Below are 55,752 nucleotides of genomic sequence, written 5' to 3'. Positions count from 1 at the left end.
GTCCGTGATCTCTGCTTGGGGGTAGCGGTTGGCAGGGAGGGCACCGCGGACGGCGGCAATTCGGGTCATAAGATTCCCGCTTCGCTCAAGTGGAGGACACCACTTCTGGTGCCCAGCGCTAAGTTCAGCATGCCTCACCCGGCGGCGTCATGATCGGCGCTCGCGCCGCCGGGTCTCGGACCGCGGACGGGCGACGGAGGGCGCCGGTCCCGCTCGATGCGGAACCGGCGCCTTCCCGTCACCTCGGAGGGGTGGCGTCATTGGACTCGCGGCGGAGGGATGCCGCCGCGAGCGGCCGGGCATGGGAGGGGAGCCAGGCCGGGCAGCTGACGCGGAAAAGGACGGATACCGGTTATATCCGCGGCGCGTGCGCGTTTCTACGCACGTAGCGCCAGGTGCCGCGCCCGCCGCTTGTCACTTCCGCGCAAATCGCCCGCGCGGTCGCTGGTGCGCCTCTCCCGCGCGGTGGCTCGCCCGGCCCGGAACGGGGCGCGGGTCACGGGAGGCGCGGTGACCGGGGCCGGTCACGATGTCAGGTCCGTCCGGGAGCCGGTCACGATGTCAGGGCCGTCCGGGCCCGGGCCGCGCGGACGGCGGCGCTCAGGGTCGTGATGTCGTACGCGCCGTGGTGCCGCCGCCCGTTGACGAAGAACGTCGGGGTGCCGGACACGCCGCTGAGGTCGGCCGAGTCGACGTCCTCGGCGATGCGCGCGGCGCCGGCGTGCCCCTCGAGGTCACGGCGGAAGCGCGCGAGGTCCAGCCCGATGCGCTCGGCGTAGCCCAGCAGGTGGCGCGGGCGCAGCTCGCCCTGATGCTCGAGGAGCACGTCGTGCATCTCCCAGAAAGCCCCCTGGGAGGCGGCCGCCTCGCTGGCCTCGGCGGCGAGCTGCGCCCAGGGGTGGACGTCGTGCAGCGGCAGGTGACGCCAGACGTACCGCACGTCGCCGTGCCCGGCGAGCAGTTCGCGCACGACCGGCTCGGCGAGACCGCAGAAGGGGCACTCGAAGTCGCCGTACTCGACCACGGTCACCGGCGCGTCGCGCGGGCCGCGCAGGTGGTCGCGGTCGTCGTCGACGGGGGAGGCCAGATCGATGAGGCTCTCGGCGGTGCCGAGCAGCGCCCGCGCCCGCACCCTGGACGGCAGGCGGGACGTCAGCAGGGAGATGATCCAGGTCACGGCGGACGCGCACAGCGCCGCGGCCAGGATGCCGAACTTGGCCTCCTCCAGCCGCGGCCCGCTGAAGGCGAGCGTGGCGATCAGCAGTGAGACGGTGAAGCCGATGCCGGCGATCGTCCCGCCGCCCGTGACCGCCGCCCAGCCGACCGGGGGACGCACCCGCCCCCGGCTCAGCCGGGTGACCAGCCACGTCGCCCCGACGATGCCGACCGGTTTGCCGAGGATGTAGGCCGCCATGATCCCCAGCGTGATCGGCGAGGTGAGCGCCCGCGCGACGAAGTCGCCGTCGATCGGGATGCCGGCGTTCGCGAGAGCGAACAGCGGCACGATCACGTAGCTGGTCCACGGGTGGTACAGCTGCTGGAGCCGGTGGTTCGGCGACACGGCCTTGGCGACCCCCGCGCTGGCCGAGCGTGCCAGCTCGGCGGTCGGCTGCTCGCGGAACAGCCGGAACAGGTCGCTCGCGCGCTCCAGGTCGCCGCGCGTCGCCGGGGAGGCGTAGGTGAGCAGCCCCATGGCGAGGCCGATGACCACCGGCTCGACCCCCGACGCCTGCAGCGCCGCCCAGGCCGCCACGCCGAAGACCGCCACCACCAGGCCCTTGCGCACGCCGATGACGTACTTGACCAGCAGCATCACCGCGAAGATCGCGATCGCCGCCATCAGCGCCGGCACCCGGACGTGCTCGCTGTAGAAGATCGCTATGACGCAGAGGGCGACCAGGTCGTCGACGACGGTGACGGTCAGGATGTAGGTCCGCGCGCGGGCGGGGAAGCGCGAGGCGACCAGGGCCAGCATGCCCATGGCGAACGCCGTGTCCGTCGACATCGCCGCGCCCCAGCCGTGCGCCAAGGGCTCGCCCGCGTTGACGAGCAGATAGGCGCCGATGGGCACGAGCATGCCGCCCAGGCCGGCCGCGACCGGCAGCAGGAGCCGCCGCCGGTCGCGCAGCTCGCCCATGTCGAACTCGCGCCGCGCCTCCAGCCCGACGACGAGGAAGAACAGCGTCATCAGCCCGTTGTTGACCCAGTGCCGAAGGTCCTGGGAGATCCCGAGATCGCCGAGACGCACCGACAGCGTCGTCCCCCACAGCGCCTCGTAGGAAGGCAGATGGGCGTTCGCCCAGGCGAGCGCCGCCAGCGTGGCGGCCAGCAGGACGGCGGCGCTGCCGGTCTCAGTGCGCAGAAACTCGCGCAGGGGCGTCTCGAACCGCCGCGCCCACGTGGTCTCTCCGAGGAACGGCGCTTGCCGTGGTGCGTTCACTCCAACCTTGACACGCCGTGACCCCGATGCATTCCCGGCCGGGCCAGGTCAGAGCCGGTGGGCCCGCCTCTCCGTCATGCGGGACCCGCCGTGGCGGGGCGTGTCGCTCGTCGCCATTCCTGCAGACCGGCCTCGCAGAGCACGGCGTCGAAGGCCAGCTCGGCCGCGCCGCGCAGGCTGCCGTCCTCGTGGAACCGGGCACGGAGCAGCGGGGGAGGGGCGGGGCGGCGGAAGGCCATCAGGCCGCTCTCGTAGGCGGCGCGGACCGAGGGCCCGGCGACGTCCATGATCGCCACCGCCAGCCCGGAGAGCGTCACGACGTGTGGGTCCAGCGCGTTGACCAGGCCCGCGACCCCTCGGCCGAGGTTGCGGGCGACCTGGTCGGCCGCGGAGCGGGCGGCGGCGTCGCCGTCGCGGGCCCGCCGCAGGACGGCTTCGGCGGCGCTGCGCGGGGCGGCCGGCGGCGGGTCGCCCATGAGCCGGGCGAGGGCCCGCCCGTCCACCTCGACGTCCCAGCATCCGCGCGCCCCGCACGGGCATTCGAGGGCGGGATCCCCGAACGGCATGTGCCCGAACTCGCCGCCTGCGCCGGTGGCGCCCGTGGTCGCGCGTCCGTGTTCGAGCAGCACCCCTCCGATGCCCACCTCGACGGTCAGGGAGAGCGTCACGCCGGCGCCGGCCGCGGCCCCCCGGCGCGCCTCGGCGACGCCGGCCATGGTGGCGTCGTTGCCGACCACGACGGGCGGCGGCGCGGTGAGCGCCAGGCGCCGGGCCATGTCGACGTCGCGCCAGCCGAGAGTGGCGGCCGCCACCAGCCGCCCGTCGCTGATCGTGCCCGGCACGGAGATCCCGATCGCCCGCAGCCTTCCGCCGTACTGCTCGCGGACCTCGCCGAGTGCCGTGGCGACCTGGGCCAGGACCTGATCGGGGGACGGCGGCCGGCCGTGGGGTTCACGGCGCAGGAGGCGCAGCCCGCCGCCGAGATGGGCGACCGCCAGGCGCCAGGACTCGTGCGAGATGTCCACCACCGCCACCACCGGCCCGAGCTCGTGGCGGTGCACCACGCGCGTCGGGCGACCGCGGGCGCCGGTCGGCTCGGCGTCGCCCTCCTCCACCAGGCGCAGCGCGTGCAGGCGTGCGACGATCTCGGTCGCCGAGCTGCGGCTGAGGCCGAGGTCGCGGGCGAGCTGGGCGCGGGTCGTCTCGGGATGGGCGTGGACGTGCCGCAGCACCGCGAGCATCCCCTGCACCTGTATGGCACGCGCCCGCCCCACTTCGCCGACCTCCATAGACGCATTGTGCCGGACTCCCCGCCCCGCTTATGCTCGTATCACGAACAAAATCGAGGGAGAAGCGATGACAACCGCTCTCGGGCTGGTCGCCGGAGTCTTGACCACGGCATCCTGGCTGCCGCAGCTTCGCCGCTCATGGCGAACCCGATCGACGGACGACCTCGCCTGGTCGTACCTGGTCATGCTGAGCGCCGGCGTAGGGCTGTGGCTGACCTACGGCGTCGCCGTCGCCGATGTGGCGGTCGTGGCCGCCAACGCCGTCACCCTGGCGGCCCTCGGGGCGCTCATCGCGCTCAAGGGCGTGGGCCGCGGCCGCGAGGAGGCGGCGCGATGAGCATCCTGGCCGGTGTCCGCGCCGTCCTGCTCGACATGGACGGCACCTTGGTCGACTCCGACGGCGCCGTGGACCGCGCCTGGCGCGCGTGGGCGGCCGCCAGTGGCGTCCCGGCGGAGGCGCTGACGGCGGACCTGCGCGGATATCCGGGTCCGAGCACGATCCGCCGTCTGCTCCCTCACCTGCCGGAAGCGGAACTGGCGCGCTCGGCCGAGGCGCTGCTCGACCTGGAGTGCACCGACGTCGACGGCGTGGTGGCCGCGCCGGGCGCGGGCGAGCTCCTCGCCGTCCTCGCCGCACGCCGGCTCCCGTGGGCCGTCGTCACCGGGGCCGGCAGGCGGCTGGCCCGGGCACGGCTGGCCGCCGCGGGCATCGTGCCCCCGCTGCTGGTGAGCCTGGACGACGTCGCCGTCAGCAAGCCCGACCCCGAGTGCTACCTCAAGGCGGCGGCCGAGATCGGCGTCGTCCCCGGCGAATGCCTGGTCGTCGAGGACTCCGCGCCCGGCGTCGCGGCGGCCAGGGCGGCGGGCATTCCCGTGGCCGCCCTCCGCGGCCTGGGCGGCGACGTCCCGATCGCCGATCTCGGCGAGCTCGCCATCCGCCTTCGCGCCGTGGACGGCCCCGGCGCGTAGCGCGGGCCGAGGAGCGGGGGCGGCCCGGCGGCGGCGCCGGTCAGCCCCTGGCGGCGGACATGCCGCCGTCGACGGTGAAGACGGCCCCGCTGGTGTAGGCGGACCGGTCGGAGGCGAGGAAGGCGATGAGATCGGCGACCTCGCGCGGTGACGCGGCACGGCCGAGCGGGAGCGCGGCCAGCGGGTCGGCGCGCGCGCCTTCCTCGCCCGCCCCGGGGCCCGCGTGGGCGAGGAGGCGTTCGGTCGCCACCGGTCCGGGGTTGACGCCGACGACGCGGACGCCGTCGGCCAGGCTGGCGCCGCCGAGGGCCCGGGTGAAGGCCATCAGGGCGGCGTTGCCGGCGCTCCCGGCGATGTAGGCGGGGTCCACCCGCTCGCCGGCGACGCCGATGTTGTTGACGATCACCCCGTGCCCGCGGGCCTTCATCCGCGCGTAGACGAGCCGGGTCAGATCGACGTAGCCGAGGACCTTGAGCTCCCAGCCGTGCCGCCAGGCCGCCGCGCCGACCGCGTCGAGCGGGCCGCCGGGGATGTCGCCGGCGTTGTTGACCAGGACGTCGATGTCGGGAACGGCGGAGGCGAGGCGGGCGAGGTCGGCCGGTCGCCGCAGGTCCACCGGGTGCGCGTGCGCGCCGACGCCGTAGGCGGCCCGCAGGTGGCGCGCGAGGTCGTCGAGCGCGGGAGCGCCGCGGGCGGCCAGGTGCACCTCGCAGCCCTCTTCGGCGAGCACCTCGGCGGTCGCGGCGCCGATGCCCTTCGAAGCGCCGGTGATGAGCGCGCTCTTGCCGCGCAGGTTCAGATCCATGGTGTCCTCTGCGTGTCTGCGGTCGATCTCCGGGGGATCGGCGTGATGCGGACGGAGCATGCCGGACGGGACCTGGGCCGGACGCCGGTCATCGGCCGTCGTCCGCTGATCCCCCCGGATGCGTGCGACGCCCCTGCTCCGCGTTTGACGGAACGATGAGTTCCGGCAAAAGCATTGCCGGAACTCATCGTTCCGTCAAACGGATAGCATGGGATCATGTCCGCCGACCCCACCCCCGCCCGGCCCCATACGGGGCGCCGGCGCAATCCCGCGGTGCGCCGGGCCGTGCTGCGCTGCGCCGCCGATCTGCTCGCCGGCCCGGACGGCGCGGCCGTCTCGATCGACGCCATCGCCCGGGCCGCCGGGGTCAGCAAGCACACCATCTACCGGTGGTGGCCCTCCAAGGGCGCGGTGCTGCTGGAGGCGGTGGTCGAGCACGCCCAGCAGGAGGTGGCCCTCCCCGACACCGGCGCCCTGGCGGCCGACCTGGAAGCCTTCCTCGCAGGCACCTTCCAGGCCGTCGAGCGCGCCGGCCCCCTGCTGCGCGGCCTCATGGCCGAGGCGCAGCGCGACACCGAGGCCGCCCAGGGAATGCGCGACTTCGTCACCGCGCGCCGGGGCGGGCTCCGCGCTCTGCTGACCCGCGGCCGGGACCGCGGCGAGCTGCCCGCCGGGACGGACCTGGAGCTGATGATGGACCAGATCTACGGGCTGATGTGGTACCGGCTCCTGCTCGCCCGCTCGCCCCTGACCGCCGAGGTGGCGGCCCGGCTCGCCCACGCGATCGCCGGCCCCGTGACCCCTCCGCCGCCCCCGGACCCGCCGGCGCGGACGTGATCCCCGCGCCCTTTCGGACGCGAGGCCGGCCGGCCCGCCGCGTTCTTTGCCCGGGTTGACGCTGTCGCGGGGCGGCATGGACACCGTCGCGTGTTCCGTGGCGGACATGGGAAGCCGGCGAAGTCGGCGGCTGACCCTGCGCTGGCTAGCGTGAAAGGGATCCCGCCGAAGCCCCGACGCGACTCGGCGCGGCCGAACACCATGATCGTCAAGCCGATCGTGCCCAGGGCCCGGTGCGGGCCCACCACCTCATCCCATCAGCGAAGGCCCATGGTCATGTCCACTTCTCGGGAGATCGTACGCCGGCTCATCGAAGCGATCAACGCTCACGACCTGCCCCGGGTGCTCGAGTGCTACAACCCGGACGCCGTCCTTGTCACGCCGGCGGGCATCGCCGAGGGATGGGACGAGATCGCCTCGTTCTACGAGCAGTTCTTCGCGGGCTTCGCCGACTTCCGCCAGACGGCGTGGCTGGAGGAGGACCGCGACGACCACGACCCCGCGATCACGGAATGGACGCTCACCGGCACCCACACCGGGCCGTTCCTGCTGCCTGACGGGCACGTCCTGGAAGGGACCGGCCGTCGCGTCGCCGTCCGCGCCTCGTGCGCGGCCCATATCGAGAACGGCAGGATCATGACCCACCGCGAGTACCTCGACCAGCTGGAACTGTACAGCCAGCTCGGCTTCACGCTGACCGAGCGCGACACCTCCTCGGTGTAGACCGCCCGCCACACGTCCCGGCAGAGCGATCATCGGCCGCCGCAGGCGCCCCATGTCCGCAGGGTCCGCCCGAGCCGTCGAAGCAGGTCCGGGCGGGCCCCGGCGGACTCGTGTCTCGATGATGACGCCGCCGTCGGCGTGATCGTAAATCGGTTGCGGGCGGCGTGCGGGTCTGGCGTCATTGGAGGTGTCGGTGCGGATCTCGGCGGAAGGAGGCGACACGCGATGGTGTACAAGAAGGTGCCGGGCGGGCGTGCGCCGATCCGGATGTGGGCCGAGCCCGACGAGGTCGAGTCGCAGGCGATGCGGCAGCTGCGCAACGTGGCCGATCTGCCGTGGACGCATGGTGTCGCCGTGATGCCGGACGTGCATTACGGCATGGGGGCCACCGTGGGCTCGGTGATCGCGATGCGCGACGCTGTGTCGCCCGCGGCGGTCGGGGTGGACATCGGGTGCGGGATGAGCGCGGTGCGGACCTCGTTGAAGGCCGAGGATCTGCCGGACAACCTGCCGTATCTGCGGTCGCGGCTGGAGCAGGCGATCCCGGTGGGGTTCCACGCGCACAAGCGTCCGGTCGACCCGGCCAGGCTGCACGGGTTCCCGACGGCCGACTGGGGAGGCTTCTGGCAGGGGTTCGAGGAGCTGGCGCCGGCGGTGCGGCCGAAGAGGCAGCGGGCCGAGGCGCAGATGGGCACGCTGGGCGGCGGGAACCACTTCCTCGAGGTGTGCTCCGACGACGAAGGCGTGGTGTGGGTGGTGCTGCACTCCGGGTCGCGCAACATCGGCAAGGAGCTGGCCGAGCATCACATCGAGCAGGCGCGCAAGCTGCCGCACAACCAGGATCTGCCCGACCGCGACCTGGCGGTGTTCGTGGCCGGGACGGTGAAGATGGACGCCTACCGGCGTGATCTGTTCTGGGCGCAGGACTACGCCCGCCGCAACCGGGCGGTCATGATGGCGCTGGTCTGCGGCGTGCTGCGCAAGCACTTCGCCGGCATCACCTTCGACCCGACCATCTCCTGCCACCACAACTACGCGGCGGAGGAGACCTACGACGGGATGGAGCTGCTGGTCACGCGCAAGGGCGCCATCCGGGCCGGCGCGGGAGAGCTCGGCATCATCCCCGGGTCGATGGCGACGGGCACCTACATCGTCAAGGGCCTGGGCAACGCCAAGGCGTTCAACTCGGCCTCGCACGGCGCCGGACGCAAGATGAGCAGGAACAAGGCCAAGCGGACGTTCACGCTCGACGACCTTTCGGCGCAGACCAGCGGGGTCGAGTGCCGCAAGGACGCCGGGGTGCTCGACGAGATCCCGGGCGCCTACAAGGACATCGAGTCGGTCATGGCCGCCCAGACCGACCTGGTCGAGGTCGTCGCCCACCTGCGTCAGATCATCTGCGTCAAGGGCTGAACACGCCCCCGGAGCGGCCCGCCGGGGAGCCGCTCCGATGGCGCGGCTCCCCGGCGGTTCCCCTCGGGATCAGGATCGCCTGGGCGGGCCGGAGCTGCGGCGGACGACCAGGTGCGGCTGGACGATGATGCGCGCGGGCGAAGCCGGCGTCCCGGCGGCAGGGCCGGGGAAGGCGCCGTCGGAGGGCCGCGGCGCCGGATGGACGTCCTCCTCGGACAGGGCGTCGAGCAGCAGCTCGATCGCCTTGCGGCCGACCTCGGAGAAGTCCTGGGACACGGTGGTGAGGGGCGGGGTGAAGAACTCCGACTCGGGCACGTCGTCGAAGCCGACGACGCTGACGTCGTCGGGGACGCGGACGCGCGCCTCGTCCAGTGCCCGCATGACCCCGAGGGCCATCTGGTCGTTGCCCACGAAGACGGCCGTCAGGTCGGGCACCCCGGCGAGCAGCTGCCCGCAGCGGTAACCCGAGCGGGGGCTCCAGTCGCCCGACAGCGGCTCGGGGATGGGGGCCCCGGCGGCCAGCAGGGTTTCGCGCCAGCCTTGGGTGCGGCCCTGGGACTCCAGCCAGTCCGGCGGCCCAGAGACGTGCCAGACCGTGCGGTGGCCGAGCCGCAGCAGGTGCTCGGTGACGAGCGCGCCGCCTTTGCGCTGGTCGACGTTCACCACGGGCAGGCCGACGCCGGCGTCCCCCTCCACCGTCACCACGGGGACGGGCTGCGGCATCTCGGCCAGCGCCACCGCGATCGCGCTCTGCGGGACGATGACCACGAGCCCGTCCACCTGCTGGCGGGCGAGGTGGTCGAGCGCCTCGGCGAGGTCGTCGCGGGTGAGCTCGCGCAGGCTGACGATGCTCACGAAGTAGCCGGCCTCGCGGGCGGCCCGCTCAAGACCGTAGAGCGTGCTGGCCGGGCCGTACAGCGTCGTGTCGAAGGCGACCACGCCGAGGGTGTTGGTCTGCCGGGTCACCAGTGCGCGGGCGGTCGAATTGCGGCGGTAGCCGAGGCCTTCGATGGCGGCGAGCACTCTTTCGCGCGTTTCCTGGCGCACGTTAGGGTGATCGTTGAGAACCCGGGATACGGTCTGGTGGGACACACCGGCGAGCCGTGCCACATCCGCCATGACAGGGGAGCGATGCATGTTGCGAGCCATGACTGCGGCCACGCCTCCTTCCTCGCGGACACTCCGGCCCACGCTGGGGTGGGTCAATTGTTAACGTTAACAACGCCTTTGTAAAGGGCGTTTTCCAATTGACGCACTCGCTTTTCCCGCCGGTGCGCCGGCCGGTCACCGCGAAGGGGCGGGAAACGGTGAGCCGCCGGGCCGCGGGAGGTGACGGCGGCGCCGCCCCGCCCTCTCCGCGAGGGAGGACGGAGCGCCGCCGCCGGTCGCGCGGCCGGGCGGGAGCGGGTCAGAAACCCTGCGCCAGGCGGTAGTACGCCTGGTTCCAGCGCAGTTCCTTGGCGAACTGGCGCGGAGTGGTGTCGGCGTCGATGACCAGCAGTTCCACCCCGAGCATGTCGGCGAAGTCGGTCAGCTCCTCGGTGCCCACCGCCGCCGACAGCACCGTGTGGTGAGGGGCGCCGGCCGTCAGCCACGACTCCGCCGAGGTGCGCATGTCGGGGCGCGGCTTCCAGACGGCCCGCGCCACCGGCAGCCGGGGGAGCGGCTCGGCGGGCGCGATGACGTCGATCTCGTTGGCCACCAGCCGGAACCGCTCGCCCATGTCGGCCAGGCCCACCACGACCGCGGGCCCGGGCTGGGCGTCGAACACCAGCCGCACCGGGTCCTCGCGTCCGCCGATGCTCAGCGGGTGGATCTCGCACGAGGGCGTGCCGGAGGCGATGGTCGGGCAGACCTCCAGCATGTGGGCGCCGAGGATGGCCTCCTCGCCCGGCGTCAGGTGGTAGGTGTAGTCCTCCATGAACGACGTGCCGCCCGTGAGGCCCTCCGACATGACCTTCAGCGTGCGCAGCAGCACCGAGGTCTTCCAGTCGCCCTCGCCGCCGAACCCGTAGCCGTCGGCCATCAGCCGCTGCACGGCCAGGCCGGGGAGCTGCCGCAGGCCGCCGAGGTCCTCGAAGTTGGTGGTGAACGCCTTGAAGCCGCCGTCCTGCAGGAAACCGCGCAGGCCGAGCTCGATGCGCGCCGCGTAGCGCAGCGACTCGTGCCGCTCGCCGCCCGACCGCAGCTCGGGAGCTACGTGGTAGCCGTCCTCGTACTCCTTGACCAGCGCCGTCACGTCGGAGTCCGCGGCCGCGCCCACCGCCTCGACCAGGTCGTTGACGCCGTAGGTGTTCACCGAGACGCCGAACCGCAGCTGCGCCTCGACCTTGTCGCCCTCGGTGACCGCGACGTCGCGCATGTTGTCGCCGAACCTCGCCAGCTTGAGCGAGCCGACCTCGGCGCGTCCCGCCGCGGCCCGCGCCCAGGCGGCGATGCGCGCCACGACCGCAGGGTCGCTGACGTGCCCGGCCACGGTCTTGCGCGGCACGCCCAGCCGGGACTGGATGTAGCCGAACTCGCGGTCGCCGTGCGCGGCCTGGTTGAGGTTCATGAAGTCCATGTCGATGGAACTCCACGGCAGCTCGACGTTGGCCTGCGTGTGCAGGTGCAGCAGCGGCTTGCGCAGGGCGTCCAGCCCGGCGATCCACATCTTGGCGGGGGAGAAGGTGTGCATCCAGGCGATGACGCCGCCGCACTCGTCGTCGGCGCTCGCCTCCAGGCAGACCTTGCGGATGGCGGCGGCGTCGGTGAGCACCGGCAGCCAGACCACCTCGAAGGGCAGCGCGCGGCCGAGGGCGCCGGCGATCTCCTGGGACTGCCCGGCCACCTGCGCCAGCGTCTCATCGCCGTACAGGCCCTGGCTGCCGGTCAGGAACCACAGTTTCACAGGGGACTCCTCTGCCCATAAACGTTCTGGTAGCGGTCGTACAAGCGGTCGATGTCGGCCTGGGGGATCGGCAGCGGCTCGCCGAGCTGACGCGCGACGTGAACGGTGCGGGCGACGTCCTCGCACATCACCGCGGCCTTCACCGCCGCCTTCGCCGAGTCGCCGATGCTGAACACGCCGTGGTTCTGCATGAGCACCGCGGGGGAGCGGTGCCCCGACAGCGTGGCGACGATGCCCTTGCCGATGTCGTCGCCGCCGATGAGGGCGAACGGCCCCACGGGGATCTCGCCGCCGAACTCGTCGGCCATCGCGGTGAGCACGCACGGGATCGGCTCGCCGCGCGCCGCCCAGGCGGAGGCGTAGGTGGAGTGGGTGTGCACCACGCCGTTCACCTCGGGCATGCTGCGGTAGGTGTAGGCGTGCGCGGCGGTGTCGCTGGAGGGGGCGTAGTCGCCCTCGACCAGGTTGCCGTCCAGGTCGCACACGACCATCGACTCGGGGGTCAGCTCGTCGTAGGACACGCCGCTCGGCTTGATGACGAACAGCTCGCCGCCGGGGGCCCGTCCCGAGACGTTGCCCGCGGTCCAGGCGACGAGGTTGTAGCGCACCAGTTCGGCGTGCAGGCGGCTGACCGTCTCGCGCAGCTCTGGCAGCATCATGCCCCGGCCTCGTTCCTGATCGCGCGGAGCCGGTGCAACAGCTCCCCGTCGGCGAAGTGGTCGTGCAGCAGGCGGTACTCGGCGTAGAGCCGATCGTAGGCGTCGGCGCGAGCGGCGTCAGGCTCGTACGCGGCCTGTGTACGCTTGCCCATCGCCGCGGCGGCCCCGGTGATGTCGTCGTAGGCGCCCGCGGCGACGGCCGCGTGGATGGCCGATCCGAGCGCGGGCCCCTGCTCAGAGCCGATGACCGAGAGCGGGCGGCGCAGAACGTCGGCGTAGACCTGCATCAGGAAGGGGTTCTTCAGCAGGCCGCCCGCGACGACGAACTCCTCCACGGGAACGCCCGACTTCTCGAAAGTTTCCACGATGACCCGGGCTCCGAAGGCGGTCGCCTCGATGAGCGCCCGGTAAACGTCCTCGGGCCGGGTGGCGAGCGTCTGCCCGGCGATCACCGCCGACAGGTTGTGGTCCACCAGCACCGAACGGTTGCCGTTGTGCCAGTCGAGCGCGACCAGGCCGTGCGCGCCGACCTCCTGCGCGGCGGCCAGGGAGGTCAGGTGCTCGTGGACGCTCACCCCGAGCTCGGCGGCCCGCTCGCTGTAGGCGGCGGGGACCGAGGTCTCGATGAACCAGGCGAAGATGTCCCCGACGGCCGACTGCCCGGCCTCATACCCCCACAGGCCGGGCACGATGCCGTCGCGGACGACGCCGCACATGCCGGGCACCTCGGCCAGCTGGTCGGAGGGCATGACGTGACAGGTGGAGGTGCCCATGATGGCGACCATCTGCCCGGGACGGACGGCGTCGGCGGCGGCCGCGGTGACGTGGGCGTCGACGTTGCCCACCGCGACGGCGATGCCCTCGGGCAGCTTGGTGAGCTCCGCCGCGCCGGCCGTCAGCCGGCCGGCCAGGCCGCCGAGGGGGGAGGGCTCGCCGCCGAGCTTGGCGGTGAAGCCGGCGAAGCGCGGGTTCAGGGCCGCGAGGAAGTCGGCGGAGGGGTAACCGCCGTCCTGGTAGACGCCCTTGTAGCCGGCGGTGCAGGTGTTGCGGGTCTCGACCCCGGTGAGCTGCCAGATGATCCAGTCGGCGGCCTCGATCCAGCGCTCGGCCAGATCGTAGACCTCCGGGTCCTCTTCCAGGACCTGCAGGCCCTTGGCGAACTGCCACTCGGAGGAGATCTTGCCGCCGTAGCGCGGCAGCCAGGGCTCGCCGCGCTCGGCGGCCAGGGCGTTGATCCGGTCGGCGTGCGACTGGGCGGCGTGGTGCTTCCACAGCTTCGGCCACGCGTGCGGCCGGTCGGGGAGCAGCTCGCTCAGCGGCGTGCCGTCGGCGGTGGCCGGGAGGACGGTGCAGGCCGTGAAGTCGGTGCCGATGCCGATGACGCGCGAGGCGGGCACCCCGGCGACGGCGAGGGCCTTCGGGACCGCGACGCGCAGCACGTCCAGCCAGTCCCTGGGGGACTGCAGCGCCCAGTCGGGGCCGAGACGGACGCCACTGCCGGGCAGTGCCTCCTCGATGACCCGATCGGCGTACTCGTGGACCGCCGAGCCGAGTTCGGCGCCGTCGTCCACCCGCACCACGACGGCGCGGCCCGACAGCGTGCCGAAGTCAACGCCGACCACATAGCGACTGTTGTTATCGCTCACATTCACTCTCAGGTTGATGTCGTAGGTCGTGCTTGCCGAGCCGTACCCAAAGGCTGCGGAACGGGCACGCCGATTCCTCCATGGGCGGGAGAGCCGGCACGCCTGCCACGCCTGGGCTCGACTGTGAACGCTAACAACGGGATCCGTCAAGACGATTTAGGTCACGGTCCGGTTACGCCGAAACAGGTGGTTAACATCATGTTGACGTCCTGGCTGCCAGGGCGTTTACTGATGCGCGCTTCGCCCGCCCTGGCCCCTCCGGGGGTGGCCGGCCCCGGTTCACGCCTCGGACGGCCGTGACGGGCGCTCGCGCGCCGGGCCGGCACGCCGGGCGCGCGGTCATCCGCGACTCGATGGCGCCGCCCCTGCCAGGGGTGACGTGAACTCACGCGGGCACATCCGCCTGCAGGGCCGCGCGGGGAGCGGGCTTCGTCCGGCGCCCGCCCCGCCCTTCGCTCGCAGGGGAACCGCGGGGGGAAACCGCGCTGGTCAACAAGGGTTTCGCTCTTGTTACAGCGACGTTATCGATACCTATTGACAGCCCAATTGTTAGCGATAACACTAACCGCTCAGGCGCGTGCCGCCAGCCCGCCTGATCATGATCCGGGAGGTCACCGCACATGCCAGCCGGCCATACCATGGCCCCGGTCCACCACCGAGGCTCTCTGCCCGCGCCCGCGCGGGCAGAGAGGTAACGCCGGCGTGTGCGCGCTCCGGGTCGTCCGGCGCAGGCCGGATGCCCCAGGGCGCCGGCAACGCGTCCGCCCCGCCGCTCCCACCCCCCTCGTGGGGGCGTGCGCGCGGACGGCCGGCCGCTCCGCCACGGCCGATCAGTCCGCGACGCGCAACGGGCCCCGCAGACGGGGCCCGGCAGGATTCCACCCCGCACGCATCGGGACCCCCACTCGCAAGGAGTAGAACGATGAGATTCGCAAGAATGGCGACGGTGGCATCCACCTTCGCGCTGGCCGCGGCGCTGACCGCCTGCGGCTCCAGCCAGAAGACCGTCGACGCTCAGGCGCCCTCCTCCGGCGCCGCCGCGGACAACAGCGGCGCGCTCGTGGGCGTCACGATGCCGACCAAGTCCTCCGAGCGCTGGATCCACGACGGCGACAACGTCAAGGCGAGCCTTGAGAAGCTCGGCTACAAGGTCGACCTCCAGTACGCCGAGAACGACATCCCCACCCAGGTCAACCAGATCGAGAACCAGATCACCAAGGGCGCCAAGCTCCTGGTCATCGCCTCGATCGACGGCACGGCCATCACCACCCAGCTCCAGCAGGCGGCCGACAAGCACATTCCGGTCATCGCCTACGACCGGCTGATCCGCAACAGCCCGAACGTCGACTACTACGCCACCTTCGACAACTTCAAGGTCGGAGTGCAGCAGGCCACCTCGCTGCTGGTCGGCCTGAAGCTCAAGACCGCCGACGGCGGCGAGGGCGACGCCAAGGGCCCCTTCAACGTCGAGCTGTTCGCCGGTTCGCCGGACGACAACAACGCCACGTTCTTCTTCAACGGCGCGATGTCGGTGCTCCAGCCCTACATCGACAAGGGCACCCTGAAGGTCCAGAGCGGCCAGACCGACTTCAAGACCGTCGCCATCCTGCGCTGGGACCCCGCCACCGCGCAGAAGCGCATGGAGGACCTGCTCACCAAGACCTACAGCGGCGGCAAGAAGGTCGACGGCGTCCTGTCCCCCTACGACGGCCTGTCGATCGGCATCCTGTCGGCGCTGAAGAGCAACGGCTACGGCACCTCCGGCCAGCCGTACCCGATCGTGACCGGCCAGGACGCCGAGCTCGCCTCGGTGAAGTCCATCATCGCCGGTGAGCAGTACTCCACGATCTACAAGGACACCCGCCAGCTCGCGGAGATCACCGTCAAGATGGCCGACGCCGTGCTCAAGGGCGGCAAGCCCGAGGTGAACAACACCAAGGACTACGACAACGGCAACAAGGTCGTCCCCTCGTACCTGCTCGACCCGGTGATCGTCGACAAGACGAACTACCAGAAGATCGTGGTCGACAGCGGTTACTACACGCAGGCGCAGCTGGGCTGATCCACGCGGTGCGGCGCCGTGTCCACGGCGCCGCACCACGCCGTGACATTCCCTGAGAGACGGAAACGACATGACCGACGACATCCTGCGGATGCGTGGAATCACCAAGACGTTCCCCGGAGTCAAGGCGCTCCAGGACGTCAACCTGTCCGTCCGCCGAGGCGAGATCCACGCGATCTGCGGAGAGAACGGCGCGGGCAAGTCGACGCTGATGAAGGTGCTGTCGGGCGTGTACCCCCACGGCACCTACGACGGTGAGATCCTCTTCGACGGCGAGCCGTGCCGCTTCGCGAGCATCCGCGACAGCGAGCACCGCGGCATCGTGATCATTCACCAGGAGCTCGCGCTGAGCCCGCAGCTCTCGATCGCCGAGAACATCTTCCTGGGCAATGAGCGCGCCAAGCGCGGCCTCATCGACTGGAACCGCACCAACCACGAGGCCGGCCAGCTGCTCCAGCGGGTGGGTCTGGACGAGAACCCGGTGACCCCGGTCGCCGACATCGGCGTGGGCAAGCAGCAGCTCGTCGAGATCGCCAAGGCGCTCTCCAAGAAGGTGCGGCTGCTGATCCTGGACGAGCCGACCGCCGCGCTGAACGACGAGGACTCCGCGCACCTGCTGGACCTGCTGCGCGGGCTGCGCGACGAGGGCATCACCTGCGTGATCATCTCGCACAAGCTCAACGAGGTCATCGCGATCGCCGACTCGATCACCATCCTGCGCGACGGCCGCACGATCGAGACCATGGGCATGAAGACCGATCATGTCACCGAGGACCGCATCATCTCGGGCATGGTCGGCCGCGACCTGGAGAGCCGCTTCCCGCCGCACGAGCCCCACATCGGCGAGGAGGCGCTGCGCATCGAGGACTGGACGGTCTACAGCCCCACGCAGCGCGGGCGCAAGGTCGTCTCCGGCGCGAACATGACGCTGCGGCGCGGCGAGATCGTCGGCCTGGCCGGCCTGATGGGCGCGGGGCGCACCGAACTGGCCATGAGCGTGTTCGGCCGCTCCTACGGCACCGACATCTCCGGGCGCGTCTTCCGCGACGGCAAGCTCGTCGAGATCCGCTCGGTGCGCGACGCCATCAAGCACGGCATCGCCTACGCCACCGAGGACCGCAAGCGCTACGGCCTCAACCTCATCGACGACATCAAGCGCAACATCTCCGCCGCGGACCTGCCCAGGCTGGCCCAGCGCGGATGGATCAACGACCACGAGGAGTTCCGGGTCGCCGAGGACTTCCGCGCGAGCATGAACATCAAGGCGCCCAGCGTGCTGAGCATCACCGGCAAGCTCAGCGGCGGCAACCAGCAGAAGGTGGTCCTCTCCAAGTGGATCTTCACTGACGCCGACGTGCTCATCCTGGACGAGCCCACCCGGGGCATCGACGTGGGCGCCAAGTACGAGATCTACTCGATCATCAACCGCCTGGCCGACCAGGGCAAGGCGATCCTGGTCATATCCTCTGAACTGCCCGAACTGCTAGGTCTGTGCGATCGGATCTACACGCTCTCGGAAGGCCGCATCACCGGCGAGGTCGCGCGCGAGGACGCGACCCAGGAACGCCTGATGCACTACATGATGAAGGGACAGGAGCAGATCCGATGACCAGCATCTCCCCTGCCGGCGCCGATGTGGCCCCGGGCGGAAATGACGCCGGACCCGCGCAGCCGCCTGGGCGCACGTCGCTGTTCGGCATCTCGCTCAACATCCGGCAGAGCGGCATCTACATCGCCTTCGCGCTGATCGTCGTGCTGTTCGCGGTGCTGACCGATGGCGCCCTGCTGGAGCCGCAGAACATCTCCAACGTCATCGTCCAGAACTCCTACATCCTCATCCTCGCCATCGGCATGATCATCATCATCATCGCCGGGCACATCGACCTGTCGGTGGGGTCGGTGGTCGGCGTGACCGGCGCCATCGCGGCGGTGCTGATGGTGAACTACTCGGTCCCCTGGCCGCTCGCCGTTCTGCTCACCCTCGTCGCCGGCGCCCTCATCGGCGCCTGGCAGGGTTACTGGATCGCCTACTTCGGCATCCCGGCGTTCATCGTGACCCTGGCCGGCATGCTGCTGTTCCGCGCGCTCACCCTGACGGTGCTGGGCAACCAGGGCATCGGCCCCTTCCCCGACCAGGTGCGCACGCTGGCCAACGGATTCACCGACGGCTATCTGGGCAACATCGGCCTCGGCGCGCTCGGCGGCGCCGACCTGTTCAGCCTGCTCGTCGGCGTCATCGCGGTCGGCGGCATGGCCCTGTCCCAGTGGCGCACGCGCGCCGCGCGGCAGAGCTACAACCAGGGCGTCGACCCGATGCCGGTCTTCCTGCTGAAGATCATCGCGGCGGCGGTCGTGGTCCTCGCCATCGTGGTGCAGCTCGCCCGTTTCAAGAACCTGCCCTGGGTGCTGGTGCTGCTGGCGGTCCTGGTGCTCGGCTACACGATGCTGACCAACCGCGCGGTGTTCGGCCGCCGCATCTACGCCATCGGCGGCAACCTGCAGGCCGCGGTGCTGTCCGGCGTCAAGGTCAAGTCGGTGGTCTTCTGGATCTTCGTCAACATGGGCGTGCTGTCGGCCCTGGCCGGCGTCATCTTCGCCGGGCGCCTCAACCAGGCGGGGCCCACCGCAGGCACCACCTACGAGCTGGACGCCATCGCGGCGGCCTTCATCGGCGGCGCGGCCGTCCAGGGCGGCGTCGGCAAGGTGATCGGCGCGATCACCGGTGGCCTGATCATGGGTGTGATCAACAACGGCATGTCGCTGATCGGCGCGCCGAGCGAGCGCGTGATGCTGGTCAAGGGCATCGTCCTGCTGGCCGCGGTCGCCTTCGACGTCTGGACCAAGCGCCGGTCGGGCAGCGCCCAGTAAGACCGGCGGCGGGCCCGGCGAGCCCGGGCCGGCACGCCGGAACGGAGACGGGCGGCGCCCCCTGCACCGGGGCGCCGCCCGCGTCTTGAGGGCCCTGGCGGAGCCGGCCCCGTGGAGCGACCGCCGGAAACGGATGGGCACGCGCGGAATGCCGCGGGGCGCTGGGCCGTTTCGTCGGAGGCGACGTCTACTGTGAAAGTCATACACCTTCGCCGTAGGCAGACGGCTTCACAGACGACTCACGCGCGCAAACCTTCAGGAGGCCCCCCGGTGCTCGTTGACTCGTTCGGGCGAGTGGCCACCGACCTCAGGGTCTCGCTGACCGACAAGTGCAACCTCCGCTGCACGTACTGCATGCCGCCGGAGGGGCTCGACTGGCTGCCCAAGCCCGAACTCCTCACCGCCGACGAGATCTGCCGCCTGGTGGCCATCGGCGTCGAGCGGCTCGGCATCACCGAGATCCGCTACACCGGGGGAGAACCGCTCCTGCGGCGTGAGCTCGTCGAGATCGTCGCGCGCACCGCCGCCCTGCGTCCCCGGCCCCAGCTCTCGATCACCTCCAACGGCATCGGTCTGACCCGCCTGGCAGGGCCGCTGGCCGAGGCCGGGCTCGACCGCGTCAACGTCTCTCTCGACACCCTCGACCGCGAGGCGTTCGCCAGGCTCACCAACCGCGACCGGCTGCCCGACGTCCTCGACGGCCTGGCCGCCGCCGACGCGGCGGGCCTGCGCCCGGTGAAGGTCAACTCCGTCCTCATGCGGGACGTCAACGACCACGACGCCGTGCGGCTGCTGCGCTACTGCCTGGACCACGGCTACGAGTTGCGCTTCATCGAGCAGATGCCGCTGGACGCCCAGCACGGCTGGCGCCGCGAGAACATGGTGACCGCCGACGAGATCCTCGCCACCCTGTCCGCCGAGTTCACGCTGACCCCCGACGACCCCGGGCGGCGCGGCAGCGCCCCGGCCGAGGTGTTCCTGGTGGACGGCGGGCCGGCGAAGGTCGGCGTCATCGGCTCGGTGACCCGCCCGTTCTGCGGCGCCTGCGACCGGGTACGGCTGACGGCCGACGGCCAGATCCGCAACTGCCTGTTCGCCACCGACGAGTCCGACCTGCGCGCCGCCCTGCGCTCGGGCGCCTCCGACGATGAGATCGCGCGGCGATGGGTCGCCGCGGTGCGGGGCAAGCGCGCCGGGCACGGCATCGACGATCCGAGCTTCCTGCAGCCGTCCCGCCCCATGTCGGCCATCGGCGGCTGAGATGGGCGCAGCGCCGCCCGGGCCGCCCGGCGACGCCGTGGCCCCTGCCGAGCCCGCCGGGCCCTCCCGCGACGCGGCGGCCCCGGCCGGGCCGCCCTACGACGCGGTGGTGCTGGCCGGAGGCCTGGCGCGCCGGCTCGGCGGCGAGGACAAGCCAGGGGTCAGCGTCGGCGGCCTGACCCTGGTCGAGCGGGTCGTGGCCGCGGTGCCCGGCGCCGGGCGGCTCATCGTGGTCGGCCCGCGCCGTCCCGGGCTGCCCCGTGCCGAGTTCGTCCGCGAGCACCCGCCCGGCGGCGGCCCCGTCCCGGCTCTGCGCGCGGGCCTGACCCGGTCGCGCGCGCCCTGGGTGGCGCTGCTCGCCGCCGACCTGCCCTTCCTGCTGCCCGAGCATGTGACGGCGCTGCTGTCGGCCGCTCAGGGCCGGCGGGGGGCGGTGCTCGTCGACGACGGCGGCCGCGAGCAGTGGCTCACCGGCGTCTGGCGCGCCGAGACCCTGTCGCGCGCCCTGGCCGGGTATGGGGGGCGGTCGCTGTACGGGCTGCTCGGTCCGCTGGACCCGGCGCGGCTCGCGCTCCCGGTGGGCGACGGCGGCCTGGTTCCGTGGTTCGATTGCGACACGATCGACGATGTGCGGGACGCCAGGCGGCTGACGCCGCGCGGGGTCGCCGAGCCGTCGTCCGGCCCTCACGCGGCGGCCGATCGTGAGCGCCCGTGAAGGCACGCAAGCGATTTCGTGAAAGATTCACCACGAAGGGGACCACATGAACGTGCTCGCTGAGTGGACGGCGCTGGTCTGCAAAGAGCTGGGCATCGACCCCGAGCGGGTCGACAGGGACGCCGTCCTCGATCTGACCAGGGACGTCGCCCATGGGGTGGCCCGTCCTGCCGCGCCGCTCACGGCTTACCTGCTCGGGCTGGCGCAGGGCGCGGGCACCGCGCCGCCGCGGGCGGCCGAGCGCCTGTCGGCGATGGCGGAGAACTGGGGCCAGGCGACGGAGGAGACCCTCGGCGACCGTTGAGCGCCGCGCGCGCCGGGGGAAGTGCCGGACGCATTTGACCGGCGAATATATCTGGAAATGGGCGACGCCGGGTGGTTACGGGGGCAAACCACCCGGCGTCGCTTCATCGGCGTTCCGACGGGGGCCCGGAACGCCGGCACGAGCGCTCCGACGGGGGACCAGAGCGCTTGCTTAAAGCGTACACCTACAACCCATGGGGTGCGTCAAGAGTTTGTCACGACCCGATCTCGCGTCGGTGCCGTGGTATCTCGGTTTGGTTAGGTCGTTCCTCGTCAAAGGCGCTGCTCGCGCCGGTGCCCGGCTGGTTCGCGCCCACGACGGCGATGTACGGCAGGAAGATGGCCCCGGCGACGAAAAGCGCCCGGACGGGCCAGGGGACCTCCAGTACTACGGCGAGAATCAGACAAATGGTGCGAATGCCCATTTGGATGAAATAACGCTTCTCCCGGCGACCGATGTCGGCCGTCAGCGAGGGCCTCGCGTTGGTGACCTCATGTACGACCGTGCGGCCGCGCCGAAACCTCACAAGAACCACGTTAGTCCGCGAAGTCGTCGGGGACGACGGCGGCCATGAGGCGGGCGGGCGTCATACGATCAAGGCCGACGCTAAGGAGACATCGATGAGCGATCGTACGTACCGCGTGACCGAGATCGTCGGCACGTCGCCCGAGAGCGTGGACCAGGCGATCCGCAACGGCGTTCGCCGGGCGGCCCAGACCCTGCGCCACCTCGACTGGTTCGAGGTGACCGAGGTGCGCGGCCAGATCTTGGACGGAGAGATCAGCCACTTCCAGGTCGGGATGAAGGTCGGCTTCCGCCTGGAGGATTCCTGACGGCAGGCGACGCTCCCGGTGCCGGGGCGCCCCGGCACCGGGGGGAGGCGGCTCAACTGGCCTGACTGACCGTCGACATGTTGAAGTCGGGCACCCGCACCGGGGGCATGACGGTGCGGGTGAAGTAGTCGTTCCACTCGCGGGGGAGGGTCTGCCCCGCGCGGCCGATCTCGGTGAGTCGGCCCAGCAGGTCGACGGGGCTCTCGTTGAACCGGAAGTTGTTCACCTCGCCGACCACCTCGCCGTTCTCCACGAGATAGACGCCGTCGCGGGTGAGGCCCGTCAGCAGCAGCGACTGCGGGTCCACCTCGCGGATGTACCACAGGCAGGTCAGCAGCAGGCCGCGGTCGGTGGAGGCGATCATCTCCTCCAGCGAGCGCCCGTCCTCTGGCCCCGCCATGATCAGGTTGTCGATCGCGGGAGTCGCCGCCAGCCCGGTGAGCTCGGCGGAGTGCCGGGTCTGCAGCAGCGCCGCCAGGGCGCCGTCGCCGATCCAGTCGGTCCTCGACAGCGGCAGCCCGTTGTCGAAGACCGAACGCTCGCGGCTGCTCGCGTGGGCGACCACGAACGGCGCGCACTCGATGCCGCCGGCGGCGGGATCGCTGTACAGGCGCACCGGTGAGGCCGACAGCGACTCGCCGACCCGGGTGCCGCCACCCGGCTTGGAGAACACCGTGCGGCCGTCGGCGGCGTCCCTGGCCCCGGCCGACCAGTACAGGTAGATCATCAGGTCGGCGACCGCCGTGGGCGGGATCAGCGTCTCATAGCGCCCGGCAGGCAGGGCGACGCGGCGCTTGGCCCAGTCGAGGCGCCGCCCGAGCGTCTCGTCCAGCGAGGCGACGTCCACGTCGGTGAAGTCCCTGGTGGCCACGCCGGTCCAGGCGGAGCGGGCCATGTCGGGCGACTTGGCGTTGAGTTCGAGACGCCCCGTCGGCTGGTCATGGCGCAGCCGCAGCCCGCTGGAGGAGCCGACGAAGGTCGAGGTGACGATGTGCTCGGCGAACCCGTACAACCTGCGGCCGGCGGCCTCCGCCCCGGCGAACGCCTCGCCGAGCGCCGGCGCGAACCGCTCGAACACCTCGATCGAGGTCGACTCGGCGGGGCGGTCCCAGTGCGCCGACTGCGCCGCGGCGACCAGCGGCCGGGCGTCCTCGGCGGGGAGCGCCTCGTGGGAGGCGAGGTCGGCGGCGGTCACCACGTCGGCGAGCTGGTCGGGACGCACCGCCGACCGCGAGACGACGCCGGCGCCCCGTCCGGTGATCGAGATGACGGTGAGCCGGGAGGATCGGGCCACGCCGTTGGTGGTCAGGGTGTTGCCGGCGAAGCGGAGGTTCGCGGTGGACCCCTCGTCGACGATCACGACGCATTCGTCGGCCTTGCTGAGGGCAAGGGCACGCTCGACGGTCTCCTGAGGAGTCACTTTCCACCTTCCTGAACGGTGTTGAGGATCTTTACCCCGCGGAACAGCGCCGAGGGACACCCGTGGCTTACGGGCGCCACCTGACCCGGCTGGCCCTTGCCGCAGTTGAAGGCGCCCCCGAGGACGTAGGTGGCGGGACCGCCGACGGCCTCCATCGAGCGCCAGAAGTCGGTGGTGGTGGCCTGGTAGGCCACGTCGCGCACCTGCCCGGTGAGCCGGCCGTCCTCGATGCGGTAGAACCGCTGGCCGGTGAACTGGAAGTTGTACCGCTGCATGTCGATCGACCAGCTCTTGTCGCCCATGACGTAGATGCCGCGCTCGACCCGCGAGATCAGCTCGTCGGTCGAGGGGCCGTCGAGGGCGGGCTGGAGGGAGACGTTGGCCATGCGCTGGATGGGCATGTGCCCGGGGGAGTCGGCGAACGCGCAGCCGTTGGAGGGGCCGAGGCCCTTCAGCAGCGCCATGCGCCGGTCGAGCTGGTAGCCCACCAGCGTGCCGCCCCGCACGATGTCGAACTGGCGCGTCGCCACGCCGTCGTCGTCGTAGCCGATCGAGGCCAGGCCGTGCTCGGCGGTGCGGTCGCCGGTGACGTGCATGATCGGCGAGCCGTAGTCGAGCGTGCCGAGCCGGTCGAAGGTGGCGAAGCTCGTGCCCGCGTAGGCCGCCTCGTAGCCGAGCGCCCGGTCGAGCTCGGTGGCGTGCCCGATGGACTCGTGGATGGTCAGCCACAGGTTGGAGGGATGGATGACCAGGTCGTAGACGCCCGCCTCGACCGAGGGCGCCTTGAGCTTCTCCTCCAGCAGCTCGGGCAGCGTGACGAGCTCGGCGGGGAAGTCCCAGCCGGTGCCGGTGAGGTACTCGTAGCCGCGGCCGGCGGGCGGGGCCAGCGTGCGCATGTCGTCGAAGCGGCCATCGGCCGCCCGCATCACGGTGAGCACCGGGTGGATGCGCACCCGCTGCTGGGTGGCCTGCGTGCCCGCGGTGTCGGCGTAGAACTTCTGCTCCTTGACCTGCATCAGCGAGGCGGAGACATGGTCGACGCGCGGGTCCTTCAGCAGGCCGGCCGACCAGTCGGCGAGCAGGGCGGCCTTGTCCTTCATCGGCACGGAGAAGGGGTCGACGTCGTAGGGCGACACCCACGTGACCTGGTCGTGCACCGGCTCGGCGGCGAGTTCGACGGGCTCGCGGTTGACGGCGGCGGCGACCCGCGCGACCTTCACGGCCTGCTCGGCGACGCCGGCGGCCGCCTCGGGGGTCAGCTCGATGCCCGCGGCGAAGCCCCAGGTGCCCTCGCGGATGACCCGGACGGCGTAGCCGAGGTCGTCGGCGTCCATGGAGCCTTCGAGACGGGCGTCGAAAAGGCTCAGCGTCTCGCCGCGCACGCGTTCGAGCCGGAAGTCGGCGTGTTCGGCGCCCAGTTCTCGGGCGCGCTGCAGGGCCGCGTCCGCCAGCCGCCTGAGCGGAAGGGCGAGGAAGTCGGGATCGATCTGGCGCATGTCCACGATCCTAGCCGCGTGATCTTGTATGGCGCGGATATGGGTTTACCTGCGAGTAGGCGATAGCGTCGTGCCCATGCCTCGATCAGTACTCGTAACCGGCGGCAACCGCGGGATCGGCCTTTCGATCGCCCGCGAGCTGGCCGCCGCCGGTGACGCCGTCGCCGTCACCTACCGCTCAGGAGAGCCCCCCGAGGGCCTGTTCGGTGTGAAGTGTGACGTCACCAGCTCCGAAGACGTCGACGTGGCCTTCTCCAAAGCAGAGGCCGAGCACGGCCCCGTCGAGATCGTGGTGGCCAACGCCGGCGTCACCAGGGACACCTTGCTGCCGCTGATGAAGGAAGACGCCTTCGCCGACGTCATCGACACCAACCTCACCGGCGCCTACCGCGTCGCCAAGCGGGCGAGCCGCGGCATGCTGCGCATGCGCCGCGGGCGCATCGTGCTCATGTCCTCGGTCGTGGCCATGCTCGGCTCGGCCGGCCAGACCAACTACGCGGCCTCCAAGGCCGGCCTGATCGGCTTCGGCCGCTCGCTGGCGCGCGAGCTCGGGTCGCGCGGCATCACCGTCAACGTCGTGGCTCCGGGCTTCGTCGAGACCGACATGACGGCCGCCCTGGACGCCGAGCAGCAGGACGCCATACTGCGCAACATCCCGCTCGGCAGGGCCGCGACCAGTGCCGACATCGCAAGGGTGGTCAGGTTCCTGGTCAGCGAGGACGCCGCCTACATCACCGGGGCCGTCGTCCCGGTCGACGGCGGTCTTGGAATGGGGCACTGACATGGGAATCCTCGACGGCAAGCGGCTGCTCGTCACCGGCGTGCTCACCGACGCCTCCATCGCCTTCTCGGTCGCCAAGCTGGCCCAGCAGGAGGGCGCCACCATCGTGCTCACCGGCTTCGGCCGCCTGAGCCTGGTCGAGCGCATCGCCAAGCGCCTTCCCGAGCCCCCGCCGGTGATCGAGCTCGACGTGCAGAACACCGAGCAGCTCGACACCCTGGCCGACCGCGTCGGCGAGCACCTCGACGGCCTGGACGGCGTGGTCCACTCGATCGGCTTCGCGCCGCAGACGGCCCTCGGCGGCAACTTCCTCAACACGTCCTGGGAGGACGTGGCCACGGCCGTGCACATCTCCACCTACTCCTTCAAGTCGCTGGCGGTCGCCTGCCTGCCCCTGATGAAGGAGGGCGGCTCGGTCGTCGGCCTCGACTTCGACGCCACCAAGGCGTGGCCGGTCTACGACTGGATGGGCGTGGCCAAGGCCGGCCTCGAGTCCTGCTCGCGCTATCTGGCCCGCGACCTCGGCAAGCACGGCATCCGGGTGAACCTGGTGGCGGCCGGGCCGCTGCGCACCATGGCCGCCAAGAGCATCCCCGGCTTCACCGAGTTCGAAGAGAGCTGGCCGGCCAAGGCGCCCCTCGGGTGGGACCTCACCGACCCGGTGCCCGCCGCCAAGGCCTGCGTCTCCCTGCTGTCCGACTGGTTCCCCGCCACCACCGGCGAGATCGTCCACGTGGACGGCGGAGTCCACGCCATCGGCGCCTGACCGGCTCCGCCCTCACCGCTGTCTTCGCCCTCACCGCTGTCTCTGGCCTCAAGGCCGCCCCGCCGGCTCAGGCCAGGCGGTGGCGGCCGGCGTCGGAGGGACGCATGCCGTCGAACGGCATCGACCGGGGCGCGTCGGCGTCCCGGCGCGACTGCACGATGCGGGCCGCGAGGATCGCCGAAGCCAGCAGCACCGCGGTCAGCACGGTGCCGACGACGTCGTAGGGCTTGCTCGGCACGGCGGTGCGCGCCCGCGGGTCTCCGGCCAGCGACGGCAGCGGCAGGCCCGGCCACAGCGTCACCACCGGCGGCGCCTCCACGTCCGCGGAGGGCGGTTCGGGCACGCGGGCCTGGGGTGTGGCACGGTCCACGGGCAGGCCCGCTCCGGCGCCGCCCGGGGGAAGGGACTCCTCTTCCGGCGCGAGCCCATCTGAGGGGGCCTCCCCGGTCTCGCCCGGCCGGACGTCCGGGGGGGCCGAAGGGGGAGGCGAAGGCGTGGAACGGTCCGTTCCGGCGGGCGGCTTGGACGCCGGAGGGATTTCGCTCCGGTCACTCCCGCCGCAGTCGCCGGAGCCGACCAGGGGCAGGCAGCCGGCGTCGAGCTCCAGCAGGTCACCTCCGGAGACGTCGCGCGGCACGGCCGGACTCTGGGAGGCGGTCGCGGAGGGCGTGCCGGGGGAGGCGGGCTCGGCCGTGGGCGACGGACCGCCGGCCCGCTTGCCGGTGGTCTTCTCGCCCCGGTCGGTCACCGGCTTCAGCCGTTCGTCGCCGAGGTCCTCGACGGAGTCCTTCACCGGTTTGAGCGCGTCGTCGCCGAGGTCCTCGACGGAGTCCTTCACGGGCTTGAGCGCGTCGTCGGCCAGGTCGGTGACCGTGTCGGTCACGGGCTTGAGCGCGTTGTCGGCCAGGTCGGTGACCGTGTCGGTCACGGGTTCGAGCGCGTTGTCGGCCAGGTCGGTGACCGTGTCGGTCACGGGTTCGAGCGCGTCGTCGGCCACATCGGTGACCGTGTCGGTCACGGGCTCGAGCCCGTCGCCGCCGGGATCGCCGATCGCGTTCCCGACCTCGCCCAGCAGGTCGCACACCTTCCCCGTGAGGCCGGACAGGACCAACGCGCCACGGCCGCAGCCGTCCGCCCCGGCCGATGATCCGGCGGCCGGCGTCGCCACCAGCAGAGCGGTCCCCCCCGCCAGTGCCAGCGTCAGCGCTCCCACCGAAATGGCGGTCGTGCCTTTGCGCATGGTCGCCCCTCCATAATCTCCACCCATGCAACCGGAAGACCTGGGGCTCCCCTCCCGCAGTCTTCAAGACCATCGTGTGATATCACGCCGGTCTTTCCGTGAAAAGGTGCGATTCGGTACCGAGTAGTGATACGCGAGCGGGATTCCCGTTAGACCGCCCGCTCACCTCGGCCGCGAAGGCTCACGGGTCGACGGCGGAGACGTCGTCGAGCGCCTCGCGGATCTCCACCGGCAGCGTCAGCTCCTCGGCCTGGAGCACTCCCTTGAGCTGGGCGTGCGTTCGCGCCCCGACGATGGCCGCGGCCACCCCGGGCTGGTCGCGCACCCACGACAGGGCCACCGCGAGCGGGGACACTCCGAGCCCTTCGGCCGCGGTGGTGACCGACTCGACGACGCGGCGGCACCGCTCGTCGAGATAGGGCTGGACGAAGTCGGCGAAGTGCGGCGTCGCGGCCCTGGAGTCGGCGGGGATGCCCACCCGGTACTTGCCGGTCAGCACCCCGCGCCCGAGCGGCGACCACGCCAGCACCCCCGCGCCGACGTGTTCGGCGGCGGGCAGGAGCTCACGCTCGGCCTCCCGGGCCAGCAGGGAGTACTCCACCTGCGCCGAGACGATGGGCGCGCGCGCAGGCGCGCAACGCTGCCACACCCCCGCCGCGGCGAGCTGCCACGCCGCGTAGTTGCACACCCCCGCGTACGCCGCGCGGCCGGAGGCGACGGCGGTGTCGACCGCCGCCAGCGTCTCCTCCAGCGGCACCTCGGCGTCGAAGGCGTGCAGCTGCCACAGGTCGACCTCGTCCACGCCCAGGCGGGCCAGGGAGGCGTCCAGCGCGGACAGCAGGCCCCGGCGCGAGGCGTCGCGGGACCGATGGCCCCGGGGCGTGAGCACCGCCTTGGTCGCGACGACCATCTGCGAGCGCGGCACCGCGTCGCGCAACAGGCGGCCGAGCAGGCGCTCGGCGTCGCCGCCCGCGTAGACGTCGGCGGTGTCGACCAGTGTGCCCCCGGCGTCGGCGAAGGCGACGAGTTGCGCGGCGGCCTCCTCCGCGCTGGTGTCGCGCCCCCAGGTCATGGTGCCCAGCCCCACCCGTGACACCGAAAGACCGCTGCGCCCGACCATTCGCTGATCCATGATCCGGCCAGGTTACCGCGTTGGAACGTCTCATCCGGGCCTATACCGCACGACGCGCCTTCCCATCACGGCGTCGGCGCGATCCTTGCCGGTCGCACACCCGCGCCGCCCACCCGCGCCGCCCGCCTGCCCTAGGCTGGCGCGCACTATGGACGCACTGCAAGCCGTCGTGCTGGGCATCGTGCAGGGGCTCACCGAGTTCCTGCCCATCTCCAGCTCCGCTCACCTGCTCATCGTCCCGCGGCTGTTCGGCTGGGGGGATCCGGGAGCGGCGTTCACCGCGGTGATCCAGCTCGGCACGATGCTGGCCGTGGTCATCTACTTCTGGCGCGACATCGTGCGCATCGCCTGGACCTGGCTGCGCAGCCTGTGGACCCCGGAGCTGCGCGGCGACATGGACGCCCGCATGGGCTGGTACATCGGCCTCGGCACCATCCCGCTCGGCGTGCTCGGGCTGGTGTTCAAGGACCAGATCGAGGGTCCCGCCCGCAACCTGTGGATCAACGCGACCATCTTGATCGTCTTCGGCCTGCTCCTGCTGCTGGCCGAGCAGATCGGCCGGCAGCGCGCGCCGATCAGCGAGCTGACGCTGCGGCAGGGGCTGATCATCGGCGGATTCCAGGCTCTCGCCCTGGTCCCCGGGGCGTCCCGCTCGGGGTCGACCATCACCGGCGGGCTCTTCCTGGGATTCACCCGCGAGGCGGCGGCCCGTTACTCCTTCCTGCTCTCCATCCCCGCGGTGGTGCTCTCGGGGCTGTTCGAGCTGCGCGACGTCGGCGCGGGCGGCGGGCCCGACCTGGTGCCGACCATCATCGCCACCGTCGTGTCGTTCGTCGTTGGGTACGCCTCGATCGCCTGGTTGCTCCGGTACATCACGCGACACTCCATGATGATTTTTGTCACCTACCGCGTCTTCATCGGGGCCTTTCTGCTGACACTGTTGTCTCTAGGGGTGATCACGGCCCAATAAGCTTGCTTTGTGACCACTTTGCTTCTGGTGCGGCACGGTCTGACCGACATGACGGGGCCGGTGCTCGCGGGGTGGACCCCAGGGGTCCATCTGAGCGAGCGAGGCCGCGCCCAGGCCGAGGCCCTCGCCGCGCGGCTGGCGCCCCTGCGCCTGGACGCCGTCGTGTCAAGCCCGCTCGAGCGATGTCAGGAGACCGCCGGGGCGATCCTGGACGGCCGTGAAGGGCTCGAGCTCGCCAGTGACGACCGCTTCGGCGAGTGCGGGTACGGCGAGTGGACGGGGCGCCCGCTGAAGGAGCTGGCCGAAGATCCGCTCTGGCGGGTGGTGCAGCAGCACCCGAGCGCGGCGGTCTTCCCGGGCGGCGAGTCGCTGGCCGGCGTCCAGCGCCGCGCCGTCGCCGCCGTGCGCCACTGGAACGCCAAGCTCGGCGACGAGGCGGTCTATCTCGTGTGCAGCCACGGGGACGTGATCAAGGCGATCGTCGCCGACGCGGTCGGCGCCCACCTCGACCAGTTCCAGCGCATCACGGCCGACCCGGCCTCCCTCACGGTGATCCGCTACACGGCCCTGCGGCCTTTTGTCCTCAGGATCAACGATGTGGGCGGCGGGGTGGAAAATCTCCTACCCCCACCGGTGCACGCCGAGGGTTCGGAGGGGAAAGACGGGGGAGAAAATTTCACCGGGAGCGACGCCGCTGTCGGCGGCGGAGCCGGGACCACGTAAGGTCAGGCTATGCCGGTCTTCGACTACGATCCGCCAGACAGGTTCGTGGCGGGTGCCGTTGGGCAGCCGGGGTCACGCGCCTTCTTTCTGCAAGCCCGCGGTCACGGGCGGGTGACGACCGTGGGCCTGGAGAAGTTCCAGGTGGCGGTGCTGGCCGATCGCCTCGACGAACTGCTCGACGAGGTGCTGCGCCGCAGCGGCGGCACCGCTCCGGTGCCCGCCATGGCGCCGGTCGAACTCGCCGACAAAGGCCCCCTCGACCTGCCCATCGACGAGGACTTCCGGGTCGGCACCATGGCCCTGGCCTGGGACCCCGACACCTCGCAGGTGGTCATCGAGGCCAAAGAGGTCACCGATGACGAAGAAGAGGACGAGACGATCGACGAGGACGCGCCCGAATCGGCCGTCCTGCGCGTGCACATCACCGCGGCCGCGGCCCGCGCGTTCACCCAGCGGGCCCTGGAGCTCGTCGCGGCCGGCCGGCCGCCGTGCCCGCTCTGCGGGCAGCCGCTGGACGCCGACGGGCACATCTGCGTGCGTTTGAACGGCCATCGGGGGGACCGCACGTGAGTGCAGAGAGCGACCCCCGGCTCAGCAGCATCCCCGGCGCGTCCGGACTGGACGACGTCACCGCCCTGCGCCTGCTGCGCGAGGGCACCATCGAGGTCGCGGGCCGGCTGGTCGAGGCGACCAACATGACGCTCTACTGCTCCATCCGCCTGGACGGGCTCGTCGCCGAATGCGTCTACAAGCCCGTCAGAGGCGAGCGGCCTCTGTGGGACTTCCCCGACGGCACGCTCGCCGCGCGCGAGGTCGCCGCCTTCGAGGTGTCGGCCGCGACCGGCTGGCGCATCGTGCCGCCGAGCGTCTACCGCGACGGGCCGTTCGGCCCCGGCATGTGCCAGCTCTGGATCGACACCGACCCCGACGTCGACCTCATGGCCCTGATCCGCAGCCGCAGCCCGGCGCTGCGCCGCATGGCCATCTACGACGCGGTGGTCAACAACGCCGACCGCAAGGGCGGCCACCTGCTGCCCCTGCCCGACGGGCACATCTATGGAGTGGACCACGGCGTCTGCTTCTCCGCCGAGGACAAACTTCGCACCGTGCTGTGGCAGTGGCGCGGCAAGCCCCTCCCGCGCGAGGCGGTGAACGTCCTTGCCAGGCTCGAGCGCGACATAGAGCGCGGCAGGCTCGGCCGGCGGCTGCGCGAACTGCTGACCCTCTCGGAGGTCGAGGCCACCTGGGAGCGCGTGCGCCGGCTGCTCAGCACCGGCGTCCACCCCTCCCCCTCGGAGGACTGGCCCGCGATCCCCTGGCCGCCTATCTGATCGCCCGCCCCAGGTCGTACCCTTCGGGAGATGTGTCCATCTCTACCGATACGGAGGGAACGGGCGTGTGCACGGTGATCGTGAGCGTCGAACCGGGCGCGGAGACTCCGGTGGTGCTGGCCGGGGTGCGCGATGAGATCCTGTCGCGGCCGTGGGAGCCCCCCGCGGCCCACTGGCCCAGGCATCCCGCCGTGGTCGGCGGGCGCGACCTGTCGGCGGGCGGCACCTGGCTGGCCGTGGACCCCGGCGGCCCGCGGGTCGCCGCGCTGCTGAACGGATGCGGCGCCGCCGCGCCCGAGCGGGTCCGCAGGACCCGGGGCGACCTGCCGCTGGAGGCGGCGGTCCTCGGCGAGCCGCCCGACGTCGACCTGTCCTGCTATGACCCGTTCCACCTGCTCGTCGCCGACCCCGGCGGCGCGCGGCTGTGGAGCTGGGACGGGCACGGCGTCACCGAGGCCAAGCTCCCGGCAGGCGCCCACATCGTGGTCAACAGCGGCTGGGAGACCGGTGAGGCCGACCCGCGGGTCGCGTTCTTCCGGCCGCGCTTCGCCTCGGCGGTGCGCCCGTCGGCGCGCGACGCCGGCGAGGCGACGTGGCGGCAGTGGCGGCGGCTCGCCTCGGGCGCGGGGCTGGACGTCTCCGACCCCAGGGCGCTGGTGGTGCGCAGGGAGCTTCCGGACGGGCGGCTGTGGGGCACCTCCTCGATCACGCTGGTCGCTCTCGGCGGCGAGGCGCCGCGCTACGACTTCTGCCCGGACCCCGCCGACCCCTCCTCCTGGTACCAGGTCACCGCCCTGCCTCCAGCACCCTCCCCGTAACGGGGACGGACGGCGGCAGAGGGCGGCCGGCCGGGTGGCGCTGGCCGGGCGCTCAGCAGAGGATGCCACCCCACATGATCGTCACCGTCCTGCTGCCGCCGTTGGAGGTGAAGCGGACCTTGGAGGTGCTGCAGTACGGGGTGCCGTAGGCGGTGATCGTGGCCGAGCTGCCCGCTCTGATGTGCCCCTTGCTGGAACTGAGGACGCTGCCCTCGGTGATGGTGGCTCGCCATCGCACGGCCCCGCCCGGCGCCCTGAGCTTGATGTTCACATAGGAGATGTAGTCCGACCTGATGCGGATGCGGGCGGGGCTGACCATCAGCACCGGCTTGACCGCCCGTGTCGGCGGCGCCTTCGGCGTCGGCTCCGGCGTCTTGGTCGGCTCCGGCGTCGTCCTGGACGGCGAAGGGACCGGGGTGGGGTCGGTCAGCGGGGGCGACTCCGCCGCGCTGGGGGTCGCGAGGCTCTGCGCCGGTGCGGGCGGCGGCGGGGCGGCCTCGGGGGCCTGCTGCTGAGGATCACCGCCGGAGGTGATGGCGACGATGGCCGCGGCGGAGGCCAGCGCGAGGCCTCCGGCCACCGCCACGATGACGCGGGTGCGCCTGTGCCGCCGCTGCCGGTCACCGCCGGCCGAGGCCGGAGGCAGGCCAGAGCCAGGCGTGGTGGACGGCCGGTCCGCTCCCAGGACCGGGATGGGCCCGGTCGCCTCCGCCGCCGAGGAGAGCCGGTCGCCGTCCGGCCGCGGGAAGGCGGCGCCGCCCGCCGGTGACGGGACGGCATGACGGGCCTCCGCGGGAGGGACGGTCGTTTCGGCCGCCGGGGGCGGCGAGGCGGCGGGCCCGGCCTGCGGCGGGGGGACCTCCTCCGAGCCGTGCCAAAGCGGCCGCGAGCTCAGTGGGATCGGCCCGCTGTAGGCCTGCGGCGGGGCCGCGGGTCGTGCGGCAGGCGGCTCCGGCGGCCAGGCGCGCGTCTCCGAGGGCGGGACGCGGGGTCCGCCGCCAGGTCCACCTCCGAAACCGGACCCGTAGCCAGGGCCGGACCCGTAGCCCGGGCCGGTACCGTGGCCGGGATCGGGGCCGGCACCGCGGCCGGGGCCGGAACCCGCGCCGGAACCGGCGCGGGAACCCGGACCCAGGTTCGGGTCAGGACCGGCACCGGGACCGAAGCCCGGGCCGGGACCGAGGTTCGGGCCCGGGCCGAGGTTCGGGCCGGGAACGGTCCCGGGGCCGAGGTCCGGGCCTGGACCAGGGCCGAAGCCTGGGCTGGGAGTGCGTCCGGGGCCGGGGCCGAAGCCGGGGTCGGCGCCAGGGCTCGGGGTTAAGCCGGGGCCCGGCTCGACTCCTTCCAGGCGGGCCAGCAGCTCACGGGCGGCGGGCCGCCTGGCCGGGTTCCGGTCCAAGCAGGCGGTGACGGCGTCCAGCAGCGTGCCGCTCAGCGCCGACAGGTCGGGCACGCCGTTCAAGATGCGGTTGACCACCGCCGGAACCGAGTCCTGGCCGAACGGGGCGCGCCCGGTCGCGGCGTAGACGATCGTGCCCGCCCAGGCGAACATGTCGCTCTCGGGGCCGGGGATCGTGCCCGCCAGATGCTCGGGCGCGGTGAACGGCGACGCGCCCGCGAACCCGCCCGCCGCGAGCGGGCGGTCGAGCACGCGCCCGACCGCGAAGTCGATGACCTGTGGCCCCTGCGGACCCAGCAGCACGCTCGACGGCCCGAAGTCGCCATGCGCCGCGCCCGCCTGGTGAATGGCCGTCAGCGCCGTCAGCGTCCCGAGGGCGATCTCGATGAGCGCGTCCCCCGACCGGCGGCCCTTCCGCTCCACCACTTCCCACAAGGACGAGCCGTCGACCAGTTCGCTGGCGTAGTACAGCCGCTTGTCGTGCATGCCGTAGGCCAGGACGCGGGCCACGCCCGGGCCGGTCACGCGCTGCGCCCGGCGCAGCTCGACGCCGAACGAGCGCCGCACCTGCTCTTCCTCGGAGAAGCGCCGGTGCAGCAGCTTCACCGCGACCCGCGCGCCCGTCTCGGTCTCGGCGGCGTACACGACGCCGTGGCCGCCTTCACCGATCCGCCCAGTCACCCGGTATGAGGCGATCGTGGTGGGATCGGTGGGCCCCAGGGGCCTTGAAGCCGGCAATCGAGATCTCCCTCGGCATGCGAACGCTAAGTGCCGACGCCCCCCTACCCACGGCGGCAAGATTCTGCCACGTTGGAACGTGACCAAGTACCGTTTTGTGCCATCGTCCCTCGCTGGACACCTCAGCCCCAAAACGGACACCCCGGGGTGATCGCACCACTCGGCCACATGGATAGGCTCATGACATGCAATCGTGGTCTGCTCCCGAGATCCCTTCGCTGCCCGGCGCCGGCCTTCCGCTCCGGCTCCACGACACCTCGGCCAGGGGGGTCAGGGAGACCTCCCCAGGGCCCACGGCGCGGATGTACGTCTGCGGCATCACGCCCTACGACGCCACCCATCTCGGGCACGCGAACACCTACCTCGCCTTCGATCTCGCGTACAGGACGTGGCGGGACGCCGGCCACGCGGTGCATTACACCCAGAACACCACCGACGTGGACGACCCCCTGCTCGAACGCGCCCAGCAGACCGGCGTCGACTGGCAGGACCTTGCCGCCAAGGAGATCGAGCTCTTCCGCACCGACATGGAGGCGCTGCGCATCATCCCGCCGGACGACTATGTCGGCGTCACCGAGGTCGTCGGCCAGGTGGTCGAGCTGATCGACAGGCTCAAGGACAAGGGCGCCACCTACATGGTGGACGGCGACGTCTATTTCTCGGCCGTCGCCGCTCCCAAGTTCGGCGCCGTCTCGGGGTACTCCGAGGAGCAGATGCTCACGCTGTTCGCCGAGCGCGGCGGCGACCCCGACCGCCCGGGCAAGCGCAACCCGCTCGACTGGCTGCTGTGGCGGGCCGAGCGTCCGGGCGAGCCGTCCTGGCCCTCGCCGTTCGGCCCCGGCCGCCCGGGCTGGCACGTCGAGTGCACGACGATCGCGCTGAACTGCCTCGGCGCCGGGTTCGACGTGTCAGGCGGCGGCTCGGACCTGATCTTCCCGCACCACGAGATGGGCGCGAGCGAAGGGCACGTCGCCACGGGGGAGTGGCCGTTCGCCCGCGCCTTCGTGCACGCGGGCATGGTCGGCCTCGACGGCGAGAAGATGTCGAAGTCCCGCGGAAACCTGATCTTCGTGCACCGGCTCCGCGCCGAACACGACCCCATGGGGGTGCGGCTGTCGCTGCTCGCCCACCACTACCGCGAAGACTGGCAGTGGACCGGCGACCAGATCGACACCGCGACGGCACGGCTGGCGCGCTGGCGTTCGGCCGTCGACCGCGCGTCCGGCCCCGACGCCGGGCCGGTGCTCCAGCGCGTCCGCGAGCGGATGGCCGACGACCTCGACGCGCCGGGCGCGCTGGAGGCCATCGACGACTGGGCCACCCGCGCGCTCGCGGGAGAGGGCGACGACCCCGGCGCCCCCGCGCTCGTCCGGGCCACCGCCGACGCCCTCCTCGGCATCGCCCTCTGAGGGACCGGCCCACGCGAACCGGGCCGGCCGGTCGATGCCGCCGGCCTCAGTCGGTGGGCAGGAGCGTGCCGAGCGGTCCCAGGTCGAGGTTGAGGTCGGAGGGCGACAGCTCGAAGCGTTCGCACAGCTCGGTCATCGCCTCCTCCAGCCGCATCAGCGTCAGGCCCAGCGTCTCGATCTGGTCGTCGGACAGGTCGCCCTGATCCATGCGGCGTACGCACTGCCGCTCCACGAGCTGCCGCACCAGCTCCACGAGGGTGAGCACCAGGCGGGTGAGGTCACGCTCCACCGTCTCCGGAGCGGTGTCCAGCCGCCACGGCCCGGAGCGCGACCGGCCCGGTTCCCGGTAAGGCCCCGATCCCGCCCGCTCAGGCCCAGCCGCCGGCCCGGGCCCTGGTTCCGGACGGGGGCCCGGTTCGGCCGGCCTCGCCCCGGGCTCTGGACGGGTACCTGGTCCGGCCGGTCGCCGGCCGAGATCTGGACGGAGGTCCGGTTCTGCCGCTCGTGGGGCGGGGTTCGGACGGAGGTGTGGTTCGGGGCGGGCGCCGTCCGGTCCGGGGGACCGGTCCGGCGGGGCGGGCTCACGGTGTGGGCTGCTCATGAGGGACTCCGATCTGCAGCGGCTCGGACGCCCGCACCGACATGATCAGCGCCCGCAGCGAGATGCGCACCAGGTCGATGTCGGCGATGGACAGAACCAGGTCGCCGGTGATCACGACGCCGCCGGCGAGCAGGCGGTCCAGCAGATCGACCAGCGCGACCCGCTCGGCCGGCAGCCGTCCCTGAGCGGCCAGTTCGGCCCCGCGCGGCGCCATCTCACGACCCATCGCGGCCCCCTTCCCCGCGGTCCCGCGTCCGGAGGTCGTCGCAGGCGTCGGCCCGGTCGCGGTCCTCCCCGGTAGTGGTACCGATGCCGCCCGTCTCCAGGGCGGTGAAGGAGTACGGGGCCCAGGGGCCGGTGAGCTCTATCTCCACGCCGGGGCCCCGGAGGGCGTCCAGCGTGGCGGCGAACTCCTCACGGCGTTCGTCGTCGACAAGGTAGGCGCCGTTCAGGAGCATCCAGTCGTCGCGTCCCGACAGCCGGGGGTCCTGGGGACGGTGGCGGGTGCCGGCCCGCGCCACCTCGGAAAGCGTGGCGTGGATCATCTCGGCGCGTTCGGTGGTCTCGCGCCAGGCGTCGTCCCGGCTGGCGAGGCTGGCCTTGCGTCGCCGCAGGTAGTCGGTGCCAGGCCTCGCGGCCGCCCGTCCCTCGCCGCTCCCACGCTCGCCGCCTCCAGGCTCGGCGGAGCCGGGGGCGGGCGTCGTCCCGGCGGGTCCCGGCCGGGCGGCGGGGGCGTCCGGGGCTGCCGGCTGTTCGGGCTGGTGCGCGTAGGCCTTGACGCCCCATTCCTGACTGCCGGCCACGCGCGAGAGGACGGCGCTGAACTCCTCGCGCCGATGATCGAGCAGGTCGCGAACCTGGTCGTCGCCGCTGTACACGGTGACCAGGCGCACGGGGGCGGTGGAGGAGGCGGCCCCCGCGACGGCCTCCACGACGCGGTGGTGAGCGCGGGCCGTCTCGCCGACCCAGTCCAGATCCTCCAGCGAACGCCGCAGCGGCCCCTCGCCGAAGTCCTCCAGCGGCACCGTGCTCACGTACGCGGCGAGCCCGGCGCGCGCGAGCACCCGCACGGGCGCCTCGGCCACGCCCTTCAGCTCTTCCAGCACGCCCGGACCCGGCTGGTCGTCCGCACGGGTGATCGCGTACAGGTAGGTCCCGGTGTCAGCCACGATGCTCCTCCTCCCGCGTCATCCGGGAGGACAGGGACGGTGGGCGCCGCTCCCGATCAGCCATCCTCGTCCTCCCATCGGCGCGGGCGGCGGGAGGGCTCGCGGCCGCGGTCCTGGTCGAGGGCCCTGCCCTTCGCCGGGCGTCCGGCCCGGCGCGGTCCGGGCTCCTCGACCGCGATCCGCTCGTCCTCCACGGCGATCCGCGCCTCCGCCGCGAGGGTCCGCTCGTCCTGCGCCGGGAGGCGCCCGCCCTCGGCCGCGGCGAGGCGGCGCCGGAGCCGGCGGTTCTCCTCGACCAGATCGCTGTCCTTGGAGCTGAGCCAAGGGTCGTGCTCCCACCAGTCGATGCCGAGCTCCCGCGCCGTGTCGACCGACGCGATCAGCAGGCGCAGCTTGATCGTGAGCAGCTCGATGTCCAGCAGGTTCACGCGGATGTCGCCCACGATCACCACGCCGCGGTCGAGCACCCGCTCCAGGATGTCGCCGAGGTTGCCGCCCGAGTCGCGGGCCGGCGCGCGCTGCGGCGAGCCGTAGGAGGACATCCCCCGCGCGGAACCCGTCGGTTGGGACATGTCAGTACGCTCCGCCCGTGTCGCCCTTGGCGCGCTTGTAGCTGCGCACCCTCCGGTACGAGACCAGGTCCCCCTCGGAGTCGAGGTCGATGGCGTAGATCCCCAGGGTGTCGCCGGAGGAGGGGATCCGATGGTCCTCGACCACCTCCACCTCGACGGTCCAGCCGTCGCCCGCCGGCTTCACCAGCGTGACGCCCTCGACGCCCTTGCCGGTCAGCTCGGCCATGTAGTCCAGCGCGGCGCGACCGGCGGTGGACGCCGTCAGGCGCCGGGACGTCCTGGCCCTCCCGGCCGGGCGCCGGGCCTCCGGCTCCGTCTCATCGGTTTCAGGGACCCCGTAGTCGTCCATGGAGTCCACGGGGTCAAGGGGGTCGACGGCGTCCTCGCCGGGCGCGCCGTACTCGTAGCGGTCGTCGTCCGCGACGGTCCGCCGGTCACGGGGTCTGTGGCTGGCCGGCACGACATCACCTCCTTCTTCCCCCGGCGCCCGGCCCCGGCGCGTGACGTCGCGCACCGGGGCCGGGCCGGAGGAGGGACGGCCACCCCACGCGTGCGGGTGACCACCGCACTAGCCGATCATCCGTTGCAAGATCTCCTCGGTCGCCTGTTCGCTCTCCTCCTCCGAGATCAGGCCCGCGGCCCGCGCGTCCTCCACCTCCTCCAGCTGCCGCCGCACCAAGGCGGGGTCGTGCATCTGGTGCTCCACCTGTTCCTCGATGAGCTCGCCGAGCCGGATCAGCGCCTCCACCGGCGCCAGCGGCCAGCCGAAGAGCAGTTTGAACAGGCCCATGGTCCAAGCACCTTCACCTTTGCGTCTGGACGAAGTCATAGGCCGCCTGGGGACCGAGCATGCGCAGGGAGACGCGGTCGGCCCAGCGGCGGCCGATCTCCTCCAGCGCCTCCTCGATCTCCCGCAACCGGTCGGTCTCCACCAGGACGGCCAGATGGGCGGCGTCCTCCTCGTGGGTCGGCTCCCGGACGACGATCGTGACGGCGTGCGGGGCCAGCGCCTCGGCCAGCGCCTGGGTGTCGGCGTCGCGCTTGGCCTCGATCGCCCGGTTGACGATCTCGCCGAGCTTGATCCGCGCGTCCCAGGTGGCCTCCTCGGGCAGGCCGCGGATCTCCTGGCGCAGGCGAGCCGCCTCGGGCTCCTCGGCGAGCACCTCCCGCAGGACCGCGCCCTCCTCGTAGCGGGCCTTGACGACGAACTGTGCCCGTCCCTCCAGCTCGTCCAGCGCCGTGCGGAACTCGTCGTGATGCGGGGCCAGCAGTTCCCCGACGACCGCGTCGGGACTCTCCAGCACCGCACCGAAGCGCAAGGGCAGCACCGGCACCTCGGCGGCCACGTCGTCCAGCAGGTTCTGGTGCGCCATGAGATCCTGCGGCTTGCCGAGCGGGCGGTTGAGACGCAGATCGCTGATCAGGGCGGCGATGTCGCGATGCCGCACCAGGCCGATCTCGCCGGGTGGGTCGCCCACCCCGCGGGCCTCCGGCGTCAGCTCGACGTCCGAAGGCAGGATGCCGTAGACGTAGGACGCCGTCGCCCGCTCGCCCTGCGCGCCCGGCGCGCCCGGCTGCTCGCCGGCCTGGCCGGAGGCGTTCGCGGCGTCCTCGTGCGGTCCGGGCGCGTCCGCCGTCTGCCGCGCGGCCGCGGGGCGGCCGCCACGGGCTCGCGGCGCCTGCTTCTCGGACCCGGGCGCGGCGGGGCCGGGAGTCGAAGGGGCCATGTCAGTCCTCCTCACGCCCGCGCCTGCGGCGCGCGGGCTGCTCGGCCGGCTCGGTGATGAAGTCACGCAGTTTCTCGCCCGCCGCCTCCAGCGCGCCCTGCGCGATGCCTTTGGTCTTCGACTTCGCCACGCCCGTCGTCATGTCCTGCATGAGCTCGGGAAGCCCCTTCTGCCCTTCTGAGATGTCCAGCCGGTTGACCGCCTGGGCGAACCGCAGGTAGGTGTCGACGCTGGCCACCACGACACGGGCGTTGATGGTCAGCAGTTCGATGCCCACCAGCGCGACGCTGACGTAGGCGTCGATGACCAGACCCTTGTCGAGGATCGTGTCGATCACGTCGGCGAGTCCGCCGCCCGATGACGACCGGCCGGCGGGCCCGCCGCCCGAGGGCTGCATGATGGCCATACGCTCCACTCCTTGCTCTCGCTTGAGACGTGCTGACGAAGGGCCTCATCCGCACCGGGCCGAAGCCCGTGTCCTCTCCCTCTGCCGCTCCGGCCGTCGTGTGACGTCCGGTCGGTCATCCGGCGTCCGGACCGGTCATCAGCGGCCTCGGCCCCTGGGCTCGGGCGCGGGTTCCCGGCGCTTCCCGCGCGCGGGTTCCTCGCCATCAGGAGGGCGCCGCCGTGCCCGGGGCTCCTCCCGTCCGTCGCCCTCGCCCTCTCGCCTGCGGCGAGGGGCCTCCCGTTCCTGCTCCTCGGCCGGCTCGGACCGGCGTACCCGGCCGCGCGGCTCCTCGGCCGGGCGCTCACGGGCCCGCGGCCGCTCCGCGCGCCTTTGCCCCCAGGGAAGCCGCCGCCTGCGCCGCTCCTCACCGGCCTCCTCACCGGCCTCCTCGCCCTCGTCCTCTTCCGCCTCCTCCGCGCGGCGGCCGCGCGGACGCTTCTGCCGGGGCTCCTCGCCCTCTCCGGGCTCCTCGGGCTCCTCGGGCTCCTCGGGTTCCCCGCCCCGCTCCGCGGCGGCCTCGCCCTCCTCGGCCTCGCCCTCCTCCGGCTCCTCACCCTCTTCGGGCTCCTCGTCCTCTTCGCCCTCTTCGCCCTCTTCGTACTCGCCCTCTTCGTACTCGCCCTCTTCGTACTCGCCCTCTTCGCCTTCCTCAGGCTCGGGGCCACCGCGTTCCTGCTCCTCGCGTTCCTGTTCCTCGCGCATGGCGGTCTCGTGGTCCTTGACCACCTCGCCCTCGTGGATGACGCCGCGCCACCCCTCGACCTCGTCGGGATGCAGAAGGTCCTCGTTCATCACGTGCCGGCGGAAATGCTTGAACTCCAGGCGCGCCCTGCGGCCCTGCGCCCGCCAGATGCCGCCGATGTGCTCCATGAGCCCCTTGGGGTGGTACTCCAGCACCAGCAGCACGCGCGTCATGTCGGGGGTGATCTCGTGGAAGGTCACGGAGCCGTCCACGTAGCCCTTGGCGCCCTGCGAACGCCAGATGATCTTCTCGTCCGGCGTCTGCTCGCTGATCGTGGACTGCCAGGTGCGCCGGGACCAGAAGATCTTCGCCTGCCAGGTCAGCTTCTCGTCACCATCCTGGACGACCTTCTCGACCTTCTTCATGAAGTTCGGCCAGTCCTGGAACTGCGTCCACTGGTTGTAGACCACGCGTATGGGGGCGCCGATGTCCAGCGACTCGACGATGTTGTGGAACTTGAGCTTCTTGCCCTTGGCGCCGCGCCCGCCGAACCCGAGCTTGCTCTTCAGACCGCTGAACGCGAGCTTGGCCAGCCCCTTGACCCGGCCGAACTTGCCCTCGGACCCCGCGAGCTGCCCGACGGTGCGCATGCCGCCGTTCTCGGTGAAGTCGGTGAGCTGCTTGGTGGTCTTCTCGACTCTGCGCCGCACGGCCGCGAGCGCGAGCCGTCCGGCGATGCCGGCGAGCCCGCGTACCTGGTTCTTGATCGCGTCCGCCATGGCGCATCACCCCCGGGTCCGGTGGATCGGCCGCGAGCGCGGCGGAGGCTGGTCGCGGGTCACGCGACCGCGGGCTCTCGGCTCCTCGTCGTCCGGTTCGTCCTCGTCGGCGGGCCTGCGGGTCTCGCGCGCGGCCGGCCGCGCGCGGTCCTGTGGCGGCCTGCGCCGAGGGGAGGGCTCCTCCTCGTACTCGTCCTCCTCCTCGAACTCCTCCTCGTACGGCTCTTCCTCCGCGAGGTCCTGCGGCGGCCGCTCGCCTCTGCGCATCCGGGACCCGGCGGAGCGCAGGCCGCCCGTGGCCCGCTCGCGCAGGCTGGTGACCCCGCCCTTCGCCGTCTTGGCGGCCTCGCCCGCGGTGCCGACCGCCTGCTCCTCCAGACCGGCCGCGACGTTGGCCGCGTGCTGCAGGGCCTCGGCCCGGTCCTGGAGCTTCGTGCTGATCGAGGTGACCTGCCTGCTCGCCGCGGCCTTCGCCGCGGCCTTGCCGGCCTCGAACAGCTCGCCGCGGACGCTGTTGATGATCTTTTCGAGCTCCGGGGAGGAGCTCGCGAGCTTCAGCCCCTGTTCAAGGAGGTTGCCGCTGGTGCCGCCGAGCTTGCCCGTGGCGCCCGCCACCCCGAGCGCGACCGCGAGTTTGAACTTGCGGTGCCGGCCGAGGAAGTAGCCGAGGGCGACGGCTACGGCCACCTTCAGTCCGCTCATCACGTTTGCCTCCTTCTCCGGCTTCCCGTCACGGGATCCGCCCGGCGAGGCCCGCCTCTGGTGCTCCCGGCCTTCGAGAGGCCGGGAGAGTCCGGCCTGGCGCCGGTCGCGCATATGCGGGAAGCGGGATGCCCCCGATGTGCGGAAGCGGCCCATCCCGGCGCGCTTCCGATCGTCGATTGCCCTACCCGGGCCTCATTGCGACAGAACACGCATTGGCGAAAAAAGGGACGCAACACTCAAGATGGTGGAATATGCCCCAAGATTCGGGTTCCGTGGCGTACCCGGCCGCAGCCGGAAGAGGACAGGGGGAGGCGTCAGGCGGTCCCGTGTCCGCGGGTCACGGCAGGGAGGCGAAGAAGCGCTCGCGCTCGTCGGCGGGGAGGCGGTCGCAGAACAGGATGCCGTCGAGGTGGTCGACCTCGTGCTGGAGCACCCTGGCCAGCATTCCGAGCGCCCGCACCGTCACCGGCTTGCCGTGCATGTCCCTGCCGCGGGCGACGACCGAGTAGGAGCGTTCCAGCGGCCACCAGATGCCCGGCGCCGACAGGCACGCCTCGTCGGCGACGATCGTGCGCGCCGACAGCTCAAGGCGCGGGTTGACCAGGTGGCCGGACCTGCCGTCCAGCTCGAAGGCCAGCACGCGCGAGAGCACCCCGATCTGCGGCGCGGCGAGCCCGGCCCGTCCGGAACCCGCCCGGGTGGTCGCCTGGAGCGCCTTGACCAGGTCGCGCAGCGAGCGGTCGAAGCTCGTCACCGGTTGCGCGGTGGCGCGCAGCACCGGGTCGGAGAAGAGCCTGATCTGCTGGACGCCGGTCATGCCCGCTCCCGGGGGTGACGAGACTGCGTGAAGGTTCCCGGAAAGGATGCCCGATCGGCCGTGCGGGCAATCTTTGTTAATTCGATGTTGCCATCGTGATGCCTGTGCGTCACTTGTTTCGTCCGTGCGTCGGAAGTAACGCCGATATCTGACATTCGTCGCCGTCCGGAGTGATACGCCTCGCTACTTTCGGAGCCTCCCGACCCCCCGGAGCATGGAGGAGGAACCGTGACGGTGACGGACGCTACCCGTACCGCGGCGGCGAGAGGCCGCTGGATCAGCGATTGGAGGCCGGACGACCCCGGCTTCTGGGAGAGCCGGGGCAAGGGCGTCGCCCGCAGGAACCTGATCTTCTCGATCCTGGCCGAGCACCTCGGCTTCACCCTTTGGACCGTCTGGAGCATCGTCGCCGTCAAGCTCGGCGCCTACAAGTTCTCCACCGACCAGCTCTTCTGGCTGGTGTCGCTGCCCAACCTGGTGGGCTCTACCCTGCGCCTGCCCTACACCTTCGCCCCCGCGAAGTTCGGCGGCCGCAACTGGACGGTGGTCAGCGCCCTGCTGCTGCTCATCCCCGCCGTCCTGCTCGCCATCGCGGTGAGCGACCCCGGCACGCCGTACTGGGCGTTCCTGCTCATCGCCGCCACGGCCGGCCTCGGCGGCGGCAACTTCGCCTCCAGCATGGCCAACATCACCTACTTCTACCCCGAGCGCAGGCAGGGCTGGGCGCTCGGCCTCAACGCCGCCGGCGGCAACATCGGCGTCAGCTCGGTCCAGCTGGTCATGCCGCTGGTGATCGCCGGCTTCGGACTGGCGGCGGCCGGGCTGTTCTGGGTGCCGTTCGTCCTGGTCGCCGCGGTGGGCGCCTTCTTCTTCATGGACAACCTCACCACCGCCAAGGCGAGCGCCAGGGAGCAACTGAAGATCGCCGGGAGGGCGCAGACCTGGATCATGTCCTTCCTCTACATCGGCACCTTCGGCTCCTTCATCGGCTACACCACCGCCTTCCCGCTGCTCATCAAGAGCCAGTTCCCCGAGCACACCTCCGCCGTCACCTGGGCCTTCCTCGGAGCGCTCGTCGGCTCGCTGATCAGGCCGCTCGGCGGCCGGCTCTCCGACCGGCTCGGCGGGGGCCGGGTCACCCTGTGGAACTTCGGGGCCATGGGAGTGGCCGTCGCGCTGGTCGGGGCCGGGGTCTCCATGCACAACTTCACCTTCTTCTTCGCCTCCTATCTGGTGCTGGTCTCGCTGACCGGCGTGGGCAACGGCTCGACCTACCGCATGATCCCGGCCATCTTCCGTGCCAAGGCGGTCGAGGGCGTCTCCCCGGAGGACCGCGCCGCCTACGACGCCGCCGTGGCCTCCGGGAAGAGGGACAGCTCCGCCGCCATCGGGATCATCTCGGCCATCGGCGCCTTCGGCGGATTCTTCATCAACCGCGGATTCGGCACCTCGATCGCCGCGACCGGCGGCGCGGGCGCCGCCCTGGCGGCCTTCGCCTGCTTCTACGTGCTGTGCGCGGGGCTGACCTGGTTCTGCTACCTGCGCACTGTCGGGGCGCGGCTCGCCCCGAGTCTCGCCACCGCCCGCGTCTGAGCCCGCATCCGGGGCGGGAACGCCCGGGCCGCGCCGGAGAACCGGCACGGCCCGGGCCTGCACGCGCGCGCGGACGCCGCGTCACCGCTCACCCCCCGGCCGCCGCGGTGTGCGCACAGGGGGCCCACGCCTGATGTGAACACGGTTGGCGGCTTGTAGCACAGAGGTAACAGGAGGGACCCAACGGTGAAACGGCCTGAAAGCACCATCGAACCCATGCCGATCTCACTATCCCCGCCGGCGTCTGTGATGCCGCCGGTGCACCTGGGAGAGGCGACGCACTGCCCTTACTGCGCCCTGCAGTGCGGCATGTACGTCAGTGGAGGGGTCGGAAAGGCGGCGGGCACCGCGCTCACCGTCACCCCGCGGCACGACATCCCGGCCAACGCCGGAGGGCTCTGCCAGAAGGGCTGGACGGCGGCCGAGCTGCTCAATCCGGGCGTCCGGCTGACCACGCCGCTCGCCCGAGCCGGCCGCACGAGCCCGCTGGAGCCGGTGAGCTGGGACGAGGCGCTCGACCGCGTCGCCGGCGCCGTCCGCGACCTGCAGGCCGCGCACGGCCGGGACGCGGTGGCGGTGTTCGGCGGCGGCGGCCTGACCAACGAGAAGGCCTACCAGCTCGGCAAGTTCGCCCGGGTGGCCCTGCGCACCAGCCAGATCGACTACAATGGCCGCTTCTGCATGTCGTCGGCGGCCGCCGCCACGAACCGCGCGTTCGGGATGGACCGCGGGCTGCCGTTCCCGATCACCGACATCGCCGGGGCGGACGCCGTCATGATGGTCGGCGGCAACGTCGCCGAGACCATGCCGCCCTTCCTGCGGCACGTGCCCGGCACGCTGATCGTGGTGGATCCAAGGGAGACCCGCACGGCCAGGCAGGCCGCCCTGCACCTGAAGGTGACGCCGGGCACCGACCTGGCCCTGGCACTCGGCATGCTGCACATAGCGATCACCGAGGGATACGCCGACCAGGACTACATCGCCGCCCGCACGACCGGCTTCCAGGCGGCCCGCGAGTCGGTGGCCGCGTGGTGGCCCGAACGCGCGGAGCGGGTCACCGGCGTGCCGGTCGCCGCGATGCGCCAGGCGGTCCGCCTGCTCGGCACGGCCGGCAAGGCCATGATCCTCACCGGCAGGGGCGCCGAGCAGCACTCCAAGGGCGTCGACACCGTGTCCGCGTTCATCAACCTCGCCCTCGCCCTCGGCCTGCCGGGCCGCGAGGGGTCGGGGTACGGCTGCGTCACCGGGCAGGGCAACGGACAGGGAGGCCGCGAGCACGGCCAGAAGGCCGACCAGCTCCCCGGCTACCGCAAGATCGACGATCCGGCCGGCCGCGCGCACGTCGCCGCCGTCTGGGGCGTCGACCCCGGCGAGCTTCCCGGCCCCGGCCGCTCGGCCTACGAGCTGCTCGACGCGCTCGGCACCGACGCCGGGCCGAAGGCGCTGCTGGTGTTCGGCTCCAACCCGGTGGTCTCGGCCCCCCGCGCGACCCACGTCGCCGAGCGGCTGGCGGCGCTGGACCTGCTGGTGGTGTCCGACTTCGTGCTCTCGGAGACCGCCGCGATGGCCGACGTCGTGCTGCCCACCACCCAGTGGGCCGAGGAGCACGGCACCATGACCAACCTGGAGGGCAGAGTGCTGCTGCGCAGGCAGGCCGTCACCCCGCCCGACGGCGTGCGCAGCGACCTGGCCATCGTCTCCGCCCTGGCCGCGCGGCTCGGCCGCCGCGAGGGCTTCTCCGACGATCCGCGCACGGTGTTCGACGAGCTGCGCCGGGCCAGCGCGGGCGGCGTCGCCGACTACGCCGGCATCACCTACGAGCGCATCGCCCGCGAGACCGGTGTGTTCTGGCCCGCCCCCTCCGAGGACCACCCCGGGACCCCGCGCCCCTTTCTGGACCGCTTCCCCACGCCGGACGGCCGGGCGCGGTTCACGCCGGTGGACCACCGGCCGGTGGCCGAGGACGTCGACGACGACTACCCCTACTACCTGACCACCGGCCGGGTGCTCGCCCACTACCAGAGCGGAGCGCAGACCCGGCGCGTCCCGGCGCTGAATGATGCGGCCCCGAGCGCGTACGTGGAGCTGCACGCCGACCTGGCCGAGCGCCTCGGCGTCGGTCCCGGCGACATGGTCCGCCTGACCAGCCGCAGGGGCACGACCGAGGCCCCCGCTCGCGTCAACCGGTCCATCCGTCACGACACCGTCTTCATGCCGTTCCACTGGGAGGGCGCCAATCGTCTCACCAACCCGGCCCTGGACCCGACGTCCCGGATGCCGGAGTTCAAGGTCTGCGCCGTGCGGGTCGAGCGGTCCGGCGGCGGCATCGCCCCGCCCGGGCCGGATGACGCGACTCCGCACGCCGATCGGGGGAGGAACGCGTGAGGCTCGTCGTCATCGGCAACGGCATGGCGGGCGCCCGCCTGGCCGACGAGGTCAGGGCGCGCGACAAGGACATCCAGATCACGGTGTTCGGCGCGGAGACCCGGCGGCCCTACAACCGGGTCCTGCTGTCCAACGTGCTCGCCGGCACCGCGAGCCCCGAGCAGGTGCGCCTGCCGGCCCACCCTGAGGGGGTGACCACCCGGCTCGGCGTCACGGTCACCGCCATCGACCGCCGCACCCGCACGGTCCACACCGGCGACGGGGCGAGCGAGCCGTACGACGTGCTGGTGCTGGCCACCGGCAGCGAGCCGTTGGTGCCGCCCATCCCCGGCGCCACCCGGGCCATCGCGTTCCGCACCATGGACGACTGCCACCGCATCCTTGAGGCGGCGGCGACCGCCACCAGCGCGGTCGTGGTCGGCGGCGGCCTGCTCGGCGTCGAGGCCGCGCGCGGCCTGGCCGGGCGCGGCATGCCGGTCACCCTGCTCCACCTGGCCGGCCACCTCATGGACCGCCAGCTCGACGCCGAGGCCGGGCTGGTGCTCGGCGAGGCGCTGGCCGGGCTCGGCGTCGCGGTCAGGACCGCGGTGCAGGTCACCGCGATCCACCCGCACGGCGTCGAACTGGCCACCGGGGAGATCCTGGCCTCGGAGCTGGTGGTGCTCGCCTGCGGCGTACGGCCGATGGTCTCCCTGGCCAAGGACGCCGGGCTGGAGGTCAACCGCGGCGTGGTCGTGGACGACCACATGCGCACCTCCGACCCGGCGGTCTACGCCATCGGCGAGTGCGCCCAGCACGACGGCACGGTGTACGGACTGGTCGCGCCCGCCTGGGAGCAGGCCGCAGTGGTGGCCGACCTCATCACCGGGGCCGACCACGCCGCCAGGTACCGCGGCTCGCGTCTGGTCACCCGGCTGAAGGCCCGCAGCGTCGAGCTGGCCGCGATGGGCGAGACCCACCTGAACGACGACGACCCCGCGGGCGAGGTCGAGGTGGTCCGCTTCAGCCACCGGGCGCGCGGCATCTACCGCAAGCTCGTGATCAGGAACGACCGGCTGGTGGGCGCGATCCTGCTCGGCGACGCGCCGACCGTGGGAACGCTCACACAGCTGTACGACAGGGGCGGGCCGCTTCCCGGCGACCCGGCCGGGCTGCTCTTCCCCTCGTCGCTGGAGCATGCGACACCGGCCGACAGCCCGGTGCGCATGCCCGACTCGGCGCGGGTGTGCGAGTGCAACAACGTGACCAAGGGCCGGATCCGCGCCTGCTGGGAGGCGGGCGCGCGCGACACGGCCGCCGTCGCGGCGGCGACCCGGGCCACGACCGGCTGCGGGAGCTGCCGGGACGCGGTCGAAGGGATCATCGGCTGGCTGTGCGAGCAGGAGGAGGTCCGCGCGTGAGGATCGTGGTGGTGGGATACGGGCCGACGGCCCACCGGCTCGTGGAGACCCTGACCGACCGGGGCCTCCAAGGAACGATCACCGTCTTGGGGGAGGAGCCGAGGCCCGCCTACGACCGGGTGGCGCTGACGTCCTACCTCACGGGCGCGTCCCTTGAGGAGCTGACCTACCCGGCCCCGCAGGGGGTGACGGCGGTGCGGCTGGCCGAGCGGGTCACCGCGATCGACCGCGCCCGCCGGGTCGCGGTCACCGCGACCGGGCACGAGGAGCCCTACGACGTCCTGGTGCTGGCCACCGGCTCCTCGCCGTTCGTGCCGCCGGTGCCCGGCGCGGAACACGCCTTCGTCTACCGGACCATCGACGACCTGGACGCCATCCGGGAGGCCTCGGCCGGCGCCGGCGCCGGCGTGGTCGTCGGCGGCGGGCTGCTCGGCCTGGAGGCCGCCGACGCGCTGCGCGGCCTCGGCCTTTCCACCCACGTCGTCGAGATGGGCGGCTGGCTGATGCCCCGCCAGGTCGACGAGGGCGGCGGGTCGGTGCTGCGCGGCCACATCGAACGGCTCGGCCTGGCCGTGCACACCGGCACCGGCCTGAACCGCATCGAGCGGGACAAGGTCGTCCTGGCCGACGGCACCGAGATCGACGCCGGCGTGGTCGTCTTCTCGGCGGGCATCCGGCCGCGCGACGAGCTGGCCCGCCAGGCGGGGCTGCCCGTGGGCGAGCGAGGCGGCATCGTCGTCGACGAGGGCATGCGCACCGCCGACCCGGCCGTGTTCGCCATCGGCGAGTGCGCCCTGGTGGGCGGCATGGTGTACGGCCTGGTCGCGCCCTGCTTCACCATGGCCGAGGTGGCCGCCGACCGCATCCTCGGCGGCGGGGCCTCCTTCGCCGGCGGCGACCTGTCGGCCAAGCTCAAGCTGCTCGGCGTGGACGTGGCCAGCTTCGGCGAGCTGTCCGGCGCGCTCGACGTGACCTACATGGACCCCGTGGCCGGGATCTACAAGAAGCTGTTCATCAGCGACGACGCCCGCACGCTGCTCGGCGGCATCTGCGTCGGCGACGCCACTCCCTACAGCCTGCTGCGGCCGATGGTGGGCAGGGAGCTGAGCGCCCAGCCCAGCGACCTGCTGTTCGCCGGAGCCGGCGGCGCCGGGCTGTCGGGCGCCGACTTCCCCGACGACGCCCAGGTCTGTTCCTGCAACAACATCACCAAGGGGCAGATCAGCGGCGCCATCGCCGAGATGGGGCTGACCGACGTGGCCGGCGTCAAGAAGTGCACCCGAGCGGGCACCAGCTGCGGCAGCTGCGTGCCGGCGCTGGCCTCGATCCTCGCCTCCGAGGGCGTCGTGCTCAGCAAGGCGCTGTGCGAGCACTTCGACCACAGCAGGCCAGAGCTGTTCGACATCGTCCGGGTGCGCGGCATCACGACGTTCTCCCAGCTCATCGCCGAGCACGGCAGGGGACGCGGCTGCGACATCTGCAAGCCGGCCGTCGCCTCCATCCTCGCCTCGCTGGGCGGCGGCCACGTCCTCGAAGGCGAGCAGGCCGCGCTGCAGGACACCAACGACCACTTCCTGGCCAACATCCAGAAGAACGGCACCTATTCGGTCGTGCCCCGCATCCCCGGCGGGGAGATCACTCCCGAGAAGCTCATCGTGATCGGCGAGGTGGCCCGCGACTTCGGCCTCTACACCAAGATCACCGGCGGCCAGCGCATCGACCTGTTCGGCGCGCGGGTCGAGCAGCTGCCCAAGATCTGGAAGCGGCTGGTCGACGCCGGCTTCGAGTCCGGGCACGCCTACGGCAAGGCGCTGCGCACGGTGAAGTCCTGCGTCGGATCCACCTGGTGCCGGTACGGCGTGCAGGACGCGGTCGGCATGGCCATCGCCCTCGAACTGCGCTACCGGGGACTGCGCTCCCCGCACAAGATCAAGTCGGCGGTGTCCGGCTGCGCCCGCGAGTGCGCCGAGGCCCGCGGCAAGGACTTCGGGATCATCGCGACCGAGAACGGCTGGAACCTCTACGTCGGCGGCAACGGCGGCTTCAAGCCCCGCCACGCCGACCTGCTGGCGAGCGACCTGTCCGACGACGAGCTGATCCGCACCATCGACCGCTTCCTGATGTTCTACATCCGCACGGCCGACCGCCTTCAGCGCACCTCCACCTGGCTGCAGGGCATCGGCCTCGACTATCTCCGGGACGTGATCATCAACGACTCGCTCGGCATCTGCGCCGATCTCGACGCCGGAATGGAGCGGCACGTGACGGGCTACTTCGACGAGTGGCGCGCCACGGTCGAGGACCCCGACAAGCTGCGCCGGTTCGTCAGCTTCGTCAACGCCCCCGACACCCCTGACCCGTCCATCGTGTTCGAGACCGAACGCGACCAGATCAAGCCTGTCCTCCTGGAGGTGACACGCGCATGACGATCATCCAGAACGACCCGGCGATCAGGACGAGCACCGGGACGGCGTGGGTGCGGATCTGCTCTTACACCGACCTGCTGCCGGAACGCGGGGCCGCGGCCCTCGTCGCCGGCCACCAGATCGCGATATTCCGCACCTTCGACGGACGCCTGTTCGCCGTCGGCAACCGCGACCCGTTCAGCGGGGCGTACGTGATCTCCCGCGGCATCGTCGGAACCCGCGGCGACGAGCCCGTCGTCGCCGCGCCCATGCACAAGCAGCCGTTCTCCCTGACGACGGGCGTGTGCCTGGACGACCCGTCGACGGCGCTCGCGACCTATCCGATCCGTGTCGCAGGCGGCATGGTGGAAGTGAGCGTGGCATGACGTCCGCCCTGCTGGACGACCCCCTCGTGGCGCCGGAGACGGCGCCCGACGCGCTCGCGGGCTTCACCATCGGGGTGACCGCCACCCGCCGCAAGGAGGAGTTCGCGGCGCTGCTCGAACGCCGCGGCGCCCGGGTGGTGCGGGCGCCGGCGATCCGGCTGGTGCCGCTGACCGAGGACGCCGACCTGCTCGCCGCCACCCGCGAGTGCCTGAAGGGCCCGATCGACGACGTCGTGGTCACCACCGGGGTGGGCTTCCGCGGCTGGGTGGCCGCGGCCGAGGGCTGGGGCCTGTCCGGCGACCTGGCCGAACACCTGGCCACGGCCCGCCTGCTGCCCCGCGGCCCGAAGGCCCGCGGGGCCGTGCGCGCCGCCGGGCTGAACGATCACTGGACCCCGCCGACCGAGTCCTGCGAGGAGATCAAGGGTTACCTCCTGCGTCAGGACCTGCACGGGCGGCGCATCGTCGTCCAGCTGCACGGCGAGCCGCTGACCGGGTTCGTGGCCGCCCTGCGCGCGGCCGGCGCCACGGTGATCGAGGTGCCGGTCTACCGCTGGCTGCCCTACCGCGACCCCTCGCCGCTGCGCCGCCTGATCACCCAGGCGATCTCCGGCTCGGTGGACGCCGTGGCCTTCACCAGCGCCCCCGCCGTGCTGGCCATGCTGAACGCCGCCCGCGCGGAAGGGCTCGAGGAGGCGCTGGTCGAGGCGTTCAACGGCCCGGTGGTGGCCGCGTGCGTCGGCCCGGTGACCGCGGCGCCGCTGGTGGCCAAAGGCGTGCCGGTCATCCAGCCGGAGCGCTCCCGGCTCGGCTCGCTGGCCCGCACCCTGGCGCGGCACCTTCCCGAGCACAGCGTCACCCGGGTCACCGCCGGCTCCCACGAGCTGGAGATCCGCGGGCACGCGGTCGCCGTCGACGGAGAGCTCAAGCCGCTCCCGCCCGCCCCGATGGCGGTGCTCAAGCGCCTGGCCGAGCGTCCCGGCCACGTGGTGCCCCGCTCGGACCTGCGCATCGTGCTGCCAGGCGGCCCCTCGCGGGACTCGGCCGAGCACGCGGTCGAGATGGCCGTCACCCGGCTGCGCCGCGCCCTCGGCCCCGCCGGCATCGTCGAGACGGTCGTCAAGCGCGGCTACCGCCTGGCCTGCGACCGGCCGGAGGCGCGATGACGCTCGTCCTGGCCGCCCACGGCACCCGCAGCGCGGCGGGCGAGGCCACGCTGGCGGCCCTGGCCGAGCGGGTGCGCCGGGCGCGGCCCGGCCACCGCGTCGAGCAGGCGTACCTGGAGATCAGCTCGCCGCCGCTCGCCGAGGTGCTGGCACGGGTCCCCGGGCCGGTCGTCGTGGTCCCGCTGCTGCTGGCCGGCGGCTACCACCTCCACATCGACCTGCCGGGGGTCGTCGCACGGGCGAGGCCGGACGCGCTGGTCGCCGGCGCGCTCGGCCCCCACCCGCTGGTCACCTCCGTGCTCGCCCGCAGGCTGGCCTCGGCGGGGCTGCGGGCGACCGACGCGGTCATCCTGGGCGCCGCCGGGTCCTCCGACCCCGCGGCCGTCGCCGACGTGCGCTCCGCGGCCCGGCTGCTGTCGGTGCGGCTGGCCCGCCCGGTGACGGCGGCGTTCGCCTCCGCGGCGTCCCCGTCCCTCGCGGAGGCCATGGAGCGGCTGCGCTCGGGGCCGGCGCCCCGCGTCGCGGTGGCCTCCTACCTGCTGGCGCCCGGGTTCTTCCAGAGCCGCCTTGAGTCCGCCGGGGCCGACCTGGTCAGCCGCCCACTAGGCGCGGACGACGACCTGGCCGCCCTGGTGTGGCACAGGGCCGACGAGGCCGCCGTCCGGGCCGGTGTGCCGGTGCCCCGGACGCCCGGCGGCACGCCGGGAGATCACCGGCCCGCTCAGGAGAGCGCCGGCGTCCGAGGCGTGGCGGTCTCCAGCCGCAGCTCACGCACGATCTCCACCGCGCCGTCGTCGCGGGACAGACCCGAGCCGGCGCCGATGAAGGCCTCGTAGTAGGCGTGCCGGAAGCATCCGGCGAGCAGCAGGCGGGCGCTGGCCTCCGGGTTGACGTCCGGGGCCACCCGGCCGAGGCTCCGCTCGGCCGCCAGGTACTCGGCCAGCGGGGCGATCTCGGAGGCGGGGCCGAGCTCGGTCTCGCGCAGAGCCTCGCGGAAGCGCACGGTGATCGAGGGGGAGACGAACGCGGGCATCAGCGCGGCCTGGACCTCGGCGTAGTAGTCGATGCCGGCCCGCGCCACCGGCAGCAGGTTGTCGTTCACCCGCCCCTTGCCGGCCAGGCGCATCAGGTCGTCGAGGGTGTGCAGCCAGACCGGGAGGCGGTCCTGCAGGAGGGCGAGGAACAGGTCGACGGCCTGGGCGGGCGTCGTGCCGCGTAGCTGGGGATAGGCGAAGGAGTCGCCGCGGCGGCCGGCGTCGCCCAGGGCGCGGGCCTCGTCGTCGACCGCCGCTTGCCGTTTCATGAACACCGACATCTCGAGGACGCGTCTCCGCGTCTCTTGTGCTCTCTTGTGCGGATCAGGATATGGAGTCGCCATGGGGGTCCCAAGGTGCGCAGTCACATGTGTAGGTTCAGCACGGGGATGGCGCGGCTCACGATGTTTGCGGAGTCGTGCTCGTACCCGTTATCGAATCGTTGCCGCCCCGGTGTGCCGCCCGGGGTCAATGGTGCGGAAGCGGCGCAGCGGACAATTATTACCGGAAAGCCGCGCCGTCCGGAGCTAATAACGGGAAGTATGCGAAAATGCGCCTTTATCTGGGCTGATACGGCCAATGTCAATAAATGCGCATTTTTTCCTGATTTGCGTCAGGCGCCGTCGTCGTCATGGTCGCGCCGCCGCAGGTAGCGCTCGAACTCGGCCGCGATCGCGTCCCCGCTGGCCTCGGGCAGGTCGGCGGCGTCCTTGCGCTCTTCCAGCTCGCGGACGTACTCGGCCACCTCGGAGTCCTGCGAGGCCAGCTCGTCCACCCCGTGCTCCCAGGCTCGCGCCTCCTCGGGCAGCTCGCCGAGCGGCATGGGGATGTCCAGGAGGTCCTCGATGCGGCGCAGCAGGGCGAGCGTGGCCTTCGGGTTGGGCGGCTGGGCGACGTAGTGGGGCACCGAGGCCCACAGCGAGATGGTGTCGGTGCCGGCCGCCCCGAGCGTGTGCTGGAGCACCCCGACGATGCCCGTCGGGCCCTCGTAGCGGGTCAGCTCGAGGTTGAGTGAGCGGGCGAGACCCGGATCGCTCACCGAGCCCACGATCGGCACCGGCCTGGTGTGCGGGGAGTCGTTGAGCAGGGCGCCGAGCAGCACCGCGGTCTCGACGCCCAGCTCGAGGCAGATGGCCACGATCTCGGAGCAGAACGTGCGCCAGCGCATGTTGGGTTCGATGCCGCGCAGCAGCACCACGTCGCGTTCGCTGCCCGGAGGACGGGCCACCAGCAGGCGGGTCGTCGGCCACACGATCGACCGGGTCACGCCGTCGCCGAGCTCCACGACCGGACGGGTCACCTGGAAGTCGTAGTAGTCCTCGGGGTCGAGCTCGACCAGAGGGGTCGCCTTCCACTCGGACTCAAGGTGCGCCAGTGCGCCGCTCGACGCCTCCCCGGCGTCGTTCCACCCCTCGAACGCGGCGATCAGCACCGGGTCGACGAGCTCGGGAAGTCCTTCGAGCTCGATCACGCGCCGCCTCCTCCTTGCCTGGCCGAGATCGCACGCGACTGCGAAGGCGATCTCACGGCCGCCGGCGGCGGCCTTGTACCCGACCAAGCCTATTCGTTGAGGGGTGCCCGGTGTCACGGAGAGGGCGGACCGGGGCACGCGAGGGGCCCGTGGAAGCCGCGCCCGTTCGCTCGCCGTGATCACCCGGGCCGTTCCGGCCCACGGCCTCGAACGGTCCCGCCAGGCTCCCGCTAGGCTTGGGCGCATGAACAACGGAGCGTCCTTCAGGCAGGCCATGTCCGAGCGTGTGATCGTCGCGGACGGGGCCATGGGGACGATGTTGCAGGCCTATGACCCCACTCTCGATGATTTCGATGGTCATGAGGGGTGCAATGAGGTTTTGAATGTGACGCGTCCTGACATTGTGCGGGGGGTGCATGACGCGTATTTCGCGGTGGGTGTGGATTGTGTGGAGACCAACACGTTCGGGGCGAATT

The 55,752-nt window shown here is 72.2% G+C and carries 55 protein-coding genes (1 of these 55 only partly in view); 28 read left to right on the top strand and 27 right to left on the bottom strand.

Going from position 1 to position 55,752, the window contains the following annotated elements:
* The 3 genes from ACFO60_RS17990 to ACFO60_RS17980 form a co-directional block, all read right to left on the bottom strand.
* On the bottom strand, positions 1-69 hold the 5' end (the start) of the coding sequence (locus ACFO60_RS17990) for a type III polyketide synthase (protein WP_380841537.1). Its footprint begins 1,116 nt before the window's first position; 69 of the gene's 1,185 nt are visible here — the first part of the coding sequence; the start codon lies at positions 67-69; its stop codon lies beyond the left edge, outside the window.
* A gap of 484 nt (positions 70-553) precedes the next feature.
* Positions 554-2,440 carry a Na+/H+ antiporter NhaA gene (nhaA, locus tag ACFO60_RS17985; protein ID WP_380841536.1) on the bottom strand — a complete coding sequence of 629 codons (1,887 nt, stop codon included), beginning with the start codon at positions 2,438-2,440 and terminating at the stop codon, positions 554-556.
* A gap of 74 nt (positions 2,441-2,514) precedes the next feature.
* Positions 2,515-3,729 carry an ROK family transcriptional regulator gene (locus ACFO60_RS17980; RefSeq protein WP_380841534.1) on the bottom strand — a complete coding sequence of 405 codons (1,215 nt, stop codon included), beginning with the start codon at positions 3,727-3,729 and terminating at the stop codon, positions 2,515-2,517.
* A gap of 67 nt (positions 3,730-3,796) precedes the next feature.
* Here ACFO60_RS17980 and ACFO60_RS17975 point away from each other — a divergent pair, with 67 nt between their 5' ends.
* Both ACFO60_RS17975 and ACFO60_RS17970 read left to right on the top strand, forming a co-directional pair.
* Positions 3,797-4,066, top strand: coding sequence for a SemiSWEET family sugar transporter (locus ACFO60_RS17975; protein ID WP_380841533.1), 270 nt, complete (start codon positions 3,797-3,799; stop codon positions 4,064-4,066).
* Positions 4,063-4,698, top strand: coding sequence for an HAD family hydrolase (locus ACFO60_RS17970; RefSeq protein WP_380841532.1), 636 nt, complete (start codon positions 4,063-4,065; stop codon positions 4,696-4,698). The genes ACFO60_RS17975 and ACFO60_RS17970 overlap by 4 nt, the downstream gene beginning before the upstream one ends.
* 40 nt (positions 4,699-4,738) lie before the next feature.
* Here ACFO60_RS17970 and ACFO60_RS17965 read toward each other — a convergent pair whose 3' ends face one another.
* Positions 4,739-5,503: a short-chain dehydrogenase/reductase gene (locus tag ACFO60_RS17965; protein ID WP_380841531.1), complete on the bottom strand. Its 765-nt coding sequence runs from the start codon at positions 5,501-5,503 to the stop codon at positions 4,739-4,741.
* A gap of 216 nt (positions 5,504-5,719) precedes the next feature.
* Here ACFO60_RS17965 and ACFO60_RS17960 point away from each other — a divergent pair, with 216 nt between their 5' ends.
* The 3 genes from ACFO60_RS17960 to ACFO60_RS17950 all read left to right on the top strand — a co-directional run bounded on the left by ACFO60_RS17960 (position 5,720) and on the right by ACFO60_RS17950 (position 8,476).
* Positions 5,720-6,340 carry a TetR/AcrR family transcriptional regulator gene (locus ACFO60_RS17960; protein ID WP_380841529.1) on the top strand — a complete coding sequence of 207 codons (621 nt, stop codon included), beginning with the start codon at positions 5,720-5,722 and terminating at the stop codon, positions 6,338-6,340.
* Positions 6,341-6,616: 276 nt separating this feature from the next.
* A complete protein-coding gene (locus ACFO60_RS17955) occupies positions 6,617-7,063 on the top strand; it encodes an ester cyclase (RefSeq protein WP_380841528.1) in 447 nt (148 codons plus the stop codon).
* Between the two features lie 225 nt (positions 7,064-7,288).
* Positions 7,289-8,476: an RtcB family protein gene (locus ACFO60_RS17950; protein WP_380841526.1), complete on the top strand. Its 1,188-nt coding sequence runs from the start codon at positions 7,289-7,291 to the stop codon at positions 8,474-8,476.
* A gap of 69 nt (positions 8,477-8,545) precedes the next feature.
* Here the strand turns inward: ACFO60_RS17950 and ACFO60_RS17945 are convergent, their stop codons facing one another.
* The 4 genes from ACFO60_RS17945 to araB form a co-directional block, all read right to left on the bottom strand.
* On the bottom strand, positions 8,546-9,595 hold the full coding sequence (locus ACFO60_RS17945; RefSeq protein WP_380841721.1) for a LacI family DNA-binding transcriptional regulator: 1,050 nt from the start codon (positions 9,593-9,595) through the stop codon (positions 8,546-8,548).
* Between the two features lie 289 nt (positions 9,596-9,884).
* Positions 9,885-11,366, bottom strand: a complete 1,482-nt coding sequence (araA, locus tag ACFO60_RS17940; protein ID WP_380841525.1) for an L-arabinose isomerase — start codon at positions 11,364-11,366, stop codon at positions 9,885-9,887.
* Positions 11,363-12,025: an L-ribulose-5-phosphate 4-epimerase gene (locus tag ACFO60_RS17935; protein WP_380841524.1), complete on the bottom strand. Its 663-nt coding sequence runs from the start codon at positions 12,023-12,025 to the stop codon at positions 11,363-11,365. Before ACFO60_RS17935 ends, araA begins: the two co-directional genes overlap by 4 nt.
* Positions 12,022-13,647 (bottom strand): ribulokinase, encoded by a 1,626-nt coding sequence (araB, locus tag ACFO60_RS17930; protein WP_380841523.1) that lies wholly within the window; start codon positions 13,645-13,647, stop codon positions 12,022-12,024. The genes ACFO60_RS17935 and araB overlap by 4 nt, the downstream gene beginning before the upstream one ends.
* A 946-nt stretch (positions 13,648-14,593) precedes the next feature.
* Here araB and chvE point away from each other — a divergent pair.
* The 6 genes from chvE to ACFO60_RS17900 all read left to right on the top strand — a co-directional run bounded on the left by chvE (position 14,594) and on the right by ACFO60_RS17900 (position 20,880).
* Complete coding sequence (chvE, locus tag ACFO60_RS17925) at positions 14,594-15,733, top strand: multiple monosaccharide ABC transporter substrate-binding protein (protein WP_380841522.1); 1,140 nt, start codon at positions 14,594-14,596, stop codon at positions 15,731-15,733.
* A 70-nt stretch (positions 15,734-15,803) separates the two neighbouring features.
* Positions 15,804-17,342: a multiple monosaccharide ABC transporter ATP-binding protein gene (mmsA, locus tag ACFO60_RS17920; protein WP_380841520.1), complete on the top strand. Its 1,539-nt coding sequence runs from the start codon at positions 15,804-15,806 to the stop codon at positions 17,340-17,342.
* Complete coding sequence (mmsB, locus tag ACFO60_RS17915) at positions 17,339-18,601, top strand: multiple monosaccharide ABC transporter permease (RefSeq protein ID WP_380841519.1); 1,263 nt, start codon at positions 17,339-17,341, stop codon at positions 18,599-18,601. Before mmsA ends, mmsB begins: the two co-directional genes overlap by 4 nt.
* Positions 18,602-18,871: 270 nt before the next feature.
* Positions 18,872-19,861: a GTP 3',8-cyclase MoaA gene (moaA, locus tag ACFO60_RS17910; RefSeq protein WP_380841518.1), complete on the top strand. Its 990-nt coding sequence runs from the start codon at positions 18,872-18,874 to the stop codon at positions 19,859-19,861.
* 1 nt (position 19,862) lies between these two features.
* Positions 19,863-20,576, top strand: a complete 714-nt coding sequence (gene mobA, locus ACFO60_RS17905; RefSeq protein ID WP_380841517.1) for a molybdenum cofactor guanylyltransferase — start codon at positions 19,863-19,865, stop codon at positions 20,574-20,576.
* A 46-nt stretch (positions 20,577-20,622) separates the two neighbouring features.
* Positions 20,623-20,880 (top strand): DUF6457 domain-containing protein, encoded by a 258-nt coding sequence (locus ACFO60_RS17900; RefSeq protein ID WP_380841515.1) that lies wholly within the window; start codon positions 20,623-20,625, stop codon positions 20,878-20,880.
* A gap of 214 nt (positions 20,881-21,094) precedes the next feature.
* On the opposite strand, the gene ACFO60_RS17895 is transcribed toward ACFO60_RS17900, so the two are convergent.
* Positions 21,095-21,406, bottom strand: a complete 312-nt coding sequence (locus ACFO60_RS17895; RefSeq protein WP_380841514.1) for a DUF3099 domain-containing protein — start codon at positions 21,404-21,406, stop codon at positions 21,095-21,097.
* A 94-nt stretch (positions 21,407-21,500) separates the two neighbouring features.
* On the opposite strand from ACFO60_RS17895, the gene ACFO60_RS17890 reads away from it, so the two are divergent.
* The gene (locus ACFO60_RS17890; RefSeq protein WP_380841513.1) at positions 21,501-21,713 is read left to right on the top strand and encodes a dodecin; all 213 of its coding nucleotides are present in this window, start codon (positions 21,501-21,503) and stop codon (positions 21,711-21,713) included.
* Positions 21,714-21,765: 52 nt separating this feature from the next.
* Here ACFO60_RS17890 and ACFO60_RS17885 read toward each other — a convergent pair whose 3' ends face one another.
* Positions 21,766-23,133 (bottom strand): metallopeptidase TldD-related protein, encoded by a 1,368-nt coding sequence (locus ACFO60_RS17885; protein ID WP_380841512.1) that lies wholly within the window; start codon positions 23,131-23,133, stop codon positions 21,766-21,768.
* Entirely contained in the window at positions 23,130-24,629 is a 1,500-nt protein-coding gene (locus tag ACFO60_RS17880) for a TldD/PmbA family protein (protein ID WP_380841510.1), read from the bottom strand. The genes ACFO60_RS17885 and ACFO60_RS17880 overlap by 4 nt, the downstream gene beginning before the upstream one ends.
* A gap of 76 nt (positions 24,630-24,705) precedes the next feature.
* On the opposite strand from ACFO60_RS17880, the gene fabG reads away from it, so the two are divergent.
* Entirely contained in the window at positions 24,706-25,410 is a 705-nt protein-coding gene (fabG, locus tag ACFO60_RS17875) for a 3-oxoacyl-ACP reductase FabG (RefSeq protein ID WP_380841509.1), read from the top strand.
* Between the two features lies 1 nt (position 25,411).
* Positions 25,412-26,176, top strand: coding sequence for an enoyl-ACP reductase FabI (gene fabI, locus ACFO60_RS17870; RefSeq protein WP_380841508.1), 765 nt, complete (start codon positions 25,412-25,414; stop codon positions 26,174-26,176).
* A 67-nt stretch (positions 26,177-26,243) separates the two neighbouring features.
* Here the strand turns inward: fabI and ACFO60_RS17865 are convergent, their stop codons facing one another.
* Positions 26,244-27,416, bottom strand: a complete 1,173-nt coding sequence (locus tag ACFO60_RS17865; RefSeq protein ID WP_380841506.1) for a hypothetical protein — start codon at positions 27,414-27,416, stop codon at positions 26,244-26,246.
* Positions 27,417-27,597: 181 nt separating this feature from the next.
* Complete coding sequence (locus ACFO60_RS17860) at positions 27,598-28,548, bottom strand: aldo/keto reductase (RefSeq protein WP_380841505.1); 951 nt, start codon at positions 28,546-28,548, stop codon at positions 27,598-27,600.
* A gap of 148 nt (positions 28,549-28,696) precedes the next feature.
* Between ACFO60_RS17860 and ACFO60_RS17855 the strand changes: the two genes are divergently transcribed.
* From ACFO60_RS17855 to ACFO60_RS17835, 5 genes are all read left to right on the top strand, one after another.
* A complete protein-coding gene (locus ACFO60_RS17855; RefSeq protein WP_380841504.1) occupies positions 28,697-29,518 on the top strand; it encodes an undecaprenyl-diphosphate phosphatase in 822 nt (273 codons plus the stop codon).
* 9 nt (positions 29,519-29,527) lie between these two features.
* The gene (locus ACFO60_RS17850) at positions 29,528-30,241 is read left to right on the top strand and encodes a histidine phosphatase family protein (protein WP_380841502.1); all 714 of its coding nucleotides are present in this window, start codon (positions 29,528-29,530) and stop codon (positions 30,239-30,241) included.
* Between the two features lie 9 nt (positions 30,242-30,250).
* Positions 30,251-30,811, top strand: a complete 561-nt coding sequence (locus ACFO60_RS17845) for a DUF3090 domain-containing protein (RefSeq protein WP_380841501.1) — start codon at positions 30,251-30,253, stop codon at positions 30,809-30,811.
* Positions 30,808-31,572 carry an SCO1664 family protein gene (locus tag ACFO60_RS17840; protein WP_380841500.1) on the top strand — a complete coding sequence of 255 codons (765 nt, stop codon included), beginning with the start codon at positions 30,808-30,810 and terminating at the stop codon, positions 31,570-31,572. The genes ACFO60_RS17845 and ACFO60_RS17840 overlap by 4 nt, the downstream gene beginning before the upstream one ends.
* A gap of 65 nt (positions 31,573-31,637) precedes the next feature.
* Complete coding sequence (locus ACFO60_RS17835) at positions 31,638-32,390, top strand: NRDE family protein (RefSeq protein WP_380841499.1); 753 nt, start codon at positions 31,638-31,640, stop codon at positions 32,388-32,390.
* A 52-nt stretch (positions 32,391-32,442) separates the two neighbouring features.
* Here ACFO60_RS17835 and ACFO60_RS17830 read toward each other — a convergent pair whose 3' ends face one another.
* Positions 32,443-34,470 (bottom strand): serine/threonine protein kinase, encoded by a 2,028-nt coding sequence (locus ACFO60_RS17830; protein ID WP_380841498.1) that lies wholly within the window; start codon positions 34,468-34,470, stop codon positions 32,443-32,445.
* 242 nt (positions 34,471-34,712) lie between these two features.
* Between ACFO60_RS17830 and mshC the strand changes: the two genes are divergently transcribed.
* Positions 34,713-35,936, top strand: a complete 1,224-nt coding sequence (gene mshC, locus ACFO60_RS17825) for a cysteine--1-D-myo-inosityl 2-amino-2-deoxy-alpha-D-glucopyranoside ligase (protein WP_380841497.1) — start codon at positions 34,713-34,715, stop codon at positions 35,934-35,936.
* 46 nt (positions 35,937-35,982) lie between these two features.
* On the opposite strand, the gene ACFO60_RS17820 is transcribed toward mshC, so the two are convergent.
* The 11 genes from ACFO60_RS17820 to ACFO60_RS17770 form a co-directional block, all read right to left on the bottom strand.
* Positions 35,983-36,246 (bottom strand): gas vesicle protein K, encoded by a 264-nt coding sequence (locus ACFO60_RS17820; protein WP_380841720.1) that lies wholly within the window; start codon positions 36,244-36,246, stop codon positions 35,983-35,985.
* Between the two features lie 271 nt (positions 36,247-36,517).
* On the bottom strand, positions 36,518-36,763 hold the full coding sequence (locus ACFO60_RS17815) for a gas vesicle protein (protein WP_380841496.1): 246 nt from the start codon (positions 36,761-36,763) through the stop codon (positions 36,518-36,520).
* Positions 36,753-37,706 (bottom strand): GvpL/GvpF family gas vesicle protein, encoded by a 954-nt coding sequence (locus ACFO60_RS17810; RefSeq protein ID WP_380841495.1) that lies wholly within the window; start codon positions 37,704-37,706, stop codon positions 36,753-36,755. Before ACFO60_RS17810 ends, ACFO60_RS17815 begins: the two co-directional genes overlap by 11 nt.
* Before the next feature lie 56 nt (positions 37,707-37,762).
* Positions 37,763-38,278, bottom strand: coding sequence for a gas vesicle protein (locus tag ACFO60_RS17805; protein ID WP_380841493.1), 516 nt, complete (start codon positions 38,276-38,278; stop codon positions 37,763-37,765).
* 1 nt (position 38,279) lies between these two features.
* Positions 38,280-38,738: a gas vesicle protein GvpO gene (locus ACFO60_RS17800; protein ID WP_380841492.1), complete on the bottom strand. Its 459-nt coding sequence runs from the start codon at positions 38,736-38,738 to the stop codon at positions 38,280-38,282.
* A 108-nt stretch (positions 38,739-38,846) separates the two neighbouring features.
* Positions 38,847-39,068, bottom strand: coding sequence for a gas vesicle protein GvpG (locus tag ACFO60_RS17795; protein WP_380841491.1), 222 nt, complete (start codon positions 39,066-39,068; stop codon positions 38,847-38,849).
* Positions 39,069-39,081: 13 nt separating this feature from the next.
* A complete protein-coding gene (locus ACFO60_RS17790; RefSeq protein WP_380841490.1) occupies positions 39,082-40,005 on the bottom strand; it encodes a GvpL/GvpF family gas vesicle protein in 924 nt (307 codons plus the stop codon).
* A gap of 1 nt (position 40,006) precedes the next feature.
* The gene (gene gvpJ, locus ACFO60_RS17785) at positions 40,007-40,411 is read right to left on the bottom strand and encodes a gas vesicle protein GvpJ (RefSeq protein WP_465269882.1); all 405 of its coding nucleotides are present in this window, start codon (positions 40,409-40,411) and stop codon (positions 40,007-40,009) included.
* A 138-nt stretch (positions 40,412-40,549) separates the two neighbouring features.
* Complete coding sequence (locus ACFO60_RS17780; RefSeq protein WP_380841489.1) at positions 40,550-41,914, bottom strand: SRPBCC family protein; 1,365 nt, start codon at positions 41,912-41,914, stop codon at positions 40,550-40,552.
* Positions 41,915-41,920: 6 nt separating this feature from the next.
* Positions 41,921-42,616, bottom strand: coding sequence for a hypothetical protein (locus tag ACFO60_RS17775; protein WP_380841488.1), 696 nt, complete (start codon positions 42,614-42,616; stop codon positions 41,921-41,923).
* Between the two features lie 340 nt (positions 42,617-42,956).
* Positions 42,957-43,436, bottom strand: a complete 480-nt coding sequence (locus tag ACFO60_RS17770) for a peptide deformylase (RefSeq protein ID WP_380841487.1) — start codon at positions 43,434-43,436, stop codon at positions 42,957-42,959.
* A gap of 228 nt (positions 43,437-43,664) precedes the next feature.
* Between ACFO60_RS17770 and ACFO60_RS17765 the strand changes: the two genes are divergently transcribed.
* The 7 genes from ACFO60_RS17765 (at position 43,665) to ACFO60_RS17735 (ending at position 53,607) form a co-directional block, all read left to right on the top strand.
* Positions 43,665-45,029 (top strand): MFS transporter, encoded by a 1,365-nt coding sequence (locus ACFO60_RS17765; RefSeq protein ID WP_380841486.1) that lies wholly within the window; start codon positions 43,665-43,667, stop codon positions 45,027-45,029.
* Positions 45,030-45,245: 216 nt separating this feature from the next.
* Positions 45,246-47,414: a molybdopterin oxidoreductase family protein gene (locus ACFO60_RS17760; RefSeq protein WP_380841485.1), complete on the top strand. Its 2,169-nt coding sequence runs from the start codon at positions 45,246-45,248 to the stop codon at positions 47,412-47,414.
* Positions 47,411-48,814 (top strand): FAD-dependent oxidoreductase, encoded by a 1,404-nt coding sequence (locus ACFO60_RS17755; protein ID WP_380841484.1) that lies wholly within the window; start codon positions 47,411-47,413, stop codon positions 48,812-48,814. The genes ACFO60_RS17760 and ACFO60_RS17755 overlap by 4 nt, the downstream gene beginning before the upstream one ends.
* On the top strand, positions 48,811-51,240 hold the full coding sequence (gene nirB / locus ACFO60_RS17750) for a nitrite reductase large subunit NirB (RefSeq protein ID WP_380841483.1): 2,430 nt from the start codon (positions 48,811-48,813) through the stop codon (positions 51,238-51,240). The genes ACFO60_RS17755 and nirB overlap by 4 nt, the downstream gene beginning before the upstream one ends.
* A complete protein-coding gene (gene nirD, locus ACFO60_RS17745) occupies positions 51,237-51,605 on the top strand; it encodes a nitrite reductase small subunit NirD (protein WP_380841482.1) in 369 nt (122 codons plus the stop codon). Before nirB ends, nirD begins: the two co-directional genes overlap by 4 nt.
* Positions 51,602-52,771 carry a uroporphyrinogen-III synthase gene (locus ACFO60_RS17740; protein WP_380841481.1) on the top strand — a complete coding sequence of 390 codons (1,170 nt, stop codon included), beginning with the start codon at positions 51,602-51,604 and terminating at the stop codon, positions 52,769-52,771. Before nirD ends, ACFO60_RS17740 begins: the two co-directional genes overlap by 4 nt.
* Positions 52,768-53,607 carry a sirohydrochlorin chelatase gene (locus ACFO60_RS17735; protein ID WP_380841480.1) on the top strand — a complete coding sequence of 280 codons (840 nt, stop codon included), beginning with the start codon at positions 52,768-52,770 and terminating at the stop codon, positions 53,605-53,607. The genes ACFO60_RS17740 and ACFO60_RS17735 overlap by 4 nt, the downstream gene beginning before the upstream one ends.
* Here the strand turns inward: ACFO60_RS17735 and ACFO60_RS17730 are convergent.
* Both ACFO60_RS17730 and ACFO60_RS17725 read right to left on the bottom strand, forming a co-directional pair.
* Positions 53,493-54,074, bottom strand: a complete 582-nt coding sequence (locus ACFO60_RS17730) for a hypothetical protein (protein ID WP_380841478.1) — start codon at positions 54,072-54,074, stop codon at positions 53,493-53,495. The two genes, ACFO60_RS17735 and ACFO60_RS17730, sit on opposite strands and share 115 nt — an antisense overlap.
* Positions 54,075-54,418: 344 nt before the next feature.
* Entirely contained in the window at positions 54,419-55,276 is an 858-nt protein-coding gene (locus tag ACFO60_RS17725) for a PAC2 family protein (protein ID WP_380841477.1), read from the bottom strand.
* Positions 55,277-55,520: 244 nt separating this feature from the next.
* On the opposite strand from ACFO60_RS17725, the gene ACFO60_RS17720 reads away from it, so the two are divergent.
* Positions 55,521-55,752, top strand: a 232-nt coding sequence (locus tag ACFO60_RS17720) for a homocysteine S-methyltransferase family protein (protein WP_380841475.1), incomplete at its 3' end; no start/stop codon positions are given.

The sequence above is a fragment of the Sphaerisporangium dianthi genome (assembly GCF_042654065.1).
Taxonomy (GTDB): Bacteria; Actinomycetota; Actinomycetes; order Streptosporangiales; family Streptosporangiaceae; genus Sphaerisporangium; species Sphaerisporangium dianthi.
This window is presented reverse-complemented; position numbering and strand designations above follow the sequence as displayed.

Coding starts and splice junctions, on each gene's coding strand:
- ACFO60_RS17980 (WP_380841534.1), bottom strand. CDS start 3,729: ATGGAGGTCGGCGAAGTGGGGCGGGCGCGTGCCATACAGGTGCAGGGG.
- ACFO60_RS17975 (WP_380841533.1), top strand. CDS start 3,797: ATGACAACCGCTCTCGGGCTGGTCGCCGGAGTCTTGACCACGGCATCC.
- ACFO60_RS17970 (WP_380841532.1), top strand. CDS start 4,063: ATGAGCATCCTGGCCGGTGTCCGCGCCGTCCTGCTCGACATGGACGGC.
- ACFO60_RS17965 (WP_380841531.1), bottom strand. CDS start 5,503: ATGGATCTGAACCTGCGCGGCAAGAGCGCGCTCATCACCGGCGCTTCG.
- ACFO60_RS17960 (WP_380841529.1), top strand. CDS start 5,720: ATGTCCGCCGACCCCACCCCCGCCCGGCCCCATACGGGGCGCCGGCGC.
- ACFO60_RS17955 (WP_380841528.1), top strand. CDS start 6,617: ATGTCCACTTCTCGGGAGATCGTACGCCGGCTCATCGAAGCGATCAAC.
- ACFO60_RS17950 (WP_380841526.1), top strand. CDS start 7,289: ATGGTGTACAAGAAGGTGCCGGGCGGGCGTGCGCCGATCCGGATGTGG.
- ACFO60_RS17945 (WP_380841721.1), bottom strand. CDS start 9,595: ATGGCGGATGTGGCACGGCTCGCCGGTGTGTCCCACCAGACCGTATCC.
- ACFO60_RS17935 (WP_380841524.1), bottom strand. CDS start 12,025: ATGATGCTGCCAGAGCTGCGCGAGACGGTCAGCCGCCTGCACGCCGAA.
- chvE (WP_380841522.1), top strand. CDS start 14,594: ATGAGATTCGCAAGAATGGCGACGGTGGCATCCACCTTCGCGCTGGCC.
- mmsA (WP_380841520.1), top strand. CDS start 15,804: ATGACCGACGACATCCTGCGGATGCGTGGAATCACCAAGACGTTCCCC.
- mmsB (WP_380841519.1), top strand. CDS start 17,339: ATGACCAGCATCTCCCCTGCCGGCGCCGATGTGGCCCCGGGCGGAAAT.
- mobA (WP_380841517.1), top strand. CDS start 19,863: ATGGGCGCAGCGCCGCCCGGGCCGCCCGGCGACGCCGTGGCCCCTGCC.
- ACFO60_RS17900 (WP_380841515.1), top strand. CDS start 20,623: ATGAACGTGCTCGCTGAGTGGACGGCGCTGGTCTGCAAAGAGCTGGGC.
- ACFO60_RS17890 (WP_380841513.1), top strand. CDS start 21,501: ATGAGCGATCGTACGTACCGCGTGACCGAGATCGTCGGCACGTCGCCC.
- ACFO60_RS17880 (WP_380841510.1), bottom strand. CDS start 24,629: ATGCGCCAGATCGATCCCGACTTCCTCGCCCTTCCGCTCAGGCGGCTG.
- fabG (WP_380841509.1), top strand. CDS start 24,706: ATGCCTCGATCAGTACTCGTAACCGGCGGCAACCGCGGGATCGGCCTT.
- fabI (WP_380841508.1), top strand. CDS start 25,412: ATGGGAATCCTCGACGGCAAGCGGCTGCTCGTCACCGGCGTGCTCACC.
- ACFO60_RS17865 (WP_380841506.1), bottom strand. CDS start 27,416: ATGCGCAAAGGCACGACCGCCATTTCGGTGGGAGCGCTGACGCTGGCA.
- ACFO60_RS17860 (WP_380841505.1), bottom strand. CDS start 28,548: ATGGATCAGCGAATGGTCGGGCGCAGCGGTCTTTCGGTGTCACGGGTG.
- ACFO60_RS17855 (WP_380841504.1), top strand. CDS start 28,697: ATGGACGCACTGCAAGCCGTCGTGCTGGGCATCGTGCAGGGGCTCACC.
- ACFO60_RS17845 (WP_380841501.1), top strand. CDS start 30,251: ATGCCGGTCTTCGACTACGATCCGCCAGACAGGTTCGTGGCGGGTGCC.
- mshC (WP_380841497.1), top strand. CDS start 34,713: ATGCAATCGTGGTCTGCTCCCGAGATCCCTTCGCTGCCCGGCGCCGGC.
- ACFO60_RS17815 (WP_380841496.1), bottom strand. CDS start 36,763: ATGGGTCGTGAGATGGCGCCGCGCGGGGCCGAACTGGCCGCTCAGGGA.
- ACFO60_RS17805 (WP_380841493.1), bottom strand. CDS start 38,278: ATGTCCCAACCGACGGGTTCCGCGCGGGGGATGTCCTCCTACGGCTCG.
- ACFO60_RS17795 (WP_380841491.1), bottom strand. CDS start 39,068: ATGGGCCTGTTCAAACTGCTCTTCGGCTGGCCGCTGGCGCCGGTGGAG.
- ACFO60_RS17790 (WP_380841490.1), bottom strand. CDS start 40,005: ATGGCCCCTTCGACTCCCGGCCCCGCCGCGCCCGGGTCCGAGAAGCAG.
- gvpJ (WP_465269882.1), bottom strand. CDS start 40,411: ATGGCCATCATGCAGCCCTCGGGCGGCGGGCCCGCCGGCCGGTCGTCA.
- ACFO60_RS17780 (WP_380841489.1), bottom strand. CDS start 41,914: ATGGCGGACGCGATCAAGAACCAGGTACGCGGGCTCGCCGGCATCGCC.
- ACFO60_RS17775 (WP_380841488.1), bottom strand. CDS start 42,616: ATGAGCGGACTGAAGGTGGCCGTAGCCGTCGCCCTCGGCTACTTCCTC.
- ACFO60_RS17770 (WP_380841487.1), bottom strand. CDS start 43,436: ATGACCGGCGTCCAGCAGATCAGGCTCTTCTCCGACCCGGTGCTGCGC.
- ACFO60_RS17760 (WP_380841485.1), top strand. CDS start 45,246: ATGCCGATCTCACTATCCCCGCCGGCGTCTGTGATGCCGCCGGTGCAC.
- nirD (WP_380841482.1), top strand. CDS start 51,237: ATGACGATCATCCAGAACGACCCGGCGATCAGGACGAGCACCGGGACG.
- ACFO60_RS17740 (WP_380841481.1), top strand. CDS start 51,602: ATGACGTCCGCCCTGCTGGACGACCCCCTCGTGGCGCCGGAGACGGCG.
- ACFO60_RS17735 (WP_380841480.1), top strand. CDS start 52,768: ATGACGCTCGTCCTGGCCGCCCACGGCACCCGCAGCGCGGCGGGCGAG.
- ACFO60_RS17730 (WP_380841478.1), bottom strand. CDS start 54,074: ATGAAACGGCAAGCGGCGGTCGACGACGAGGCCCGCGCCCTGGGCGAC.